Here is a 57671-nt window from a genome sequence, read left to right on the forward strand (position 1 = left end):
ATTGCCGCGCCCACCAGAATCGCAACAAGGTATTCACAGGCAGCAACGCCCACCCCCCGTTTAAAAGTCGTTGGCAATAATCCGGCTAATACTCCTGCAGAAACCAGGAAACTGAACGGGAGAGCGAGCAGACTGGGAACCAGAGTGTGCCATGGTTCTGATATCGATTGCAGAACACTCGCTCCGACTGCCCCAATTACGCTTCCCACGATCCAGTTAGCAACACCAGTGATCAGAACAATTCCCATTGCATTCATCATGGTTGGCTCCGGGACTTTATCTGGGTGATCGTCACCAAACCCGGCAAATTTATTAAACATGGTTATGGCAGCGCGAAGAATCACTGCTCCGATCGCCAATCCAATAGGCAGAGCGATGAACACAACACAAAGAATCCCGACAAAAGGATCAGGAGCCCCTAATACAAAGGTAGTCGAATTCAGCATCTACTTGACCCTTTATTACTAAACCAGAACGAGAGATACTCAACAAGGCAAACAGTATACCTAGATACACATATCCATGCGTATCGTCAACCCAACTCATCGATCGGTTCACATTTTTTATTAATTAAAGCATTCTGATGACTTTTACATTTTAAAGAGCCAGGAAATGATGAGCTTTCTCGCTTCTTATAATTCATGAACATGTCTCCTGTTATATTCGCAATCCTCTCTGTAAAAATCTGCTGTGATTGACTTTATCAACAGCCTTAATCGGATTTAACCAGAGCATCTCTTGATCTAACAGGCTCGATCAAATGATCCTGAATAAGCTGCTGTTAAACTGCACACAGTCTAATATCCAGAATTCACGGCGTCTGAACAGCCCGCCAATCCTGTGAGAGTGCAGTTGTAATAGAATTCAGGTGCCAACGGATTCGGGCGATACGAATATGTTCTCCACTGCGGTCATTCAAGAGGTCGCTGCGATCAATTCGAGAACAGGAGCAACTCCGATCAGCCTTAAGTTCGACCGTCGTTAACCGCAACAGCATGCTTAGCGAATGTATTTTTCAGCGATGATGACAAAACAACAAAACCATGTCACAAGATGTTCTGATAGACAGACCGTGCGGGTTTATTCGTCATCGACGCGATTGATCAGCGCGTTGTAATCCTTGAGGCAGCGTTCCACCAGTTCCTTCAGCTCTTTGAACTCGGCCTGGTTTGCATGGGAAGAGGTGACGAGCGGCTGCATCCAGCCTTGCATCAGATCGAACTGTGTTTCCAGTACATTCAAAAGAGAACGCGGAATTTTATTCACGACCGTTATTCTGTCATCGGGCGTAGAAGCGGATGCTTCTCCCCCGTGAGTAGGCCCGTGCTGTGCCGAGCGCGTTCTGATAGACTGCTCGAACATTGTAGTCACATCTTTAGTTCCGGTCGTCAATGCAGCCTGAATCGCGTGTAGACTCTCTGCCAGATGCTGGAAACGTTCCGCAAAATCTTTGGCATGCAGATCCAGATTCGATTCCTTCTCTGCTGTGAGTCGACCGATGCCGTCATTCATACTTTCGCGAATATCCTGCAGGCCTTCGCCAACATTCGCAAGCTGCAGAATCGCCTGCGCCATGCGATCTTCACCGCCGACACTTTTAAGCTGCTGATTTTTCCGGAATGACTTTTTGATCGTATTCCAGCGTTCCAGCTCGTCCTCGGACAAGATGCCCATCAGTTCCTTGAACTTCAACAGGTTGGCTTCGGCATCCGAAGTTAATGTCTGGACATCATTTTCGTAGTTGGAAACAATCAATGTCTCCAGTTCTTTCTCATTCATGACCGCAACTACTTTTTCGGCGATGCGGTTCATGTTGCGGTATGAGCCCTGCAGCTTGAACGCCGGTTCTGTACGGTAATCGTCCGACTGGGCAGCCGAGCGGATGTATTCACGATTCACACTCAAAATCACATCGCGCACGCGAATCAGTTTTTTCATGGTGGAAACCATCTCGTTGAGTTCTTCCACCGAGTAGTTGCCTTCCAGATCACCCCGTTCACCGGCCCCATCCTCGGCCATCTGAATGATCGCATAGATATCTTTCTGGCTGCGCGAAGAGAGTTGATTGAGCACGGGATTCGAAGTAATGCAGTTTTCCAGGTAACTCATTTCGAAGGCATCTGCATGCTCGCCAATTACTTCACCCAGGTTATAGATATCTGCACGGTTCGAAAGCATGTCCGGGATCTGAAACTTTTCGCCACTCTCGGTGTACGGGTTTCCCGCCATCACGACAGCAACCTTGCGCCCGCGTAAATCGTAAGTTCGCGTTTCTCCCTTGTAGACACCTTCAATTTTTCGCTGGGCATCGCAGAGCGAAATAAATTTCTGCAGGAATTCTGGATTACAGTGCTGAATATCATCCAGATAGATCATGACATTATCACCCATCTCGAGCGACAGGTTTAATTTCTTGACCTCTTCCCGCGCGCTGGCATTCGGGGCCGCAGCCGGGTCGAGCGAAGTCACCTGATGCCCCAGTGCGGGCCCGTTGATCTTCATAAAAATGATCCCCAGGCGATTGGCAATGTATTCCATCAGTGTGGTTTTACCGTAACCCGGGGGGGAGACGAGCATCAAGAGGCCCATCCGGTCGGTCCGTTTATTCTCGCCTGCTTCCCCCATCTGCTTGGCCAGATTGTCCCCGATGACGGGCAGATAAACTTCGTCCAGCAGTCGATTCCGGACAAATGAGGTGAGCACACGTGGTCGAAATTCATCCAGCCGCATGGCATCACGCGACCGGTCGACGATCTCTTTCTTAAGAGACAGATACGATTCAAACCGCGGCACATTCACAGACTGAAATTCAGCCAGCCGCTTCATATAACGATTGAAGTGCAAATGATATTCACCATTCTGAATTCGCGCATGCGCCCCTGACAGGCCTGGTATCTGCTGGGTCACAGTCGCATCAATCAGACGACTTCGATCCAGTTTTCCATTGAGCAACAATAATGCTACCTCATCCAGATAATCGAAGTCTTCTTCAGAACCGAGATGATCGAGATAAGCCTGCACCCAGTCACGTGACAGCAAAAACCAGTTCGCTGGATTTTCATGCGTGGCAACCAGACTGTCTTTGAATTGTTTGGCTGCGTTATTATGTTTCAGATATTTCTCAAAATCCTGATACAGATCGGCTGCTCGTTTGCTGATGACGAACGTAGATCCATGTACCAGTTCCTGAAACAGGTACTCGGCTGCCTCAGAAACCAGTGCCTGATCCAGACAGGAAATCTGCAATACAAACTGGGAAAGCTGCTGCCTGAGTTCGTTGATATAATACTGCTGCTGGCCGGTTCGTGGAAAAACCTGCATTACACTACCAAACCCGGTTAACTTGGTCGCAAATAAAGTCTTAATTTCCGGATCGCAAAAATAGTTCCAGTATAATCCTGCCAGTGCCCGGGCAGCCGACTGATAACGCAGTAGCCCTAATGCTGGTTTGATTTTCAATAGAGATTTCAAGAGTAGCAGTGCATCCTGATCATGAACTCCCTTAATATAACCTTCACTGTAGCGCGGTCCCATGAACTTCTGAATGTACGCCAGCAGTTCTTCATCCGATTGTTTTGACAGAGCAAGCAGGGACTGATCCGGATCGGCTTCAAGCGACTTCAGCAGACAGTAGGTTAAATATTCAACCCGGTATACGTCCCGGTTTTCAGAGACCACTTCCTGCCCCCAGACTTCCCTGGTTGCCAGCAGTCGTTCGTCGTCAATCTCTTCAAAGAAATTGGTACCCGTCAAATGCAACTGCAGGCTGTCATCACGAAAAACCGTGGTTAAATCGAGAGTCTGGCGATTCACCGTAAATTGGCGGCTCCCCAGCCTGATAATATTCTCGCCGTCGACAAACAGTTCCTGCTTGTCTTTCAACTGCCGAACGGTATCTTCGCGAATACTTTTCAGGCGGCCCTGAATATCGTCCACTTTGACGGTATCCTGCAGCTCACCCAGTTGGCGCACGATGTCGCGTACCTTGTCAATCATCAGATCCGAAGCAAAATAGCCATTGATCTCATTGATCGTCTTCAGTTGCTCAGCGCGACTGCGAATACCTGTCAGAATGCGATCGGCTGATTTTGCCAGCGAATTCGCCCGCTTGTTGCGACTTTCTATAATTGCCAGTTTGCGTGATTCAAAAGCCGCGTAGATTTCTTCCCGTTTTTCGGTCAACTGCTCGACAAACTCATCGAACTCAGCAAAACGACCTTCCAGTTCCTCAACCTGAATCATCAGCTTAGTGAGAAAGTCATCACACTTTTCGGGTGAATCACAGACATCAAGATAGTTCACCACGCCCTGGTTCAGCAGCTTCATCTGTGCATTGAATTCGGCCACACCTTCGACCGACATCAGCTCTTTAATGCGACGTTTGAGGGCAGCACGGGACTGGTTGATTTTAGAAAAATTCGTGGAAATATTATCAATAATCGCGGTGCGTTGAGTGGTATCTTCGACTTTCAGATTACTGACAATCTCAATCAGCATTTCCAGCTCTTTCGAACTGGCTTCGATCTCTTCCTCAACCTTCCGCGCGTCAGCAACTTTCTCGACTGTCTCGATCTGCCCGGTCGCAGCCACAATTCGATCAGCATACGGTTTCAGTGCGTCTTCCCGCATCAGGAAAGAAACGCAGCGAGTTGCCAGCTTCTCGTTCTTCTCACTGACACTTTTTTCCAACTTGTCGACCAGGCCCTGATCAACATACCGTAAATCACGGAGTGAAATCACATCGCCGCGCAGGCTCCTCAAACTGGCCAGGCTCTGTACGAAGTCATCGATTTTGTCAAAGCGACGATGATCGATATCGGTTAAAGTTTTTATTGTGAGCTTTTCAACTTCAGCCGTTTTCTGTTTCGTGTTCTGACGTAACTGCAATACTTTTTCGTACTCTGTAACAGCAGCTTCTGCAGCGCGTTTGATCTCGAGTACGACCTCACCCAGCGCGAAGGTATCCTTCTGATTAATCCAGAAGTAGGAATCGAGGACATCGCTGGTGACTTTTACCAGATCTAGATACAGATTTTCGTAGGCATCTTTACGATTAATCAATCCCAGCAACTCGTGACATTCCGCCATGCCACGCACGATATCTTTATTCCCGATTTTATTGAGGTAAGAATCCTGCTTATGGGGTACCTGAAACGAATCGCTGATATAGGGTGTGTTCCAGAGTTGTAGCGTATGATGTTTTTGCGGTTCTTCCTGACCCGAAAAACAGATCAGCTCTCCCCCTTCGAAACGGGTAAACCCGTGGCAAATCATCGGGGTGTCGAGCTTTTGTTCGATCAGATTATACTGCAGCAGGACATAGGCTCCCTGCTCGGGCTGGTAAAACACATAGAGATAGTCTTCACCATTGGGGGATGCGATTCGCTCCTGATAGAGCATATCCTGTAGATCGGTTTCGAAGGTTTTCGATTCGCCGTTTTGCAAATAATAACCATTTGAGAACACGAGCCCATGATCATCGGGAAGCAGGATACAGGCATCTTGAATGGAATCAAGGCGCTGCGCTTTCTGAAGCTTTTCGTTGTAGATGAAATAGCGATACTTTGTTTCTTTATACGGTCGAATTTTCAGCAAAATCAGAGAACCGATCACAGCATAGAAGATTTCGGCATCATCCAGAATCTGATCAGGATCGTCGACCGGCTCTGAATAAATTCCTTCGCCGATTTCAGTATTGTTCTCAATTTTGATGGTCAGATCGCCGCCTACAGTTTCAACGAATAATCGATCATCAATCGAGATGTGGGGATGCAGACCCCCGTAATGCAGATCGCGATGAGTGCGCGTCCATTGAAACTCCTGCTGCGCGGGATATTGAACTTCGTGGTCACTGCGGTTATCAATGTAAACCAGCTTGTCGTTCTGGAGTGCCCACTTGAAAGATTTAAAATCCTTCGGACCATCCCCCACCTTGAACAGCATATACAAAAAAGGGCCTTTGGCAAAAAACTTTGCGAAAGTCGCTTTTTTATAATAGCGGTAGATGTCTTTAAAGTCTTTTTCGAACGCGGGGTTTCGAATCAGATCAAGGGGCAACGCATGATAGGTGCCCTCCTTGAATTCATAGACGGCGAACACATCGCTAAGGTTGATCTCAGTCTTCAGACCAAAATTGACATTATAGCCAAACAGGAAACGATTCCCGACTGCCAGCATGTCGCGAGGAATACAGTTGTGCTCGGTTGTAATCCGATCACTGCCGACTAACCGGGTTTCGATCGAACCAAATACTTCTTTACGAAGTTCATTCAGTTTCCCCAGGCGGGCCTGTAGTTCTTTCCCATGACCTTTGAGTCGATTTTGAATAATTTCGTAGGTACTGCTTTCCAGGGAAATGACATCAGCATTACCCTCTGCAGTCTCATCTGAATCATTTTTCGAATCGGCCATTGGAATTTATTTCCCGGAAAACTCTTTACTGATTATTTTTGCAGACGAAAGAACCGACTTCAATCGGCGTTCTCTCCAGAACGTTTATTTTCGAAGAGAGACAGCCGAGTGAATGACGTGTGGGATCAAGTAAGTCTTCTGACTACTTTTCAACCTTGGCCTTCAGGAAGGAAGACACTTTTTTATCTGCAATCCCGAGGTTTTTCACGGTCGCGAGCAGACGATTCAGAGTCGACCGATCTTCTTCTCCTTCCGCCTGGACCAGCATCTGAGAAATCAGGGCGGCAATCGAGAGATTCTTGACATCTTCGAAAGACATGCCAAACCGGGAAATAAAGGTCTGGAGCTGATCTTCAAAGTAGTCGGGGTTACCGTTAAAGAATGTATTCTTTATGTCAGTTAGAGTTTCACTGTTGTGGACAAAGCGATCGATTGATTTACCACTCTTAATTGAATCCACGATCTTATCGAAGAATGTCGTTTCGCCACCCACAATATCGATGCGAGCTGATTTCAAGGCTTCTCCAACGATTCCAGCCTGGGCCTCTGCGATTTCCTGCTGAGCAGCGATGGCTGCCAATTCGATTTCCTTGTCTTTGTTGAGTCGAATCTTGAATTCTTCGTGATCACGTCCCACACCATCAAAGAGTTTCATTGCTTTGGCTTTGTCTACAATACCAGTCGCTTCCGAGCTGTATTTGAGCTGCATGACGTTGGCTTCTGCCGTTCCGGTCTTTTCGGTGGCTTCGGCTTTGGCGATCATGACGTTGGCTTCGGCCTGACCTGTTTTCTCGGTCGCAGTCGCCTTGGCAATCATCACCTGGGCATCCGCCAAACCGATTGCAGCACCATCGGCCGTCTTGGCTTCTGCCATGACTTTAATGGCATCCGATTTCTTTTCCGTCGCGGTTTTGTCTGCCTCGGCCTCAATCACAATTTTTTCGGCCAGCAGTTCGGCGGACGACTTCTTAGCTTCTGCAGCTTTGACTTCTTTGACCAGATTTTCCTGGGCTTCCATCTCCGCCTTGGTGACAGTGACTTGCTTCAGACGATCTGCAGTCGCAAATTCGTGAGTATCCTTGATCCGTTCTTCCTCTTCAACGACGGCCCGTTCTACGATCACACGTTCGCGAATCACTTCCTGGATATTGCGTTTTTCAACTTCAATGGCTTTATCTTTGTCGATTTCAGCCAGGCCGACAACGCGGGAACGCTCGGTGACTTCCAACAGTCGATCTTTTTCGACCCGTTCTTTTTCCACAGCCTCGGTGCGCTGTTTGCTCTTTTCGGCAACAATCACCTGACGCAGCTTATTCTCTTCCGCGATGGCCAGCTCTTCATCGGTACGAATGCGGGCCGTTTCTGCTTTCAGACGTTCTTCGTGTTCCACTCGTCGTGCTTCTGCATGTTCACGAGCCGTTAATGAAGCGATCTCCCGGGTCTGTTTTTCGACTGCTTCGACACGCTGACGTTCCAGTTCCAGAATGGTTTCCTGGGCTTCCACATCCTGTTTCTTGATTGTCTTCTCTTTTTCCCGAGTAATATGGTTCGACAGTACATGCTCGCGTGCCGTCAGGTCAGTGATCTTCTTGATCCCCTCTGCGTCGAGAATGTTAGTCGGACTTAATTTTTCCAGAGGCGTCTGCTCCAGGTAATCAATGGCACAGTCGTCCAGTACGTAGCCGTTCAGGTCGGTCCCGATGATCTTCAGAATCTCTTCTTTGAACTTATCCCGTTCGTTATACAGTTCGACGAAGTCGAAATGCTTCCCGACGGTCTTCAAAGCTTCGGAAAACTTGGCGTCGAATAGCTCAATCAGTGCATCGCGGCTGGATGCTCTTTTACAACCCAGTGACTGGGCCACATTGCGAATATCGCTTGCTGTATTATTGACGCGAACAAAGAATGCCACTTCGATATCCGCGCGGATATTGTCGCGGCAGATTAAGCCAACTTCCCCTTTTCGAGCAATTTCAATTCGTTTGACCGACAGATCCATCTGATCAGCTCGATGCAGAATCGGGATCACAAAGATCCCTTCTCCGTTGGCCACCTTTAAATTACCCACACCCGTGCGGACCAGAGCTTCTTCCGGGCCTACTTTGCGGTAAAAGCGGGAAACTGCAATAAAAAACCCGACTACGATTACTCCAATGAGGAGCCCCGCGACAATCACTGACTCACTGAGAAAGTCGACTCCCAACAGAAATGCTGCGGGAAATTGAAACGCCGAAATGGACATGATTTTATGACTCCTGGTTAATTTTTACGACGTAAAAAACCTGTTTTTCCAAGTTATAGTCTGCGAGGCGAACCAGATCTCCCTTCTGGATCGTTTCGTCTTCCGCACGTATATGAAGTTTCAATGGCGCTCCCTCCGTTTCCAGCTCTCCCTGGCCGAAGCGGTCAGTCACCGTGGTGCTGGTAACGACACACGATTTTCCCAGCAAGGTCTCGATCTGATTAGGAGGAGTGAATTGAAAATATCCTTTAAATGGCTGGGTTACCAGCTTGGTCACTACCAGACTGATTCCAGCGTTTCTGATCACTAATGGCAGATAATCCAGCCATGTGTGGATCTCTACTTTGGAATCGAAGTTGATTGAGAGCATCCACATACACAGTGAAAAAATACTCAACCAGAGCATGACCGGTACTTCACCGATATTCAAAAAACGTAAACCGATAAACCCAAAATCAAGAAAAGAAGTACCTTCTGTACCGATTTCAAAATCCAGATCAAAATCTAAAAAATCTAATTCCATGACCCCCAGAATGACACTGATCCAGTACAGCAGGCAAATCCCCAACAGGATGGTTACCGGCAGTGTGGGCCATTCCAGACTGGCTTTGATAATTTCAGGCACCGAATACTCCCGGACTCCGGGGTGATGGAAAAAACGGAGAGGTTACAAGCGACTCAATTTGCTCAAGCTGCGTTTAAGAAACAATTCAAGATGTACGGTTCATCAAGTATGAACCTTGAAAAGCGACTTGCAGCTATAAGAACGGGAAATTCGCTGATCGGATCACGAAAACCTGCGAAACCGGCAGATTTTTTCCCGATATCGTAATCGTTAGCAAAAAGGGAGTTGTGCAGAGAGCATTCAATATGAGGCAATCGACTGAGCAAAACGGGAAATATATCCTCGTGAGGCAATATTTTCTCAAGATTCCGATTACAACCAACCCGGATTTCTGGAAGAGCAGACGTAAAAAAAGCCACCTGTTGTAACGGTTATGTTCAACAAGCGGCTTGATTCGAAGAGTGGGCTCGAAGTCGCTATTAAGACTGAGCCTGCTCCTGCTGGAGCTCAATCGGCGGAGCCGCCATAACATGATAGCCGGAATCCACGTGATGATTTTCACCGGAGACACCGCTGGACAGATCACTGAGCAGGTACATACCTGCTTTGCCGACATCGTCCGGTGTGATATTTTTGCGAAGTGGCGACATCGTCTGATATAGTTTCATCATCAGATCGAATTCACCGACAGCCGAGGAACTGAGTGTCTTCAACGGTCCAGCACTCAGGCTATTGACGCGAATGCCCTGTGGTCCCAGTTCGTTCGCCAGATACATCACCGAGTTCTCCAGAGCCGACTTGCAGATTCCCATTACATTGTAACCGGGAATTACTTTTTCTCCGCCGAGATAACTTAACGTCAGAATGCTGCCACCTGGCTTCAAAATATCTTTGGCGCGATTGGCGACCGCCAGCAGACTGTAGACGCTGATTTCCATGGAGAGCTTGAAACCATCACGGCTCACATTATAAACGGGGCCTTTCAGGTCATCCATCGGGGCATAGGCGATCGAGTGCAACACGAAATCGATTTCCCCATATTCCGCTTTAACGGTTTCAAAAACCTTATCCAGGTCTTCGTCTTTCGTTACATCACAGGGAATCATGATTTTGGCGCCCTTGGGCTCGACCAGTTTTCGCAGGCGACGCTCCATGCGGGGACGCTCGGGATCTTTATCGGGAAGGTGAGTGAAAGCAATTTCAGCGCCTTCGTCATAAAGTTTTTCGGTGATGGCCCATGCAATTGAATGGTCATTTGCGATGCCCAAAACCAGACCTTTTTTGCCTTCAAAAAGACCCATGTGTAGTACTCCGTAAATATGATGAAATCCAGGAAGATTGACGTTACCAGAACATTCAATCCAGGGCGCATCCCTTTGAACTATCGCGCCCTTCGCTAATTTTGTACTCGTGCTAAACACCCCTGGAGACGCTACAGTCAACCTGGTCTCAGGCTGTTGCTGATTCCGGTTCGATCCAGGCCGAATTCGGGGGAGATCAGAAGCGTGCGGCACATTCTCACATCAGTCGAACCTGTTGACGGACCGGTAACGCAGACACGAATCTCACTCCAGCTGGGTATAAACTATTCGAATTGAACGAAATAGAAAAGTCAAAGGCGGCTTGTTGTTCGTGAAAACAGCAAACCGCCTTGAATCTGGTGCAATATGGTAAGAATTAAGGACCTACTCCAGCGCCCCCACCATGGTGGAAGACTCCTGATCTGACTGCACGCCCTCTTCACCTTCGTTTTCCTCATCTTCCTTATTCGGGAAGATAGCATCGACGAAACCTCGCAGGTGTGCACTGCGGGTCTGGTGCTGTAATTTTCGCAAAGCCTTGGATTCAATCTGACGAATTCGCTCGCGGGTTACTTTGAAGATACGACCAGTTTCTTCCAATGTATAACTGTAGCCATCACCTAAGCCATATCGCAGACGGATAATTTCACGCTCGCGATACGTCAGGCTCTTGAGAACATGCTCAATTTTGTCTTTCAGCATTTCACGCATCGCTGCATCTGCGGGAGAGGATTCATGTCCATCTTCCAGGAAATCACCGAAGCTGCTGTCTTCACTTTCGCCAACCGGCGTATCCAGGCTGATGGGATGTTTCCAGGTCTTCATGATCCGTTCGGTCTCTTCCACACCCAGACCGACAGAATCTGCCAGTTCTTCCATGGTGGGTTCACGACCGGTTTCCTGACGAATCTGTTCGCTGCGTGCTTTCAGAGTGGAAATGCTCTGGAACATGTGCACGGGAATACGGATGGTGCGGGCATGGTCGGCGACAGCGCGGGTAATGGCCTGACGAATCCACCAGGTAGCATAAGTCGAAAACTTATAACCGCGGCGATATTCATATTTTTCCACACCACGCATCAGGCCGGCATTTCCTTCCTGAATCAGGTCCAGAAAGCTTAAGCCACGATTTCTGTATTTTTTAGCAATCGAGACGACCAGCCGCAGGTTTCCGCCAGAAAGCTGCTGCTTGGCTTCGGTCCAGTCATCAAAACGACGTTTGATTTCTCGTGAACGTGTCTGAAAGTCTTCAGAAGTTTCAACCACCATGATGGTCAACTCAGACAACTCGCGTTCCAGCAGGCGGTGATCGGTGGCCTTGTGACGCAGTTGCTTATAATCATCAAGCTGTTCCTGAACTTCCCGCATCCGACCGGCGATCTGATGAATACGCTTCAGTACGGGTTGCAGACGTTGCGTACGCAGACAGAGTTCTTCACAGAGGGTTGCCATTTTCTGACGACGAATCATCATCCGTTTTTGAACTTCACGCTGTTCAACTTTACCGAGTTCACCTGACTGAACGAGTTCAAAATCATCAAAGTTTTTCTGGAGGAGCGCCTTTAAGGTCGTGATGTTAAAAGGCATCCGTCCCATAATCTGGTCTTTGGTCGCATCTTCCGTATCAGAGGTCCGTAAGGTCCGCTCAAAAGGAAGCTCGCCAGCAAACACTTTTTCCAGAGTGTCGATGGCAATCTTGAGTGCGAAATCAGACTCCAGAACAGTGCGCCGAAATCGCTTACGAGTGATTTCAATTTTCTTGGCCAGAAAGATTTCGCGCGAGCGACTCAATAGTGGAATATTACCCATCTGGCTCAGATACATGCGAATGGGATCACGTGATGAGAGTGAGGTTTCCGGTTCCACAATGGAAGAAGAAGCATCATCTGAATCTTCATCGCTCCCTTGTGCCACATCTGAATGGGTGTTGGTTGATTTATCGACGGTGGCTACTTCCTCATCATCAATATCCGCATTCGGATCATCAATGAGATCAAGGCCCCGCTCTTCCAGTCCCACGACAATATATTCAATCAGCGCGGGATCGCCTCCTTCGTCTGGGAGGAACGTATGAACCTGTTGAAATGTTAAAAAACCTTGTTTTTCCGCTTCCTGAAATAGTGAGTTCAGATTTGCATCGAAACGGTGCACGGGTCACTCCCTTAATTTGTATTATCAAAAAAATTACGGCCACACGTCCGTGTGTAACCACGGCGTTTCTGTTTATGAGAATAAAAGGACAGTGTGATCAGCAGGCGTCAAAATTGATCTTTTCACTATACTTTTCCAATGTTTTCAACTATGTCGACTCAATACTTTATTACTGCCACTCTACTCATCGCCCACCAATACCTATAGCGATAGAGCTATGAATTCATCGCAAAAAACTCCAAAACACACTGGTGTTATTTGTACCTGCTGCCGAATCGTTCCCTCTGCCTGGAGCCAAGCTTAAGCTGGACCCGAAGCACAAGTTGATCACTAGAGGTAAGTTGGGTATTGCGTAGAGCATCTGAAAAACTAAGTTGCTCAAATACGCTTTGATGCGCTTCGTCGGAGCATCCGATTCGCCAACAAAATTAATCAAGAGGGTTCTCTCCCAAGACATCCTTACTTCTCCCGAGAACCTGAAAAAAGCTAATAAGCCTCCAGCTCATATAGCCCCATCCTACCACAACTTTTCATAACGTCTACGGAAATCCACAACGCCGATTTAAAAATAATTAAAAAACCTCTACAACGTTATCAGATAACCACTTACGTGTGCAAAAAAGTTTCCCCCTTACCTGAAAAACAGCAAAAACCCAAAATCAGCTCAAGTCAGTCAAACTGAAATTCGCGTCAATCTTTATTATGAAAGCACTCTATATTGGGAAACAGGATGTAACCTGATTCTCTACATACATTTTCACACCCCTGGTTGAATAGTCAATCCCCTGATTTCAAACAGATCCTGAACAAATAGTGAAGTTATTCCGAAAAGTAAGCTCAGCGCAAGACGATTTCTGAAGACACCTCTGGAAACAAATTCGCTTGATTGAACTTATGATAAGGCTTGATATACTGGGAGGACACGAGTTTTCCATAGTTTGTTTAATTAAAGTCGGGCGGCGATTACTGTCTCACCAGAGCCCCTGGTGCGTGATCCTTAACCTTGCTGGAATTTATTGGCTGTAGTTGAGAAAGTGGAACCAGTTCAAATGAGCGCAGAAGACGTAGAGAAAACATCGAGCGAAGCTGTCAAAGGGTTAAAAGGGATTATTGCAGCTGACAGTTCTATCTGTTTAGTAAATGGAACCATTGGAAAGCTGCTGTATCGTGGATATAACATCGACGATCTGGCAGAGAATGCGACTTTTGAGGAAGTTTCTTTTCTGTTATTAAATGGAGAACTTCCTACCGCCACTCAACTCGCAGCCTATCAGGCTGAGCTTAAAGAGTACCGCAGCATTCCCGCGGAACTGATTGAGACCCTGAAAAGGCTCCCCGTTTCAGCACCGCCGATGGCACTGCTGAGATCGATCACATCACTGGCAGGTGTCTATGACCCCAACGCGGAAATTGAGACGTTTGAGAATCGACTGCAGATCTCGATCAAACTGATTTCCCAGATTCCGACCATCGTGGCGGCTATTCACCGCATTCGCCAGGGACTCGAGCCCGTTGATCCCGATCCCGAACTGTGCCATTCCGGCAACTTCATGTATATGATCAATGGCGAGAAACCAAGTGAAGATGCAACCCGTGCCATGGATCTCATCCTCACACTACATGCAGAACACGGATTGAACGCCAGTACGTTTACCGGTCGTGTCATCATCGCGACTCTGCCTGATATTTATTCCGCCATCACAGGTGCCATCGGCGCACTGAAGGGGAAACTGCATGGGGGAGCGAACACAGAAGTCCTGAAAACACTCTTCGAAATCGGTTCGGTCGAAAATGTAGCACCCTACGTGAAAAAAGTCCGCGAGGCCAAGGGCAAATTTATGGGCTTCGGACATGCCGTTTATCAGGTGGAAGATCCACGTGCAAAGCACTTGAAAGAACTTTCACGGCGACTGGGAGAGGAGACCGGCGAACCCAAGTGGTATGAGATGTCCATTGAGATGGAAAAACTCGTCTACGAAGAAATCAAGCGAAACTGCAATGTCGACTTTTACTCAGCCAGTCTCCAGCATTATATGGGGATCCCGGGTGACCTGTTTACCTGCATTTTTGCGGCCAGTCGCATCGCTGGCTGGTGTGCTCATATCCTGGAACAATTGGATGGGAATAAAATCATCCGTCCCAAAGCCAACTATATCGGCTATGAAGAACGCCCTGTCATTCCGGTAAGCGAACGTTAACAGTTTTTAAATTGATTTAGCTCACAAACCCCGGTTTTCAACCGGGGTTTTTTCTGCTGAGAGAAATAGAAGCTCTCATGCATAGAGATACTCTCAAAATACTGAATCAGACAGGAAGCCGCCAACCATGCGAAACGCACTTCGTTTTGTGGATTTCCAGACCGGGTTACTCTGCTTTCTCTGTCTGCTCTGCCTGGCACACTCGGCTGAATGCGGTGTGATCTATGTCGATAATCGGGCAGGAAACAATGCGCTGAACGGTATCTCTCCCAAAATTGTTTCCGGCAAAAACGGCCCGGTAAAATCAATCAAAAGAGCACTGGAGTACGCGCGGCCCGGTGACAAAATCATCCTGATCAATAACGACATGCCCTACCATGAATCGTTCACTCTCTCAGGGAAACGCTTCAGTAGCAGCGGCCAGGAGAAGTTTACGATTCTAGGCAATGGCGCCACGATCAGCGGTGCCATCCCTGTCCCCCAGGATGGCTGGAGATCATTAAAGAACGGCCTGTGGAAGGTCACTCCATTCAGAAAGGGATACTTTAATCTTTACCTGGAGGGAAAAACCCTGCCGGAATATCGTCCTGAAACAGACGAGGAAGTCAAGTTGACCGACATTCCGCCTGGAAGCTGGGCTGTTCATAAAGGAGCAATTTATTACCGCGAATTGAAAAATCAGCTCCCTCCCAGGGAAGCATTTTCCCTTGCTGGTATGTCCGTTGGTCTGTCACTGATCGATGTAGAGGGGGTTCAGATATCGGATGTGACGTTTGAAAATTTTCGCATCGACGGCATTAATGTTCATGACCGCTGTAAGAATATCATCCTGAAGAAGGTCACCTGTACCGGGAACGGGCGCTGTGGCCTGGCAGTCAACGGAACCTCACAGGTGGAAGTGATCGACTCAGAACTGAAAGGGAATCGGTTGGAAGACCTGCTGATTACGGAACAGGGTGTGGCAAATCTGAAGCAGACCACACTGGGTAAGAAAGCAGCTTTGGCTCCCTGAGCCTGCTTTCAACCGCTTTCCCTAACCGCCTCCACCTCATGCTCCCCCCCCTCCAGTTCTTCCAGCTCATTTTCGGCCTCCCGCTCTGCTTCGCTGAATTTCAATCCTTCCCGGTTCGAATAATACAAGCCGATTAGAGTTACCGGAAAATACTGCGAGAGCTGATAGTAAATTGAAGCAGAAAATGCATCTGCATTTGAAACGCCGAATGCCTCTAAACTCACGGAAAAGCAAAGCTGAACGACTCCGAAAAAGCCAGGTGTTGAGGGGACGATAACCCCGAATGCAGTAACTCCCAGCACAACAAAGGCAGCCAGGGGTGAGACATGAATATTAAAGCTCCAGAGTGCTATATAAACACTGATTCCATTGAAAAGCCATTGCGCGAATGATGTCCAGATGATCCCGAAGCAAAGTCTCTTGCTCTTCAGTGATGCCATTCCCAGTGCCCCGGCCCTCATCATCTCCAGCACTAGATGGGTCAGTTTTTCCGGTAGAAAAGGGAGATAACTGAAAATACTGCTAAACAGACGAATCACTGCTTCGGTCCAGAGAAGATAGGCAGCCACCGCAATGATCATGACTACAATCCCTAAAGCGACAAAGAGACTGATCGAATGATATTTTTCTGGGAGGTTCGGGGCAAAATAGATCCCGATTCCCAGATAAACGAGAATGGCAATCACATCGAATAACCGTTCCAGCACCAAGGTGGACAGGACCGTCGTTTTCGGAATTTCAAACTGACGGCTCAAAACATAGACGCGCAAAAATTCACCAAGGTGAGCAGGCAGGATGTTATTTCCCATAAAGCCAATCATCATTGCCGGCGTGACCTGGGATACGCTCAGTTTTTTGATGGGTTCCAGCAGCATTTGCCATCGCAATGCTTTCATCCAGAAAAACAGAAACAGCAACGCCAGCATCAAAGGAAGTGTCCAGTAATTGGCATGTCTGAAACTCGTGGAGATCTGCGCAAAGTCAATTCCCCAGACTGCTGCCACCAGGCAGGTGATTGTGACAATCACACCAAGTAGCAATTTGATCAACTTTGACTTATTGATGGGAACAACTCCTGAAGTAACCTGTGTGTTTCATGACTCTAACCAGTGCTGGAGCGGAATGATTTTTAACGAATCGACAGGAAAAATCATACAGCATTCTCTTAACACCTGCTATCTGAATATTATCGCCATACCTCTAGCACTTCCCATTTTCACATATCTAGTTGATTTGCAGCAGGAATTTTTTACAATATTGGTACCTTTCAGTTAAAACCTCTTGCCAACTTAATGAGAGAATTTTATCCTGCTTCCCTCTTCGTATGCTTCATCGAACCCTTCCTGTTCCATCAGAGATACGAAGCCTACCCCGGAAACATTCCCGTTCGGATGACTGGAATATTTAATCAAGGGACTGAACGCAAGGAGCTCATGGATGAGCATTTTAAAAGTCTATTACCCGGATGAACCCCAGACCGAGCCTGTCGTCTCTCTGGAAGAAACTACACCGACGATTCTGCCGTTTCAGCGAGCAAATGTGAAGAAATCTCACAGCCGCAAACAGGAAGACTGGGTTCTGAAACGCGCCCGTACTATTTTCCTGAATCAGCAATGCAACGATTGCGGCAGTTCGGCTGTCGAAAAGCTGGAACTGCGGGATGGTCTACTGAACCAGAAAAATCGTCTGATTCCCGGTACAGCGACAGTCGTCGGATTCCGCTGTCACTCCTGTGATTCAGAATGGCCTGCCTGAGCGGGCAGCATACAGGCGATTTCACATCACCGAAAAATAGTTTTCGACTGCAAAATCAAAAGCGGCTGGCGTCAGCTTTCGCGGGACTTCTTTGTAGACACAGAAGTTCTTGACCTGCAGTAGCAGGTCGCGAGGCTGACAGGCGCGAAACGGCCGATTGACGGCCTTGTAATGTGTATCGACCAGATACTCAAACGCCTGTTCGTCAAACTGAAAACCCATCATCGGTGCCATCAATTCGAAGAGAGACCGAAATTCTTCTTCGGAAGGGTCGAGGGCTTCAATCTTGTAGGGAATCCGGCGCAGGAACGCAGCGTCCACCAGATCTTTTGGTTCCAGATTTGTCGAAAAGATAATCAACTGGTCAAAGGGAACCTGAATTTTCTTACCACTGGGCAGATTCAGAAAGTCATACCGTTTTTCCAGAGGTACAATCCAGCGATTCAGCAGTTCGTCTACGGGCATGCGCTGGCGTCCGAAGTCGTCAATCACAAACGTCCCGCAGTTACTTTTCAGTTGCAGTGGTGCCTCACAGATTTTCGTCTGTGGATTTTGAGTGATTTCCAACTCTTTCATGGTTAACTCACCACCGGCAATCACGGTGGGACGTACAATCTGTACCCAGCGCGGGTCGATGCCTGATAAATCAAACAGTCCTTCTGAATGATCCTCCTGAAAGACCTCTTCATGTAATCCGGGATCGAAGATTCGGATAATATCTCCATCAATTCCCAGGCAACGGGGAATCCAGATCGTCGATCCGAAGGCTTTCGTGATCCGCTCGGCAATACTGGTTTTACCATTCCCAGCTTCGCCGAACAAAAACATACCGCGGCCTGAATTTACGGCTGGCCCCAGACGATCCAGCATCTTTGGATTGATTATCAAATCCGAAAATGCCGCTTTCAAATCAGCTTCTGTGGCTTCCTGCTTGGCAATGCTCTGTACTTCCATTGCCTTCAGATAATCCTTAAAGCTCACCGGAGCAGAACCAAAGTAGGTACACTCCTGCGTGTAACGACGGGCTCTCTCGCGACCCAGCTCTGTAATCGTAAACTCGTAGTCGCCCATTTCGGCTGTTCCACCAAATGCGACCAGTTGATCCTGCTTGGCCCGCTTCAGAATGGTATCCACGATACCAAATGGAAGTTTGATCTGTGAACAGATCTGACGCCCGGTCTGTGTTCCTTTGGCGAGCAGATACTTCAGGATCAGACGTTCAATTTCATCCTGCGTTAAACCGGTCTCTTCCAGCGTTTCCGGACAATGCGGAACAAATTGTCCTTCTGCCTCTTCACTGTCCCCTTTCAGCAGGGACTGAACCCGGTTGAACAACTGGCTGAGATGCTGATCTTTTCCAATGACACGCATGGGTTCACTCACTCCCTTTGCCAGGGGCAAGTGCGCAGCAACAACACTGTTTTTTGATTGGATTTCTGACTCTGCCTCGCTGGAATCTTCATGTGAATTGAGATTCAGCATACTGAGTGAAGCGAGCAGTTCTTCTGTATTGACTGCATTGGAAGCAGTGCGACTCGATTTTCCTGAGCCATTGTTTTCAGATTTGGAATTCACTGCTACAGATTCGGAATCATTCGCTGACATATTCGGTTCGCAATCAATTATCTGCACTGATTTTATAATGAGAAGATCATCTGAGATCAGGATTTTCAGATGAGTCTGATGTGTCTGTTTGAAAATGCAGCCCGAAATGCAATGTGCAAACTAAGCATAGTATTCAAAATCAAAGAGTCAAACGGCTTCTCCGATTCCCGGGGGCCGATTATACCATCCCTATTGATTATGCATCCCAAGGCGAGTTGAACGGTTCATTTTTGTGAACAACGCGACGTTCAACAACTTCCTGTTTGACTTGATATCAGCGTGACCTAGATTTCTTCTGTAATCGTCTCTACTTACGTGTTACAGATTTGATCTTTCTCTTTATCGTACTGGCTCATCTATGTGTGGAATCGCGGGTATCATTCGCTCTGACCAGGCTCCGGTCAAACAGTCAGAATTACAGGCCATGATTGAAACCCTGAACCATCGGGGACCCGATGCCTCAGGGATCTCAACGTGTGGTCCTGTTGGTTTCGCACACAGTCGATTAAGTATTGTGGATCTCGCCGGGGGACTGCAGCCCATGCAGACACCCGATGGCCTGCTGACAGTTACTTTCAATGGCGAGATATTTAACCACATCGAATTACGCGCTCAGCTCAAAAGCAAAGGTTATGAGTTTCGCACACATTCTGATACCGAAGTCATTCTGCACATGTATGTGGAATATGGACCCGAGTGTGTCCAGCACTTTAACGGGCAATGGGCGTTTGCCATTCATGACCGTAAACGAAAAGAAGTCTTCCTCTCCCGCGATCGAATGGGGATCCGCCCGCTGGTTTACACACAAACCCCGGGGCAAATGAGCTTCGCCTCTGAAGTCAAAGCTTTATTTGCATTACCTGATGTCAAACGGGAAGTGGATCTGACTGCCTTAAATGAGCTGTTTACGTTCTGGTCACCACTGCCTCCCCGAACATTTTTTGCGGGCGTCAATGAACTGCCTCCTGCACACTCGATGATTGTGAAAGATGGCCAGATTAAAATCTGGCAATACTGGCATCTCGACTACCAGCCGAACGAAGACAGCCGCTCACTTGATGACTGGGCAGAAGAATTACGCGATCTGTTGATCAATGCTACTCAACTGCGATTACGTGCCGATGTGTCCGTCGGTGCCTACCTCAGTGGTGGACTCGATTCTTCTGTGACCGCAGCCATCATTCGAAATTATACGAACGCCCCCCTGAATACTTTTTCGGTAAACTTCAACGATAAAGATTACGACGAAAGCAGCTATCAGCAGGAGATGATCCGTGAACTGGGAACTGATCATCAGACGGTCTGCTGCTCTTATGAAGATATCGGCCGCATCTTCCCTACTGTCATTCAACACACTGAAAAACCTGTTCTGCGTACAGCCCCCGCTCCCATGTACCTGCTGTCAAAACTTGTCCGGGACAGTCAGTTCAAAGTGGTGATGACTGGCGAAGGTGCAGATGAAGTACTGGGCGGATACGACATCTTTAAGGAAACCAAAATCCGCCGCTTCTGGAGCCGTCAACCCGATTCCGCAATCAGACCGCTGTTGCTGAAACGACTCTATCCTTACATGAAAAATCTGCAGGCACAGTCTCCCGCCTATCTCAAGGCGTTTTTCAAAATCCGTCAGGAGGAAATCGACAGCCCGTTTTTCTCTCATTTGCCACGCTGGGATTTGACATCGAAACTGAAAAATTTCTTCAGCGCAGACGTGAAACAGCAACTCGCTCACCAGGATCCGCTGGCAGACTTTGAAAGTCAACTCCCCCGACAGTTCTCTGAATGGCCTTCGTTCTGTCAGGCTCAATACCTGGAATCAGTCAATCTGATGCCGGGCTACATTCTCTCCTCACAGGGAGACCGCATGGCGATGGGTAATTCGATTGAAGGACGATTCCCGTTCCTGGATTATCGGGTTGTGGAGTTCGCAGCTCGCATCCCTGTCCGATTCAAAATGAACGGCCTGAATGAGAAATTTCTACTGAAACATGCTATGCGAGATCTGATTCCCGACAGTATCCGCAAACGCCCCAAGCAACCTTACCGCGCCCCCGATGCGCACAGCTTTATTGATACACAAAAACAATCACCCCGCTTTGAATACGTAAACCACTTATTGTCCGCTGAGAAACTTCAGGAAAATGGCTTGTTCCAGCCAGAGGCAGTCCAGCGACTTGTCAAAAAGATTGAACAGGGACGTGCGATTGGCACACGTGACAACATGGCCCTGGTGGGAATCCTTTCTACTCAATTGCTCGTCGAGCAGATGATCCAAGGCAAAACCGTGTCAACAAACCAGAATACAACGGCCAGCGCAACAACACTTGCCTGATTCAAACACGCTTTAGATTTACTCAACAACGATAATTTCAAAGGTAGCAAAATGAACTCGATCCAAAATGATGTACGAAACTTTGTCGCAGAAAATTTCCTGTTCGGCGAAGACCCTGCTTCACTTCACAATGATGACTCGTTCCTGGAAACCGGCATCATCGACTCTACAGGCGTTCTGGAACTGGTGGCTTTCATTGAAGATCACTACGACGTCGCAGTAGATGATGACGAACTGGTTCCGGAAAACCTGGACTCCATTGATCGACTGATTACCTTTATTGAATCCAAACTCAAAGAATTAGCTTAAATCTTAAATACTGAGGAGCAGACCTTTGTTGCTGCAATCATTTTTAGAAAACAGTGCGCGCGAGTATCCGGACAAGGTGGCTTTGATCATTGATCAACAGCGCTATACCTATCAGGAACTTGAGCTGCAAAGTAATCGTCTGGCACAGGCACTGCTCCAGCGGGGACTGCAGCGGGGTGATCGTGTTGCCATCCATCTGGATAATTCACTGGAAGCAACCGTCGCGATCTTTGCGGTCTTGAAAGCGGGTGGCGTCTTTGTCATGGTCAACCCCACCACAAAGATTGATAAACTGACCTATGTCTTGAATAACTGCAGAGCCACGGCGCTGATCATTCCGGACAAAAAACAGAATCTGATACTGGAACACGCGGCCCTGCTGCCTCATTTGAAAACCGTCATTGCAACCGGTTCAAAATGCGATCAGCCGGAAAGTACGGAATGGCAACTTCTGCGATTTGAATCATGGGATCAGTTGCAGAGCGAATATGCAAGCCAGCTCACACCGCCGACAATTAAAACCATCAGCATCGATCTGGCTGCCCTGGTCTACACATCAGGCTCGACTGGAAATCCCAAAGGAGTCATGCTCACTCACTTAAACATGACCTCGGCTGCCCGCTCGATCACCACCTATCTGATGAATGAGCCATCCGACATTATTTTAAATGTCCTGCCGCTCTCATTCGATTACGGCCTGTACCAGTTACTGATGGCTTTCCGGGTGGGAGCGACTCTGGTTCTCGAAAAATCATTCACGTATCCCCATGCAGTGTTGCAGAAAATTATCGACGAACAGGTCACTGGTTTTCCACTGGTGCCGACCATGTCAGCGATTCTACTCAAGATGGATCTCTCGAAGTACGATTTTTCCAAACTGCGTTACATTACTAACACGGGAGCCGCCTTACCCACAGAACACATTCTCACTTTCCGCAAACGTCTGCCACACGTTCAGATTTTCTCGATGTATGGCCTGACGGAATGCAAACGCGTTTCCTATCTCCCCCTGAATCAGGTAGATATCAGAACCGGATCAGTCGGAATCGCCATGCCTGACTCAGAAGTCTTTATTGTCGATGACGCAGGGCACCTCCTGCCTGCTGAACAGACTGGCGAACTGGTTGTTCGGGGCGCCAACGTCATGCTCGGGTACTGGGAAGCACCGGAACTCACAGCGGAACGATTAAAACCAGGTGAACTGCCAGGTGAAATGTATCTCTATACCGGCGACTTGTTCCGTATGGACACGGAAGGTTACCTGTACTTTGTCGGTCGACGTGATGACATTATTAAAAGCCGGGGCGAGAAAGTCAGCCCCAAAGAAGTCGAAAATGTTCTGTTCGCACATCCGGCGATTTCCGAAGTGGCCATCGTGGGTGATCCCGACCCGATACTCGGTCAGTCCATTCGTGCCGTCGTAACAGTGATGCCTGAACAGGAACTGACAGAAAAAGAAGTACTCGCTTACTGTCGCAAACACCTTGAGGATTTCATGGTACCCCAGAAGGTCGAATTCCGGGACGAACTGCCAAAATCCCCCAATGGGAAAATTGATAAGAAACAGCTGGTTCTTTCCTGAAACAGACCTCCAAGCCAACACGAAAACTCAGATTCGCTCTTACGCGATCAGCACAACTCATGAGGATGAAACGACAATGATTATACAAACCAGAACCTTCAAACCCGAACTACTGAACCTTGACTACGCAGCGGAAACAGATCGTATTGTCAGCTGGATGCAGGAAACGGTTCGTAAAACCATGCGAAAAAAGGGGGCTGTCCTGGGGCTCTCCGGAGGCATCGACAGCAGTGTCGTGACAGCGCTCTGCGTGCGGGCTTTCGGTGCAGATCGGGTGCTGGGAATCATGATGCCCGAACACGATACCAAGGACGAAAGTTTAACCTATGGTCAGTTACTGGCAGATCATTTCAATGTAGAAGCCATCGTGGAGAACATCTCTCCCATGCTGCAGGGCGCCGGCTGTTATGAACGCCGCGACGTCGCCATTAAACAGGTAATCCCGGAATACGAACCACACTGGAAATCCAAAATCGTTCTGCCCAACCTGCTCAAGGAAGGTGGATACCGGGTCTTTTCGGTTGTCGTTCAGACACCCGAAGGAGAATTCATCAAGAAACGTCTGCCCCTCTCTGCCTACCAGACGATTGTCGCTGCGACAAACTTTAAACAGCGCTGTCGCAAGATGATGGAATATTATCACGCCGACCGTTTAAACTACGCCGTTCCCGGCACTCCCAATCGTCTCGAATATGATCAGGGCTTCTTCGTCAAAAACGGCGATGGCGCAGCTGATCTGAAACCAATCGCCCATCTATATAAAACTCAGGTATACCAACTCGCCGAGTATCTTGAAGTACCGGAAGTGATTCGGATGCGTCCGCCGACAACAGACACCTACTCTCTGGAACAGTCCCAGGAAGAGTTTTTCTTCGCTGTTTCCTACGACAAACTCGACTGCTGCCTGTACGGCCTGAATCACGGTTATACCGCAGAAGAAGTTGCCGCGGGCACTGGTCTGCCAGCCGAACAGGTTGCCCTGGTTTATGGCGACATCGAATCTAAACGCAAAGCAGGCCACTACCTGCATCTGCCGCCACAGCTGATTGAATCCATCTGAGATACATTTGAAAAATGAATGTGTATCGCCAGATTAGAAATCACCTGAAAGGAACCTGCTCCGTGAGTAAAAAAGAACTGCTGGCCAAAGCGCTCGACTGGACCGGAATGAATCTGCTTGCCCGCAATGCCTCCGTCTGGAATGGTCTGTTGGTGTTAAATTATCACCGCGTTGGTGATATAAACAATTCCGTGTTTGACCATGACCTATGGAGTGCGTCCGCAGCAGATTTTGAAAAGCAGATTCGATTTCTCAGTCTAAATTTCGATATGATCCGCATCCGTGATCTGGATCATATCTGGAATCAGCCACGGGGACGGTATGTTCTCGTTACGTTCGACGATGGTTACCTTGATAATTATGAATGGGCGTTTCCCATTATTAAATCGTACAACGCCCCCGCGACGTTTTTCCTGACAACCGGTTTTCTCGATGACAGAAAAGTGGCCTGGTGGGATGAAATTGCCTGGATGGTCCGCAGCGCAACTCGGCAGCGGATTCAGTCCAACGTGTTGACTGGCAACTGCCTGTCGCTACATCCGGATGACTGTGAGCAATCGATTAAAGTCCTGTTGAGTACTTTTAAAAAACTGAGCGGAGATCAGACAGACAACTTTCTGAACTTTCTGTCCGAAGCAACCGGCGCAGGTCGCTGCCCGCAGGAGATCGCAGATCACGTCTGGATGACCTGGGATATGATCCGCGAAATGAACGAAGCCGGCATGGACATCGGAGGCCACACCGTCACTCATCCCATTCTGTCCCGGCACTCTCCCGAGATACAACAGTTTGAAATCGAACACTGTAAACAACGGATTGAAACAGAAATCGGACAGGAAATCACCAGCTTCAGCTACCCGGTCGGCGGTAAAGACTGCTTTAACCAGCACACCCGGGACTGTCTGGTTCAAGCCGGATTCCGCTGGGGTTTCAGCTACTACGGCGGCTTTGCACCACTCGGAAAACCCGATCAGTGGGACCTTCCCCGAATTGCAGTGGAATCCGAAGAGCCGGCATCTCTATTTCGTGCTTCGGTTTCGATTCCGCAGGTCTTTAGCAGTAAAAAGTGTACATAAGAACCCACTCCATACCAGTATTCCAGCGTACCTCGATCCATTTCCTCATTCTGTTAGCTGATATTTTCTGAGTTTTTCCGATCCTGCTGCCCAGTTGGTTGACGATTCTTATCGAATTTGCGATAACAGCGGACCGCTTTAAAGGTTGTGTTACGCGCTGTTAAGCTATGTAACTCAAGACCCTGACTGCTCAAACTGGTCTGATCCTCTTGGCATTTGATTGTAAACTATTATGTAAAAATAGTTTACTTCGATCAGACCTTAAGTATATTTCTTTGCCGTTCAACAAGTTAAGTGTTCGGCAGCTTGTGATTAATCTGGGAGAAACTCTGAATGGGTCGTTACACAGGACCAAAAGGACGGGTTAACCGTCGTCTGGGAGCTTTGGTTTTTGAAGACGCAGGTGCAACACGTGCATTGGACCAGCGGAACCTTCCCCCTGGAATGTCACAGCGCCGCCGCAAAGCATCTAACTTCGGTCTGGCTTTGATTGAAAAGCAGAAGATCAAATTCTACTACGGTCTCCGTGAACGTCAGCTGCGTCGCTACTTCGACAAAGCGCGTCGCATCAAAGGGAACACCGGGGAAGCCCTGCTGGTTCTCTGCGAACGCCGTCTTGATAACGTTGTCTGCCGGGCTGGCTTTGCCCAGACTCGTCCACAGGCCCGTCAGGGAATCGTACACGCTCACTTCCAGCTGAACGGTCAGACTGTCAACAAACCATCCATCTGGGTCAAACCCGGCGATGTCATCACCGTTCGTAACCGTCCTAATCTCAAAAAGCTCTACGCAGAGCAGGTTGAATCAGGTCGTCCCGGATGTGCATGGCTCACACTTGAGAAAAAAGAACTGGCAGCCACTGTTGTCACTGCTCCTACCATGGAAGATGTCAGCCTCCCCGTTGACGTCGGTCAGGTTGTGGCTCTGATCTCACGCTAACTGTTACCAGCAAATCAATACAACACTCCGAAAAACTATCTGGTTTTTCGGAGTGTTTTTTATTTACATTCATTAATAACTACCCCGCTAGGGTGAGAATTATTTACTGAATCGTTATTGTAATAAACGGAATTCGGACAACCTGTCTGGATACAAAAAGCAGTAACCACTGTGGCTACTGAAACCGCGATCGATCTTGATACATAGAGGCATAACTATGGCGACGGAACGTAGAAAAGCCGTCCTGCTGTTTGGTGCTCCCGGCGTTGGTAAAGGAACCCAGGGACGAATCCTTGGCCAGATTCCCGGATTCTTTCACCTTTCCAGTGGCGATGTTTTCCGCTCGATCGATATCGAATCGCCTGAAGGTCAGGAAATTTACAAATACAGCTCTCGCGGCGAACTCGTTCCCGATGACCTCAGTATTCGTATCTGGAAGCAGGGCCTCGATGCCCGCGCCACCCTTTCGATGTATAAACCACGCAAAGACATTCTCATCCTTGACGGAATTCCCCGGAATATCCAGCAGGCCAACATCCTCGAACAGCACATTGATGTTCTGAAAGTTCTGCACCTGACCTGTAGTGATGAAGAAGAGATGATACACCGTATCCGCCATCGCGCGATCCGCGAAAACCGCGCCGACGATGCAAACGAAACCGTCATTCGTCGCCGCTTTGAAATCTACCGCGAAGAATCGGCGCTCGTTCTCAGCTGTTATCCTGAAGAAATCGTCGCCCACATCGACGCTATCGGCTCACCAGCCGGAGTGTTACTCGCCTGCCTGGAACAGCTCGTTCCCGTGCAGGATGCCCACTTCCGCGGCGAGTAATCTCCACAAGCATTGAAAATGAGTTCTCCTTTCCGGTAAGCTGGTTGCAAACATGTCACAACCCGATTGCTCTCCGGAAAGGTAATTTCATGGCTGATACTGAAACACGATGTTCCTTGCAGCGCGTTAAAAAACGGTTCCCTGGTATCAGCTTTCTTGTGATCTGCCTGGCATTCCTGTCACTGCTGTCAAACGTGGCAGACGCCCGACCGGCCCGTCAGCATCCCAACTTCGTCATCATCTTCACCGACGATCAAGGCTACCAGGATGTCGGCGTCTTCGGCTCACCCAATATCAAAACACCCAACCTCGACCAGATGGCAAAAGAAGGCGTCCGCTTCACCGACTTCTATGCAGCGCAGGCCGTCTGTTCTGCTTCGCGTGTCGCGCTGCTCACCGGCTGCTATCCCAATCGTGTTGGTATCCGCGGTGCACTCGGCCCCCAATCCAAAATCGGCATCAACGCTGAAGAAACCACCATCGCCGAAGTCGTCAAACCCCAGGGTTACGCCACCGCCATCTACGGTAAATGGCATCTGGGACACCTCCCCGAATTCCTTCCCACCCGACATGGCTTCGATGAATACTTCGGTCTCCCCTACTCCAACGATATGTGGCCCTACCACCCCACTGCAGGCAAACGCTTCCCCGATCTCCCGCTGATTGAAAACGAAACCGTCATCAACCCCAAAGTCACCGGCAAAGAACAGGCCCAGCTCACTACCTGGTACACCGAGCGTGCGGTCTCCTTCATCAATAAAAACCATGACAAACCTTTCTTCCTGTATGTGCCACACTCGATGCCACACGTCCCCCTGTTTGTCAGCGATAAATTCAAAGGTAAATCCGAACAGGGGCTTTACGGCGATGTCATTATGGAAATCGACTGGTCGGTCGGCCAGATTCGACAGGCGCTGAAAGAGAACGGCATCGAAGAAAATACACTGGTGATCTTCACCTCCGATAACGGCCCCTGGCTCTCCTACGGCGATCACGCCGGCTCCGCACTCCCGCTGCGTGAAGGCAAAGGAACCGCTTGGGATGGCGGACAACGCGAACCCTGTATCATGGCCTGGCCCGGTCAGATTCCAGCGGGCTCCGTCTGTCACCAGATGGCAATGACCATCGACATTCTCCCCACTGTCGCGTATCTGTCCGGCGGAAAAGTTCCGTCGGATCGGATCATCGATGGCAAAAATATCTGGCCGCTGATGAGTGGCGAACAGGGAGCCCAATCCCCCCACGATGTCCTCTACTTCTACTGGGGCGACCATCTTAACGCCGTCCGCAGTGGAAAATGGAAACTGCATTTCCCCCATCCTTATCGCAGCCTGAAAGACAAACCCGGTTCAGGCGGTACACCCGGCCCCTACATTCAGAAGAAAACCGGCCTCGCCCTCTATAACCTGGAAGATGACGTCAGTGAAAGTAAAAACGTCGCCAACCAGCATCCCGATGTCGTCAAACGCCTGACCGCGCTGGGTGAACAAGCCCGCGAAGACCTCGGCGATACCGGCACCAAACGCAAAGGCAAAAACAACCGCCAACCCGGCCGTGTGGATTGAAACCCTGTCACAGCCATCGCTGCTGACTTACTTCGCGAGAAGCTTTGCCTTCCTCTGCTCAAGCTGTTTCCTTTCCTGCTGTAACTGGTTCCGTTTCTCGTTGATTGAAATCTCTCTGGGAAGTTCGATAAACAGAATCTGTGTCCCCTCGATCGTGATCTGGCCCGGCTCAATCCCGGCTGCAGCGTTAGGGAAATACTTCTCCAGTGTCGCGATGGGAACCGTGGGCTGGCCTTCGTGTGTCGCAATGTAAAGGATGTGCCCCTTCGCCAGCGGCAGATAGGTGTCGTAGCCGGTATTGAACGATTTGGCTACAGTCAACCCCTTTTGTTGAGCCAGCTGCGTTAGTTTCTGATAGTAAGGGGAATTCCCGATCACAAAACAGGTTTTCCCCAGCACGACTGAGGCAACAGTATCAACGGGCAGCAGCCTCGGATCCAGTTTCGAAAAATACGCTTCGGTCTGTTGTTTCCAGGCCTCCCACTGCAGAGACATAATCATTGTTTTGGGATCATTGCCTTTATGATAGGCGAAGCGATTGCCGGGCAGGATTCGCGTCTCGGGGGAATAATTCAGATAGACACGTTTTGCTCCCGGATCCAGCAGCACCCATTTTCCGTCGAGATATACTTCCAGAAACACATGCCCCGACCAGGTCTGAAACGCGTCTCCTCGTTTCAAAGTCCAGATCCAGGGCACATCCATCGTCTTCACCCAGACGGTCGGGATGCCGGCACTTTTCAGCAGAACACCACAGGCAATCGCATAATCAGCACAGCCACCATAGCAGCCATCCCCGATCACCGTATCATAGTTGCGCCACTGGTATGCCAGATCAGCCTGATACTTCAAACTGGCATTCATCCAGTCCAGTACATTGGAAACCGTTTTCTGATCTGTGTCTGCCTTCAAAGTCAGCGCCTGCGCCTTGATCTTTGCCTGATCTCCCAGGCTGGCAGGAGCGGTCAGATATTTCTCGGGAGTAGCATAATCAATGGCATCAAACACGGGCTCTGCAGCCAGCAGACTCGAGCCAGATAATAGAAAAGGAATCAAAAACCGCCACATCGAATCTCTCCTGTGAAAGTCATTCCAGGTTTCATTTTTGTTTTGCTTCCACAATCCCCAGTGCAATTCGCACACCGGTCTGAACCACCTCATCAGCATCCTGATTATTCTTCAACACCACAATTGCCTGTTTTAGATCTTTCGAATAGGGTGGCTTCGCCTCCATAAAAATCCCAGCGAATGCCTGGGTAGTCACGCGTCTCACTTCCACATTCTTATCATCCAGCAGGGCCGTCAGTTCTTTCACAGCCTGTATCCCTCCTCCCTCGCGGCGTTCCAGTTCAAATACAGACTGCCAGCGGACATTGGGATCAGAGTCGGTCAACCTGCTTCGTAATTGATCGACCGTCAGCGTGGTATAATCAATTTGTGGAGCAGAATTACAGCCAACGAGCAATAACAGGAGAAAGCAGTAACGATACATCATGGCCCTTATATCGAGTGATAGAGTTTCCGATTCTGATTTCAATTCTTGACCTTTCTGAACTGGAACGGTCTCTCCTGCTTTCAACCTTCCGCCATCTCCGCTTCGATCACATTTTCAGCGAAGCTGTGATAAGCGGCTCCCACATCCTTCGCCATCGAATCGGGGAAGACATGGAACTCACCTGCTTTCAAAGCAGCCACAATTCCCTCAGCGACCAGCTCTGGGGACTCTGCAATTTCATCAAAACCGGCGTCGTGCCCCATGTCAGTCGCAATCGGGCCGGGATGCACGCTGACAACCAGGGTTCCCTGTTCCTTTAACAAGTCTTTCAATGCCTGTGTCACAGAATAAGAGGCGGCTTTGGAAGCACAATAGGTCGTGAACTGCGGAAAATTCTTCAGTGAAGCGACCGAATTCAACTGCACCAGCGCCCCGCCACCATTGGCTTTCAGCACGGGAGCGAAGGCCTGCGCAACACGCATCAGGCCATACACGTTCGCAGTCATCTCGAATTCCAGCGATTCAACAGCGTCTTCAGATAAAGCAGTTGTCGGCTTGAGAACCCCTGCATTATTCACCACCAGCGAGACATCACTGGCCACTTCCGCAGCATTTTTGATCAAGGCCGGCTTCGTCAGATCAAATTCCACAGGTACCACCTTGTCCCCATATTCGTCGATCAATCCAGCCACCGATGAAGTATCCCGGACAGCCGCATACACTTTGGCCGCCCCTTCTTTCAGCAACCCTTCCAGAATCACTTTCCCAATCCCGCGGTTGGCTCCCGTGACCAACGCCACCTGCCCCTGAATCTCATAGCCCATTTCAGAATCCTTTATTAGAGTTTAATAACCCGCGATCACTTTGCAGGAACCATGTTTAAACGTTAGAAACATTCTAGGCCGCGGCTCAAGTGAGACAATCCCTGATCTGATCCTTCACATTCGACTGATCTCGTACTCGCTTCCACCTTTGATTGGCTAAGCATTTATTCTTCCACCGCCAGCACGATCAAACCACAACGATTTGTCCCGACTTCTATAAACTTCCCCAGCATTCGTTCTCCTCTTTCTTCATCAGAAAATCGAACTGTTAGTTGAACCGATTGACCAGGCAGAATGGAATAATCAGCCTTCCCCGTACCACACCAGTCCCAATTCGCTTTCCGCCAGAGCCCCCGCCTGAATATTTCCTGATATGTCTGAATGGAATCCGGTCCTGCAGAACGATAGCCGAGAGACGTTTGCCCCGAATTTTTCACAACGACATGTACCTCGTCCTGCACCTGCTTTCTCGAAATGATCTGGGGACGATTCTTTAACGGTAAAGTTCCCTCAAAGAACTCCCGCCGCCAGGCAGGATCCGGAATCTGCTCGGGATCAATCGTCAAACGAACCCGTTGATCCTCCGCGGTAACTCCTGTTACAAAACAGAAAGCAAACATCAGGATCAGCAGGACCTTGATTACTTTCATATTAAGACTCCCTGAATCGTTATTGAGGTCATCCTTCCGCAGGTTGAGGTACTGCTTCACTGTCATGTTCGGCAATCCACACCGCCAGATCGCGAAACGTTTCAAAACCTGCCGGCAAGGGATTCGATCGATAACTACAAATCGAGAAGACCTTCCAGAGTGCATAGGTTGCCGCAGTGGTTAACACGGGATACAGATAATTGCCATCCAGAAACAAGATCACTGAGATCAACAGAACAGGCCAGAACACCAGACAGCCACACCCTTCCATCAGAAACCAGAAAGATTTCAGCTCAGTCAGTCTGTTATCAGTCCGCCATTTCAGTTCGCTCCAGAAACCGTCCAGTTGTCTTCCTCGAAACACATCCAGAATTCGTGTGGAGGGTGTTAATCGACAGGCAGCCGGATAGAACTTTTCCGACAGCTCCAGCATCCCATAAAACGCACCAGCGGGACCACATTCACGATCAATCACCATCACTGGTTGAAATGAGATATACGGAGCACGCTCGGCAATAAACTCAACAAGTGCTCTAAAAGTTAAATACTGACCCACATGCTCAATCCATTCGTCTTCTGTTTGATAATCACGGTCGACACCAAACAGTTGCTCCCACTCATCCCGGGAGCATTCAAAGAGAAAGGCTCTTTCAATACGAAACATGAAATCTGATAAATGAAGTTCTTTCCATAGCTTGATTTCTTTGAAATACAGATCCATCCTGAGATCAATGTCCGCAACAGGATCCGGTGCTTCATCATCATCCAACCCATACATATCTACCAGATGCTCTACAAGCAACGGCATGATCTGCTTCTCGGTATAGCGTGTTTCCTGCATCTGAGTCCCCTTTCTGAATACACCGGAATATTGGAAAGCGTCCCTTGGCTGTTTATCATCATTCAGCATAAAACAAATGCCCCGCCAGATATAGATTTTCTTTGACCATCCTTCCTGAATCTGAGATTTTTTGATTCCCCTGCAGACCGAACTTTCGCACAATATGAAGATTCGATGCAGTTTACCGGAACCCGCCTCGAGGAACTTGAGAGATTCAAAACGGATCTACACAATATTCGGTTCAGATAGTTAACTTCTGAAATTCAAGTGATTTAAAGACTTTCCCCTGCAAAGGATTCGCCAGTGATGCCTGCGAAATACTCCCGGCTGTTTTTTCTCTGCACGCTGCTGATCCTGATCACAGTATCGATCACGACACCTGCAACCGCCTGCACCACCGCCGTCATCAGCGGCAAAGCAACAGCCGACGGTCGACCGCTGCTGTGGAAAAACCGCGATACCTCGAACATTCACAACGAAGTTATTCTGCTTACGAAAGGTCCTCTGCGCGGGACTGCGGTCGTCAATGCCGGCGCGCGGAAATCGATTTTCATGGGAGTCAACGAAGCTGGCTTCTGTATCGAAAATTCCTTGAGCAAAGACCTTGGCACAAAAGGGAAAAAATCGGGACCGGGAAATGGTCGCCTGATGAAACAGGCGCTGGAAACCTGTAAGACAGTCGCCGACTTCAAAAAGCTGCTCGAAGAAACCAATCAGACCGGCCGCCAGACCGCCGCCAATTTCGGCGTCATCGATGCCCAGGGGGGCGCGGCCCTGTTCGAAACCGGTCCCACCAGCTTTACGATGTTCGATGCTAACGATCCGGCGGTCGCTCCCCACGGTTACATTGTCCGTTCTAATTTCTCCACCACGGCCCGCGATTTTCCGGCCAACCCCACGCCAGAGCAACTCGGTAAGATCTATTCTGCAGAACGCTATTCCCAGGCCTGTTCCCGGCTCGACCTGCAAAAAGACAAAGGCATCACCGTCGATTACCTCATTCGCAATCTGACGCGTGATCTTTCCGACCCCAAAGGCACTCCCTGGCCCGGCACCGTCAATGGTGTCAAACAGAAACTCCCGGCAGTCATCAAAACAGACAACACCATCAGCCGCTCCACCACCGTTTCCGCTGCCGTCTTTCAAGGCGTGAAACCGGGGGAAGATCCTCGGCTGGCGACGATGTGGACCATCCTGGGTAATCCCAGTTTTTCCATCGCCGTCCCCTGCTGGGTCGAAGTGCAGGAAATCGCCGATCCGCTTGCGGACGACAAAGGAGCTGAGCTTGGCGAAATTGCGATCTCCCTGCGTGCCTGGAGTAAATCCGACGACGGAAAAGGCATCAACACCGAATACCTGCCCGACATCTGGTCTGATCTCTGGTCCGTGGAAGACAAGATCCTCTCGCTGACCAGCAAATTCCAGGCGGCACGCGTGGAGCATGGCTACTCGCCTGGAGCAGTCACCCGGTTCCATCAGAAAATGGCACAGCTCGCGATGACCGCCATGCAGCAGGAACTTCGCGAAATGAAACAGGCGGCGATCACACTCCCGGCCCCTCCGCCACCCGCGTTTGCTCCTGTCAAAAAAACAATTGTGATTCCCTGAATTCTTATTTAACTTGAAGGCTCTTCTCATGCGACCTGTTTCACAATTTCTGTTGATCGTATTATTCGTATCAGTTTGCTCATCTCTCCAATCCGCGGTAATTGCAGACGAGGAAACACCGGTTCGCGTCGCCATCTTTAATTTCCCCAAATCCGGTTCTAAAGGTCATGAAAATCTGCAGCGGTTCCTGATTCCTGAAAACGGCTTCCAGTCCACAATCATTTCTCCAGAAGAAATTCAAGACGGTCAGCTCAAGAACTTCGACGTCGTCGTCATGCCGGGCGGCAGTGGCAGTGGTCAGGCCAAAGCACTCAAACCGGAAGGCCGTGCCGCAGTCCGCACGTTCGTGAAAAATGGAGGCGGTTACGTCGGCATCTGTGCTGGCGCTTATCTGGCTTCTTCGCATTACAGTTGGTCGCTCGATATTATCAACGCCCGTGTCTGGGATCGTGCTCACTGGAAACGGGGTCAAACGCAGGTCTCCATCCAATTAACTCCTTCCGGCCAGGAAGTCCTCAGTAACACAAAATCAAAGTACAACATCTATTATTCCAACGGCCCCTTACTCGTCCCCGACAACCAACCTGATCTCCCCGGTTATGAAGTCCTCGCCTCTTTTGAATCCGAAGTTGCCCGCAACGGTGCCCCGGCAGAAGCAATGACAGGCACTCATGCCATCATCCGCTCCAAATTCGGTTCTGGTCGCGTGATCTGCTTTAGCCCTCACGCCGAAACAAAAAACGGCCCACACTCCCTGATCGCCACCGGCGTCTACTGGGCCGCGAATCAGGAATGAACCAACTTCTGTTGCTGCAGATTTCATCACTATTCGACCAGGAATATTCCAAACCAGTTCGCCATGATCAGCTTGACAGACTCTCGCATCGAGCCAGAATGCCTTACCTGCGTCGCGCGCGGGGCAAATGATTGTTTCCCCGCTTTTACTGTCCTTTACTCGACTTAGCGAGATCTGATGATGCATCCTCTGGTCCACTGGAAATTGAATTTCATAAGCAATAGAAGAATATTCAACGCTACAGAGACAGATTATACTCGATATCACCCACCCGATTGAGTTCAGTTTGTGCACCGTCACTAAAACTGCGGATCGACACACTTCAGACCATGTTCAAACCTTTTCGGCCCCCTTTCGTACACCGTTCACACCCCTGTCGCGACAGTTCGACCGCTGATCGCCCCAGTTCGGCACACGGTACATTCTGCAGTCAGCAAACAGGCAGTTCACATCGGGAATCAATTATTTCCCGGTAACCGGTCGCTTTCGGGGAATCGTCAGGGGCCCCTGCTGTGTGTAGGGATGCTGTGCTTTGATCTCCTGATAGTTCAACCAGCCCTGTGCAGAATGTAACTGTTTGACATCGGCCCGTTCATAGCCAAAGAACAGCGGCTTATGATGCATGACAATCCGGTCAGGATAAACATCGAAACTGCACCAGCCGAAACTCCCCGCACTGACCATCGCTGTGCCTCCCAGTACCAGGTAGTGTGTCTCTTCTTCATGACCGTGCCACACCGGACGATGATAGTGCCCGCTCAGGCAGAGCAGCACCTGGTACTGTTTCATCAACGCCCTCAACCGGTCACGCCCGACCCCGATCTGGTTGTATTTTCCCCGGCCCCGTTCGTTATTCTGCCAGGGAGAAACATGCAATGCTATCACAATTTCCTCACCCGCTTTTTCCGCTTTCTGAAACTCCGCCTCGACCCAGTCCAGCTGACTGTCGCTCATGCCCACATGATTGCCTTCAGCGTCAATCACCACAAACCGCACCCCTTTGTGTACGAACGAGTAATGCAGCTCGCGATAAAAATAGCGGATAAACAGTTCCGGAATCTCATGGTTGCCCCGCACGTAGTGGTAAGGCGCAGCGAACCCCTTGACCAGTTCCAGCATCGCGTCATAGGCTTTCAAATCGGTTTTGACATGCACCATGTCTCCCAGCATCAGCGATAACTCGGCCCCCGAGCGATTGATTTGATCGACGGCCAGCGCGAAGCGGGCTTTGTCCACCTCAAAGCCGCTGAATCCCAACTGCGGATCTCCCACGGCGGCAAAACGAAAGATCAACCCGTCCTCTGTTTCCGGCAGCAGGCGCGGGAATTCAAATCCCTTCGGCGCATTTTTTGAAACAACCAGTTGCCTCCCCTGCGCCGCGTCATCGGGTTCGCCCGCATTCCCCAGGTAAATCTGCGAGACAGCAGCATTGCTCGTCAATGGCAGATCTTCCCCCAGCGTCTGCTGATCCACCCAGCAGGCATACGACTTCCGATCCAGGTCGGCCCGCATCGTCAGGGTATAAGGCCGGGACTCAAACGGAGTGAAAGTATACAGACGCCATTCGGGACGCTCATACGCCGAATGCCAGCGGATCTGTTTCTCGTCTGAACCTTTGCGCTGATAAGGCTCCGCCGCAATCCGTGCAATCACATCGTTCGACTTCTCACCCCTGAGATCAAAGAACGCACCGCTGTCCCAGTCTTTTGAGGGTTCAAACTGACACTGGACCCAGATCACTCCCTCAGTGATCGGTTCTTCCAGTTGTCTACGGATCCCCCAGCCATCCACGGCAGTCGGCTCCGTCTGTGCAATGAGCGTCTGTGTAAACAGACAAAAGCAGAAACCACAAATCGCCATAATCGATGGCAAACCTGTAGTGAAATAAATAATCGAGCCATGCATTTTTCGCATCAAGTTCCACCTTATGATTGAGCACATATTATCAGGAGACCAGAATCTAAATAGAATAAGAACTGATTTTAAAACAGAATTTTCTTGCCTATGATCATACTTGAGACAGAATCACTTTACCACTTTCTGTACGATCCTATGTCCTCATCCCAAACATGTCATAATTCATACCTGACTGAACTTATCTTAGATTACTTTCCAGCCATCCAGATCACCTGGAAGTCGCAGTTCGTGCTTCAAATAAAAATCAGCAGCTTCAATTACGCTTTTAAATAAGATCTGAGATTTTTCGCTGACAATGCCTGGGCCAAAAGCACTATATGTTAAAGAGTAACAAACAAAAGTCGCGCCTCTGTTTTCAATCACGACCCCCTCACTTTTCTGAGTCAAATCAGAAGGGAACCAGGCCTGATTCTCAATTAACTGTATCAGTTGATTTCTGACCATCGAATAAGCCAGGGGAGGGTGGGGCCAGATTCCGCGCTTACTCCGCTCCTCCATATTCAAGTGACATCCTGACAACAATAACTTGAGCGTTTCTGAATCCATGTTCTTACTCCCGAAACACCATTGAAAACAATAAGTCACTCAGTAATCCCAACGGGAAAACCACACGCGATTGTGCTCTGGATCCAGAATCAGAATCTGACCATGTTGCCATTCTGTTCCACGGTCTTGAGCCACATACCAGGTTTGCTTTGACTCGAACACACTCTGATACTCGACTTCGCTGATTTTGTGATCGGGGCCTCCCCCGGCTGGGTCAGCGCTCATCCCATTGATACCAAAACCAGCTCGCCAACTGATGTCCTTAGAGACCGGTCCACCTTTCCATTTCTGTTGCTCCCACGGCGGTGTTTCTGCCAGCCATTGTTCCAGCGTCGCATGATCCACGTCAAATACCAGATGGAATTCACCGTCTCCCTCAAAGTCCAACCAGATATCACCGGCAGAAACTACCTGCGCCTCAGCAGGCCAGGCGATTCCAGTGTAATGAGTGAAGTCAGCCCCGTGTTCTGTCACAGCGCGACGTTGCAGCCCTTCTGGCCCTCCGCAGCCAGCGAACCAGATCCCGCCACACAAAACAAATAAGACCAGCACGGTTCGACGGCATTGCGGGGGAGTGTCTTCACTCATGGATCAACGGCCAGTCATAATGAAGATAGCCAGCCATGTCGGGACGGTGGTCGTAAATCTCAAATCGATGCCGTAACTTCACAGTCGCTAAAACATCGGAAACAATTTTCGCTGCGCGCATTAATTCTTCAGCGGTGTCAGCGTCTGCACAAACGACAGGATCACCAGGATCACCCCCATATTCTTGGAATGAAAAGTCGGCTCCTCCACCAATTCCGATCTGAATCGAATACTGTCCCACATGCACTCGCAGACCAGCCTCCTGCAGAAGTTGAGCCATCACAGTTTTTGTGGGCCATTCGGCAAGCTCACCCGCAATCCAGGCTGATCTGTCCATGCTGATTTCTCGTCCCGAGTTACTTAACCCGCACCAGCTTCATCAAACGACCGGATACGTTCCAGTCCTGCACGTACAGGTTGCCATCTTTGTCCCAGTAGGAACCATGGGTGCCGCTGAAGATGCCTTCGCGCCACTGATCCTGGGGCACATTGAAATTACGGTGCGTTTTAGGATCTTCATTGTTTCCCAGAACGGCCACGATGGTGTTGGTCTTGTCCAGAATCACCAGTCGCCCATGCAGGTCGGGAACCGAAACATAATCGCCCTGAATCGAAACAGACGTCGGCATGCCCAGTCCCGTAATCACTTCTTCGATGAAATTACCATCCAGATCGTAATGCAGCAGACGTCCTTTGGGCATATGATTGCGGTCGCAGATCAGCAGACGCGGGGGATCGTAACGCGTATCCAGTGTCATGCCATGCGCGGTATTGAATTCCTTCAACCCGTTCCCCTTCTTGCCGAAGTGGGATTTGTATTTGCCGTTCTTGTCGAACTTGAAAATGTAATTGCTGGCGTAGCCGTCCGACAGAATGATGTCACCATTGGGAGCCACGGTAATCGCCGTCGGAGCGAACTTCTTCAGATCGAGCCCTGATTCTTTCGGGAACGGCATTTTCAGGATCATCTCGCCAGTCTCTGCGTTGAACTTGATGCCTTCCGCGTTTGCATTGCGGGCCCCGTAAATGAATTCGCCATCTGCTTCTTCGCGAATTTCCATGTCATGGATGTTGGAATATTCGTCCCCCAGAAAACGACGCACGACTTTGCCATCAGGTGCAAAGACAACCACACCAATTTTGGCACTTGTGTAGATATTCCCCGCTTTATCAATCACGACGCCGCCGTGGGTTGGTCCCAGGACCGAACGCCCCTGCTCGTCAAATCCCCAGCCGGGCACTGTATCGAAGGTCATGATCCCGCTGCCCATCCGCACTGGTGCAACTTTTTCCGCCGCCGACAGCGAGACTGTTACGCTGAACACCACAGCCACCGTAATATAATTCAAGCACTTTTTCATAGTCGAATTTCCCATCGATTGAATGTCAGAGTGGAATGGCGGGCCATTCTCAAAAGTTGTAAGTAATGACAGACAGCAACCATACAACGCCGGTTGCCATCCCTTCCAGTATCCCCCTCCGCGCCCCACTTTGCAACTAATCCCGCCAAAAACGAGCGTTTCCAGCCATTCCTGATTTTTTCTCAAACAACCTGTAACACATTTCCGCACCTCTCGCTTGGTAGTACATGCAGGGGGGATGACAACCTGCCACACAACTGTGAATCAGACGTGAAACAGATTCACTTCACAATAACAAAACATTTCAGGAGACAGAACAATGAAACGTATCGCACTCAGCCTGATGATCATCACCATGGTCTTCAGCACCAGCCTGTTGGATGTCGAAGCCGGTAATCGCGGACGCTCAGGTGGCTCCAGTCGCTCAGGACATTCAGGCGGTTCCAGCTTTTCCCGCTCTTCACGATCCAGTAATTTTTCTCGCGGCAGGACGCAGAGCCGGGCTCCGAGAATGCAATCGTCGCAGCGATCAACCCGGAACTTTTCCAACGTCCGCAAAACCCCGACCACAATGAACCGAACACCCTCCACTCGTACACTTCGCGATCATCGTACGCCGACAACGCGTAATACCCGTGATCATCGGACTGGCAACACCACTTTCACTCGCGACCATCGCCAGATGAGCGTCAGACCCAAAACAGCGAGTTCGGCACCTCGACCACGCCAGACATTCAAACCCATTGATACAGGCATTGGTAATGGCAAGCCTGCCAGCGGGATTCGGCCTCGACCGGGTAATGGTACTCCCAAGCCACGGCCCTCGATCAAACCCATCGATCCGGGTATCGGAAACGGCAGACCAGGTAGTGGTGGGATTCGGCCTCGTCCCGGTAATGGCGCCCCCAAACCACGACCCTCAATTAAACCTGTTGATCCGGGTATTGGAAACGGCAAACCAGGTACAGGCGTAATTAAACCTCGTCCTAAACCAGGAGTCGGGACACCAAAACCACGACCTCGTCCACGACCTCCCGTTGGTAATGGACCTCCCAAACCACGTCCACCAAAACCAAATCCCGGACATGGTAACAACGGTGGAGGTCATCACGGCGGGAATAACGGCGGACACCACGCTGGTGGACACCACAACGGCGGCCATCACAATGGAAACCACGGTCATCACTGGCACAATCATCGTCCCCGGTTTTCCTGGTGGTGGTATAACTACTGCACGCCTCTGCAAAACTATGGTCCAGGCAACTACCAGTACTGCAACTACGTGTACCCCACCTGTGACTATGTCGCTCCCAACGGTCAGATCGTCGAAGACGTTCGCTGGTACCTGGGAATGAAAGGATTGATGTTACCCGGTAAAGGCATCGGTATCGAATCGGTCGCAGCAGATTCTCCCGCCGATCTGACCGGACTGAAACCTGGTATGGTCATCACCAAGTGTAACGGCGTAGTCATCACCGACGATACCACTTTCGGACAGGTCATCGCAGAATCCGGTGGCGTGCTGGAAATGGAACTGCTCGAATCAATTGATGGTCCCCAACTTGAAGCAACCGTGCAGATGACGCGTCTGCCAACTGCGAATTTCTAAGGAGCGGGCACCGCATGAGGCAAGCTGGCAACCCCGAGAGAACGTCCGATGAGGTGCAAACCTTGTCGGGCGTTTTTTTGTTGGGGGAGAGAAAACTTACGATTCGTCCGCTCGATCATCAATCATTTTGAATTTTCTGAAGATATTTCTGTCGAATTCGGTGGATTGCTGCGAGTGGCTTCCGTTTTAGATCATTGAGACTCTCTAAGGACTACCCGCTGTCTTGGGTAGTCCGGTTGATCAACTCTTTTGTAGGGCGGGCCATCGTCATTACAAAAATCAACCACGCGTCTGGTGGCTTCCGTCGCTCAGTTCGAAAGGACTGCGCGCCAGCGACTGCACGCTTCAGGAGAACACATCATGCTATTCCCAAAATCACATCGCCGTCAGGCATCCCATAAAGCATCTCCTTCTTCCGCCGTTGAACACCTGGAAGATCGACAACTGTTGTCGGCCATGAATTCCCTCCCCACAGACATGGCTGACGACACCGACCTGCAATCGAATACAACTCCCGAGTACGCGTCGATCGACGGGACCGGCAACAACATCGACAACCCGGAATACGGCAGTACCAATACCGAACTGCTGCGGCTGGCTGACGCTGACTACAGCGATGGCCAGTACACACCTGCCGGGGAAGATCGCCCGAGTTCCCGCGAAATCAGTAATGTCATCGCTGCCGCAGAAACTTCTCAGACCAATGACCGTTACCTGACGGACATCCTCTGGGTCTGGGGCCAGTTTATCGATCATGATATCACCCTGACCCAATCCGCGCTCGATGAAGACGGCAATCCGCTGGAATCATTTCCCATCGAAGTTCCGACCGGCGATATTTACTTCGACCCCGACGGTTCCGGCGATGATCTGATCGGCTTGAATCGATCCACCTACGAGGTAGACGAAAACGGCATCCGTCAGCAGATCAATCAGATAACCGCCTTCATCGATGGGTCGGTGATCTACGGCTCGGATGCCGAGCGGGCCGCCAGTTTGAGAACATTTCAGGGAGGGCTACTGGCGACCAGCGATGGGGATCTGCTGCCCTATGGAGATGACGGTTTCTTTCTGGCAGGCGATATTCGCGCCAACGAAAACGCGGCATTGACGTCGATGCAGACCATCTGGATGCGGGAGCATAATCGAATTGCAACCGAACTGGCGCTGGAAGACCCAAGTCTGACCGACGAACAACTGTATCAACAGGCGCGGCAGATCGTGTCTGCTGAAATACAGGCAATCACCTTCAATGAATTCCTCCCGGCATTATTCGGTTCCGATGCCATCAGCAGATACCAGGGGTACGATTCCAGCGTCGACCCGAGTATCGCCAATGAATTCTCAACCGCCGCCTATCGCTTTGGGCACACCATGCTGTCGTCAGAACTATTGCGGCTTGACGAAAACGGCAACACCGCCGACGAAGGTAATCTCGCGCTCTTGAACGCCTTCTTCAACCCGAGCGAAGTCGAAAACAATGGCGTCGATTCCCTGTTACGTGGTTTGACCGTGAACCTCGCCCAGGAAATCGATAACCAGGTCGTCGACGATGTACGCAATTTCCTGTTTGGCCCTCCGGGGGCCGGAGGCTTTGATCTGGCGTCGCTGAATATTCAGCGTGGTCGTGATCATGGACTCGCGGATTACAACTCAACACGGGTGGCGCTGGGACTGGACCCCGTGGAAAACTTCTCTGATATCACTTCCGATCCCGATGTCGCTGCCAGACTCGAAACGCTGTACGGCACGGTCGACAACATCGATCTGTGGGTCGGCGGACTGGCCGAAGATCATCTGCCGGGATCGAGCATGGGTGAGACCTTCTCATTCATCATCATCGATCAGTTCCAGCGACTTCGCGATGGAGATCGCTTCTGGTACGAAAATGTGTTTTCCGGTAAAGCACTTGACGAAATCAACGGCACAACACTCGCTGACGTCATCGAACGCAACTCGGATGTCTCCGGGCTGCAGGAAAACGTCTTCTTTGCCCCGACTGTCATGCAAATCGATCTGGCTGAAACCCGTACCACTGATGTCTCCGTTCGCCTTAATAAGGGGATCCTCGAAGTCGTCGATAACCGAACGCGGCAGGTCATCGGCAGCCAGTCTTTGGACAGCGTGGAACGTCTGATGCTGACGAGTACCGACCCCGGTTCACTGCGAATCCGCTACAGGGGCATCACTCCGACAGATCTACCCGGCGGCATGATTGTCGAAGCTGGCAAAGGACGCGATGACGCATTGATCATCAATGGCACAAAACAGAACGATACGATTGTCGTGAATGAGAATGTGGTTGAAGTCAATGGCATGGAACTGGAATTCACCGGCGTCGAACGGATTGTGATTCAGCATACCAACGTTGATGATTCTATTCAGGTGGCCGATGATGTCGACATTGATGTCAACGTGCTGGACATGGTACGACGCGACTCCAGGCATGATGGACCTCCCGGCAGAGAGCAGCCACCACACCAGAACGATCATCGCCCGACACAAGGGCCAGACCGGCAGAGAGCGGACGAACGAAATGCCGGAAAAGACCGCGACGATTTCGGAATGCTGGACCAGGTCTTTGCCTCTTCTGACCTGGAAAAAGTGTTAGATATGTCACCCAAAAAACGCCGTCGGTAACAGTGGAACATTTAACTTAAAAAAACGACGCAGGCAGGCAACCTCGCGAGAGCGTCCGATAAGGTGCAAACCTTGTCGGACGTTTTTTTTGTTCGACTTCCAAAATCATTTCGCTCGGACATACAGCGCACTGAAGCGGATCTCGGTTTTCTGTTCCCCTTCAAACGTCACCCGCAGCCGATACCGTTCCGGCAGCCCTGTGACATCCGTCTGACCATGCCACACCAGCGGCGTCTGAAACCCGCTCGTCGTCACGACTGCTGCCTGCGCTCCTGAATAGTCCGGCAGCGGGATCGCGTTCGCACTCAACAGTTCCACCTTCAGCCGTACCTCGGGTCCCAGCCCCTCTGCATTCATGAAAAACTGCTGCGGCCCGTCTCCTGTTCGGGAAATCGCCGCGGTCAGAAATTCGCTGTTCGTCACCGGCATCTGGTAGTCACCCTTACCGGTCGTCGTATCATCCACCCGCAGGTCCGCAAACCGGTCGCGGGGCAGCGTGACAATGCCCACTCCCCCGCGTGGCGGCGAACCCTGCCAATGACGCGGATCCCAGGCTCCGTAATACACAAAAGTCTGCGCGCCGATGTTTTCAAAGCCCTGTCCCTGCAATAAGCCCCCCTGGTCCCACTCGCCGTCGGCCCCCCGTTTCAGAAACGTCCACTCATGTGCGGGCTGACGAAACCGCACGCCGTCATTGCTGACCACAAAGCCCAGGTCGATCGTCACATCTTTCCATTCCTTCTCCCCATGCCAGATCCCGGAGATACCCAGCAGCACATTCCCCCGGTTCCACACGCTCACCCCTTCGTGATTCTGTTCTCCCTCGCGGCTGCGTCCCGGTCCCAGCAGGGTATGTTGTTGCGGGCGGACAAAGCCCACCGTGCTCGCCTGCGACCAGGTTTTGAAGTCGGGCGAAATAAACTGCCGCACCACGCGACCATGATAAGGTCGCGACGCGGCAATCGCGTTCTGCCCGTTCACATAATACAGGCCATCCCATTTATACAGCCCACCCACCGGCTCAAAATGTAACGGAGGCAGCAGCATCTGTTCCACCTGCAGCTCGGCCTGAACCGGTTTCGCAGCATGCAGCGTTTTCCAGCGCAGACCGTCGGCACTCGCGTAGGTCGCCAGCGTTCCCAACCGCACCTTGTTTTTGGGGAACCAGACATGCGCTCCCATTTTATACCGCTGCTCCGGATCGGGATCGTCCGGTTCGTAGAGCACCTTGACGTTCAGAATCCCCATGTGCGGCTCGATCTGCACGAGGTTGTTCTTTCGATTCCCCGCGTACTCTACCAGCCCCAGGTCCGGTTTGGTCCAGTGCACGCCATCGCGGCTCTCGGCATAAGCCACCCGCCACGGAGACGAGCGAGGCACGCTCCGATCCCGCCGATCCTCCCCCGCCGCCACATACCACATCCGGTACACGTCACCCACGCGAATGACCGAACCATAAAACTGCACCGCCCACGAATCCGGATCCCCGGCTCCCCCGCGTTTGACAACCGGATTCGCCGGATGCCGCTCGGGCGACCGCATCACCAGTTTCAGATTCTGCGAAAACGGCAGCGAAACCTCATCAAAGGCAAACAGCGTCGTCGCCCGCGTCTCATCGAAATACTTGCGATGTTCATCGCCGCCATCTTCTGCAGCAGCGATCCCACCAGCCGCCCCAGCCCAGAAAATCCCCGCCACCAGCAACAGACTTAAGCGCATCACCCTGCCTCCCGGAAGAAAGAAAGATATAAGAGTTGCGTTTCAGTGTAGAGAATTAAACCGGGGAAGCAATGAAATTCGTGGGAAACGAGCCCGTAATCTAATCAATACCTATCGAGGGTACTCACTCGTTGGCGAATACGTCCATGTGGAATATGACTGATGATTCTGGTGAAGTGTATTTCATTAACTGTCAGGGAACTCGTCTGTTTTCAGCATGCGCAAATGATAACAGGCTTCGTTAAACTGCGCCCCTTCCAGACGCGCGTCCTGAAAAGAAGTGAAACCCAATACACTGCCGTGAAACTGGGCTCCCCGCAAATCTGCGTTTGAAAAATCAGATTCCTTCAACTCGGCATCCCAGAAATCAGCGCCTCGTAGTGACGCTCCCTGAAACGAAAGTTTCACATAAGCATTACGGAGTACAAGGCCATCCAGCATGCATCCTGACAAAATCTTTCGATCGTCTGTCTCAATTCGACTCCCGTTGAAAACGCGTTCTCCCTTCTGGTAACGTTGCAGCAACTCTTCCGCCGAGCGGGCCGGTCGAATCCCCCTCTGGACAATCTTATATGCAGCAAGCAGTCGCACGGCGATCATCCGATCCCGTTCTGGATCTGGCGGGCTGATCCCCATCGCAGTCTCCTGCAGTTGAATCAGATGCAATAACAGCTTCCGTTCATCCGCTCCCCGCTTTAGTAATCCGAGAATGCCGACGATGTAGCTGGAATACTCTCTGGCTGCTGCTTCATCGGCATTGACGCCTAAAGGATCCCACTCGCGAAACAGAATGTGATGCACCAGACGTAACAGATGAGAGTCAACGTTCATAATTCTTCTCGCAGAAATGACTGGTTTCGACTGTCTTCAACTAATCAAGAGAATTCTTCCATGGAGAAGCAACCCTTATTCAGAAAATGAATACTTCAAAATCCCACGATGGATGAGTTGATCAATACTTTTCACAAGTCTTTCATCAGACAGTTGTATAAGTTCCTCATTGTCATTGATTATCAAACAGGCTCTTTTCAAATACATAATTTTCTGGTAGTGAAGTTGCGTCAGTTCCTCAAAATTGACTGTCGGATAGTATGCAATATCATCGCCGGGATCTGAATAACACATAAATCGACCATTACTGGATGTGACATCGCCGGGCAGGTCGTCATAAAATGTAAAAATAAAATAAGGCCGCCGAGTTACCTGACCTTCATGAAAATCAATGATCACTGATACTGCTGAATCTCCCTTCTGATGTCGCGAAAGCAGTCCAATCCCCATTAGTGTCAGACCATTTATACAGGAACCTGAAATAACCCCCGTAAGAATTGGATGTACAAAACCATAACTGGATAACAGGTTGAGTTCTGCCTGAATTTCAGACTGATAAATCTCTGGCACCTGATCCAGGTCCATGAGATTATCCTGAATAGAGCGAAACACCGGAAATGGTTTTCTATTCAGTCGCTTTAAATTAAGCTTGATCAAAAACCAATCAATAACAGCTCCTGGAATATTCGGATACCACATTCCAATATATTCTCGCAAACAATATCGCTCGTAATGCTGTTCATAAAATTGCATTCGACTTGTTTTCCACGAAGAATATCCTGGCATCCTATGCTTGAAGTTTTTTGAATCAGGATCGTTAGAGTATCATAAACCGAAAAATAACAAACTCCAGTCGAATATCATAACTCAAACGACTCGGCTAGATCTTTTCAACCATTTCTAATAAAGCATTTTCTTTGAATAAATATGCAATATCTCACCATCGACACCCCGCTGGGTGAAATCAATTTTTTCGTGTTCGGCGTCACGAAAGCCGTTTCGATTCATCTTGATTCGATACCGCTGTCTCCCGCGCTACCGCCTGGGATGTCAGTGGCAGGTTGCATTGGCATTTTGTTAAGGGTTCACTGCCATGAGCCGATTGACAATCTGATATTCGAATGCCGTCTGCTCGAACATAAATTTACCGATCATGCAATTGACTGCGGAGAGCATCTCTATGCCCACTCCTGGGAAAACGATCGATCTATTCTGATGATTGGCACTGAAGATGAAGAATGCCTCAATGCACGATTGCCCGAAAATCAGCAGATGTATCCCGAATCAGTCGGAATCAGTGAAAAAGGCGTGTCGATCGAGCTGCCCGAATTAGCGAAAGGCAGCGAAAACACATTCCAGATGATCGTCGCCTGGAATGATCTCCCCGAACCCATTGAGAGTTCCTGCTGGTACGCAGTTGATTTCAAGCATTCAGAACTGTTGAAAAAGTTCAATAAAAAAAGCAGCCCGTGAAGGCTTCTCATTTTTTTATTGAAAAGGAATATCCCTTACTTATTTCTTTCAGCTTCGTACACATCCAGCACCACTTGCATCCGCTCCTTCTGTTCGGGAGTCACTTCGAATTTCTGTTCCGGACTGCTTTCGTGATGGACGGTCGCGCTGGGGGCGGCGATCATCGCGCGGAGCATTGGAATTTGATCGGGCGTCAGCGGTGCATCTACCCAGAGCCAGCCCTGCTTATCTCGCTTTCGTCTGATTTCCTGTTCTGCCAGACTGGTATCTTCTAATTGAATCAGTTCTGCTTCTTTAAAATTAAGAGAGATTCCATACTGAAACGCACGGCTGACGATTTTTTTCTGTTCGGTAGTTAAATTGGCAAAATGTAACTTGATTGCTTTGCGTGCTTCATCAGACAGTCTGAACTGATTTCGAACCAGGACATTTCGCGAATTCGCCAGCCGATCTTTTCGCTGCACTAATCGCTGGTGGTTACTTTCTGCTGTCTGGATTTTCTGATTGATTCGCTCCATATCAGCGATCAGAGACAACCGCCGTTGATTGAGTTCCTGATAAGCTTTGTCCCGACGACTCTGATCATACTTAAACCCCTGAAATTCCTGCTTGTACGCTGCTTCAGCCTGTTGAAATTCCTGATGTTTTTCGTTGAGCCAGTCCTCAGATTGAATCAGTAATATTTCCACTTTGACCGGTTCCCATTCAGGACTGCGCAAAGAACCGGCAAAGAACAGTCCCCGCTGATGGGGTGGCACTACTTCAGATTGGAAAACGAAGCGACCGCCGGCGGTCGTCACGACAAAGGGACCAGATCTGGTGTGACCGGGAAGTAACTGCGCGATCCGCAAATAAAGTTTCTCAGGGCGGCCCGCTCTCTCTGTATAATACAATTGAAAATTGTTGGGAGCGTAGCGGGTTGCCGGTGCGTGCTTGTGGCTGATGCGATAGTAAGGCAAAAATGCACCATCCAGGCTCGGGACCTTTCTGAGTTTCAGCTTGCGAGCTGCTTCTTCAGATATCGATGGCAGAGTAATCGAAATCTGCTCCCACTTATCCTCTACACGGCGGATGATTCCCAGACTCAATTGATCCTGATGGGTGATCATGCTCAGTTTCTGATCTGCAGATCGGGGGGACCGCAGATAGCTGCCATTAATCACGCGGATCAGATCATTTTCTTTGAGACCAGCCAGAGAAGCACGCGAGTTTGATTCGACCAGTTTCACGATCACCGCACTCTCTGTGCGCGGGGGAAAATCAGGAATCTTTGCATTTTCCTCACGGAGCGTTTTTTTAAATTCAAAGACGGTAACCGTCTCAAAACCCATCTCATATTTTTTAGATGGAAACTCTGCCTGAACTGGAAGTGAACCGATCAGCAACACAGCAACCGTTGTCAGTACTCTCATCAATCTGGCCCTTTATCAAATACGACACAGCAAAACATGGGTTCACCATAGAGACAAACAGGCACACATTCAAGTTGCCCCATAAAAAAAGACAGCCCCGAAGGACTGCCTTTCTGATGGTTCATATTAAATGAGTGGTACTTTACAGCTTCCACCCATCCGCCAGCACGGTACCCTTCGGCACCACGATAATTCCATCGCGAATTAAGACATCAGTGTGATCAAAGTCCTGTTCGCTGTGGCCGTTGGGTTCGATGCGGGCGTTTTTGCCGACGCGGCAGTTTTTGTCTACGATCGCGCCGTCAATATAAGCACCGTCGCCGATGCCGATTGCCGGGCGGTCGTCGTTTTCCAGCGTCTCTTTGCATTCGTCCTGGTAGTAGTCGGCTCCCATGATCACCGAATTGCGAATCGTCACGTTTTTGCCAATGCGGCACCGCAGGCCGATCACACTGTTTTCGATCACGGCTCCTTCATCGATTTCACATCCGTCGGCAATCAGGCTGCGTTTGATCGTCACGCCTTCACAGCGCGTCGGGGGTAAAAATCGAGGACGTGAATAGATGGGAGACTTCTCAACCACAAAATCGAAAGGCGGGTCGGGATGCGCCAGCGCCAGGTTCGCATCATAAAATGAGCGGATCGTCCCGATATCTTCCCAGTAGCCGTCGAACAAATGCGCGTGCACTTTGTGCGTGCGAATCGACATCGGGAAGATTTCTTTGCCGAAATCTTCATAGTCGGTCTTCTTCAACAGATCCACCAGCAGATCGCGGTTGAACAGATAAATACCCATGCTGGCCAGACAGTCGCGGCCGCGGCTTTCGATCCCCTGCTGGTCGATCCACTCGGGAGGGGTGCGGACCATTTTCAGTTCTTCTTCGGTCTGCGGTTTTTCCAGGAAGCCTTTCACACGCCCGGAGTCATCCACCCGCATGATCCCGAACGCAGCCGCCTGTTCGCTGGAGAGGGGCACAGTCGCGATAGTCACGTCGGCCTTCGCCTTAATATGATTGTCGAGCATTTCGGCATAGTCCATCCGATACAGTTGATCGCCGGAAAGGATCAGCACATAATCGATGTCCGCCTGTTCGATACAGCGAATATTCTTGCGGACGGCGTCCGCGGTTCCCTGGTACCAGTCGGTCCCTTCCATCGTCTGCTGGGCCGCCAGGATTTCCACAAAGCCGTTTCCAAAGGAATCGAACTTATAGGTCTGGCGAATATGGCGATGCAGACTGACTGAGTTGAACTGCGTCAGCAAATAGATGCGGCACAGTTCGCTGTTGATGCAATTGGATATTGGAATATCAATCAGCCGATATTTTCCTGCCAGCGGCACGGCCGGTTTGGAGCGAAATTGCGTGAGTGGAAACAGACGGGTGCCCTTGCCTCCGCCGAGAATGAGGCTGACCACATTTTTCATAGCGTATTCCGATTCTAGTGCCAGATGCACCTTATAGCGTGAGTTCGTACACTTTTGTTAGCAAACTTAATGAAGGGTTGAATGAGGGACAACAGTCTTGCTTAGCTGCTTCATGTTACTCAGATTGTTGTACGTAAGCCAGTTGATAATGCGGTGTACTCTGTGGGTCAGACAAATTTTCTGACCAATTTCAAATCTGTATTGATCAGGCAGATTAGGAGAATCTCGGACTGTGATCTGCTGAAAGGGACCGTTAAGATAGTATCAATTCTTCATCCACTATTATTTTCCTGCCAACTGTCTCGCCGAGGGGTGTCATCTTGTCGCATGTCTTCTGTCTAAAATTGTCACTGCTGCCCCGTTGTGTTTTGCTGATCGCATTCGTCTGTTCAGCTACCCTGCTGCCTCGAACGGTCTTTAGTGAAACACCCTACACGCCTGCGATTGCGGAGGCTTCCAAAGAAGGCGAACAGGCGATCCAGGGCTTCCGTGTTCCCGAAGGCATGCACGTCAGCCTGTTTGCCGCGGAACCCCTGCTGGCCAATCCGGTCGCCTTCTGTATTGATGAACAGGGTCGGTTCTACGTCGCCGAAACGTTCCGGCAGGGAAAAGGAGTCGAAGATAACCGGGGACACATGAACTGGCTGCACGACGATCTGGCGGCAGAAACCATTGAAGATCGGCTGGACTACTTCAAAAAACATCTGAAAGACAACGTCAAAGATTATGCACTCGAACACGACCGCATCCGGCTGGTGGAAGACCGCGATGGTGACGGCAAAGCCGACCATGCGAGTGTCTTTGCGGATGGATTCAATCATATCGAAGACGGAACCGGCGCGGGTGTGCTGGCCCGGGACGGTTATGTCTATTACACCTGCATCCCGCATGTCTGGAAACTGAGCGACACCGCCAATGAAGGCAAAGCCACATTGCGGGAAAAACTGAGCAGCGGTTACGGGATTCGCGTCGCCTTTCGCGGACACGACCTGCACGGTCTGGAACTGGGCCCCGACGGACGCCTGTACTTCAGTATCGGCGACCGGGGATATAACGTCACTACGAAAGAGGGCAAACACCTGTTCCGACCGGATACGGGAGCCGTCTTCCGTTGTAACCTGGACGGGACCGAACTGGAAGAATTCGCTTACGGCCTCCGCAACCCACAGGAACTGGCATTCGACGATTACGGTAATCTCTTCACCGGCGATAACAACTCAGACTCTGGTGACAAAGCCCGCTGGGTCTACGTCGTCGAAGGCGGGGACACCGGCTGGCGGATGTATTACCAGTACCTCAGCGACCGCGGTCCCTTCAACCGGGAAAAGATCTGGCATCCCGCCCATGCAGGACAACCCGCCTACATGGTCCCCCCGATTGTTAATCTCGCGGACGGCCCTTCCGGACTGACCCATTATCCGGGAGTGGGACTTTCTGATCGCTACAAGGATCACTTTTTCCTCGCCGACTTCCGAGGCACACCTTCGAAAAGCGGCATTCGTTCTTTCGCTGTCAAACCCAAAGGGGCGTCGTTCGAACTGACTGACTCGCATGAATTCATCTGGCAGATCCTGGCCACCGATCTGGACTTCGGCTATGACGGCAGTCTGTATGTCAGCGACTGGGTCAATGGCTGGAACGGTCTGGGAAAAGGCCGTATCTATGAGTTTACAGATACCGAGCATGCCAGAGCCGCTCGAGCAGCGCATTCAGCGGAACTGATGAAACAGGGTTTCTCCACACGTTCCACAGAGGAACTGACAAAGCTGCTGACACACGTCGATCAGCGTATTCGTATGGAAGCCCAGTTCGCGCTGGTCAATCAGAATGCACTGGAGGCCCTGCAGAAGGTCGCGCTCACTTCAACAGATCAGTTGGCCCGCCTGCATGCGATCTGGGGCATTGGTCAACTGAGCCGCAAAACCAGTGCGGCGGTCGCAGGTATTCAAAGTCTGCTCAACAACAGTGACAGCGAAGTGCAGTGTCAGACTGCCAAAGTCATCGGCGAAGCCGGGTTCACCACGGCCACACCTGCTTTAATCGAACTGCTCAAAAACCCGCATGCCCGCGTGCAATACTTTGCAGCCGTCGCGCTGGGAAAACTGCAGGAACAGACAGCTATCTCTCCGTTGTTCGAACTGCTCAAGCAAAATAACAATGCCGACCCGATGCTGCGTCACGCAGCCATCCTCGCTTTGACCCGCATCGGAAATACGGACGCGCTGATCGCTGCCACAAATCACGATTCCGCCGCAGTGCGACTGGCGGCGGTGGTTGCCTTGCGACGACTGCAGCGAAAAGAAGTCGGTTTATTCCTGCAGGACTCTGACCCGCTGGTGGTGCTCGAAGCGGCCCGCGCCATCAATGATGAACCGATTCCGGACGCGCTGGCAGATCTGGCCGCCGTTTCGATTACCGCCGACATGACTGACGCCCTGCTGCGACGTGTGATGAATGCCAATTTCAGAATGGGAACTGCGGAGAACGCGCTCACCGTCGCCAAAATCGCTGCCGACAGCAAAGTGCCCGAAGCACTGAGGCTGGAAGCGATTGAAGAACTCAACCAGTGGAACGAACCCGCGCCGCTGGATCGCGTGCTGGGACGCTGGCAGCCGATTGAAAACCGGTCATCTATCGAACTGACGGGCATCGTTGGTCCCATCGTGCCTGACCTGTTCCAGAGCTCTGAAAAGATAAAGGAAGCAGGCACGGGACTGGCTGCGAAGTACGGCATTAAGGAAGCGGCGCCCATGCTGGCGGAAATGGTTGTCGACACCAAACGCCCCGTTGATGTACGGATTGCTTCGCTGAACGCCTTGGATCAACTCGGCTATGCCCGTATCGCGGATGTCGCAAAGACGGCGATTCAAGATCAAAAGCCGGCGCTCCGCGTCACCGGTCGCAAAGTCCTCGCGAGACACGATCCCCAGGCAGCGTTGCCCGCGCTCGAACAGGCCATTCAAAACGGAAGCACCATCGAGAAACAGGGAGCCCTCGCCACACTGGCGGAGATGCCGCTGCCCGCAGCAACCGATGTTCTGGCGCGCTGGATGCAGCAGTTGGTCCAGCAGCAGGTACCCGCAGAAATTCAACTCGACCTGCTGAAAGCAGCGACACAGAAACAGTCTCCCGAACTCGATCAACTGATCGCAGAGTTTGATAAGAAACGTCCGCAGGATGACCCGATTGGCGGTTTTATGGAAACGCTGTCAGGCGGCAATGCTTCGCGTGGGCGTGAGATTTTTTATGGTCGCAGCGATACGTCGTGCCGTCGCTGTCATATGATCAAGAATAACGGAGGCGAAGTCGGCCCGGACCTGTCAGGAATTGGCATCGACAAAGACCGCCGTTATCTGCTGGAAGCCATTGTCGCCCCCAATAAAGCGATTGCGAAAGGATTTGAAACCGCAGTCCTGGCGATGCTGGATGGTAAAGTTCTCGTCGGCATTATTCGTAAAGAGACCGATACAGAACTGGAACTGATGGACGCCAAAGGAACGGTCATTCGGGTCGTGAAAGACGACATCGATGAACGGGCCTCAGGAAAATCGGCGATGCCGGAAGAAATTGTCAAACAGCTCAGTAAAGACGACCTGCGCGATCTGGTGGAATTCCTCAGTCAGCAAAAACAGAAACAGAAAGCCAAGGCTACAAAACATGAAGGATAAGTGACTGTTGTTGTAACGGACGATTAATTATAGAATCGCGTGCTTGTTTTGAGTGGATGTGCCGACTAAAATACAGGCATAACGAAACAGAGAAACAACCTCTGTCATGTTGATTCAAAATCGTGAGTTGACCCTACAAATATTAAACTGGGGACCCCCGAGATTCGGCTGCGTGTATATCCGGTATATCCGGCTCACACAACCCGAGTTATCAGGTTCCCACTTTGCAATCACGGGTTCTAATATACCCGCGTATGAATCACTTGGCGGAGGTTTTTTTATGGGCTTGTTCGACCGGCAGGAATCCGGGAATCTGGAAAAAGCCAAACCGCTGGCCGCCCGCATGCGTCCCCGCTCCCTTGACGAATTTGCCGGGCAGTCTCATTTCCTGGGCGAAGGCAAACTGCTGCGTCGCATTCTGGCCGCCGACCGTATTGGCTCACTGATCTTTTATGGATCTCCCGGCACTGGGAAAACGTCGCTGGCCGAATTGATCGCCCGTCAATCCAACCGTCGTTTTGAAGCATTAAACGCGGCTTCCGCCGGCATCAAAGAAGTACGTGCGGCGCTCGACCGGGCCCGTGACGAACTGGCGACTGGCGGCAAACAGACGATTCTGTTCATCGACGAACTGCATCACTTCAGCAAAGTCCAGCAGGATGTCCTGTTGCCTGATGTCGAATCCGGCGTGGTCGCCTTGATCGGCGCAACGACATCGAATCCGTTCTTCTCGCTGGTCTCCGCACTCATCAGCCGCAGCCAGATTTTTGAATTCCAGCCGCTGACACCCGAAGAAATTCAGACACTGATGCAGCGGGCACTGCAGGACGAAAAACGGGGATTGGCCCGCTATAACGTGACTGTGGAACCGGAGGCCATTGATTTTCTGATTGAGGTCTGTGATGGTGATGCGCGGCGGTCTTTGAATGCGTTGGAAATCGGCGTGCTCTCACTGCATGGTTCAGAACGGGTTTTTGATCTGGAAGTCGCACAGGAGTCAATACAGAAAAAGGCGATCCAGTACGACCAGGATGGCGACGCGCATTACGATTCCGCTTCCGCATTGATTAAAAGCATGCGCGGCAGTGATCCGGATGCTGCTTTATACTGGCTGGCGCGGATGATTGAAGCCGGTGAAGATCCGCGGTTCCTGGCCTGCCGCATCGTGATTGCCGCCTCGGAAGATGTCGGCAATGCCGATCCGACCGCACTGACTTTGGCGATGTCCGTATTTAATGCGATTGAGAAGATCGGGATGCCCGAAGGTCGGATTCTGCTGGCGCAGGCGGTCACTTATATCGCCACGGCTCCCAAGTCGAATGCGTCTTATATCGCCATTGATGAAGCCCTCGAAGATGTACGCAACAAGTCACTGCTGCCGGTTCCCATTCATCTGAAAGACTCGCACTACTCAGGCGCTTCGCAACTGGGACACGGAGAAGGCTACCAATATGCCCACGCCGCGGAAGAAGGCTGGGTGGATCAGGATTACCTGGGAGTCGAAAAAGAGTACTACCGACCGGTCGAGCGAGGTTATGAGGTGACGATCCGTAAACGCCTCGAAGTCTTCAAACAGCGGCGCAAAAAAACAGGAACGGATGAAGACATCCGTTCCTGACCCCCTCAGTGCATCTCGCCGACAAATCAGCAGAGTGGCTGCTGTTTCAAACCGACGATTGTGATCGTCTTGGCAACTTCGCGTTCCTGCAGCAACCCTTCCAGATTGGGCATGAAGTCCACCGACATATACCACTGCATCAGAACATCAAACATGGGCTCGATCGATTCTTCATCAATCCCAAATTCTTCTTTCATCGGCAGTGCTTCTTCGGGTGACATATCCTGGAACTGACTGATCAGCAGGAAGTCACCTTCGTTGGACAGATTCAGGTGCAGGTTACGGATTTCGGATGAAAGGAAATGATCCACGGAAATGTGCACGTCCAATGGCCCCCCCGCCAGGTAACGACGTGCTTCTTCCGGTTGTTCATCAATAATGCGTGCCGCTGTTTCACAGACAGCATACACCACACTTTCATCGACAAGGTCGCCTTCGACGTTTTCACTGGCCAGATGCTTGGCCCAGGTGACAGATAACAGATCCAGTTGCACGTGTGGCGGGACACTTCGCAGAAACGGGACTTCGGTCAGAAAACCGAACGAATCAAACGGGTCATCGCCCACCTGCTTTGCCAGAGCGATTCGCTCCAGAGTATCCATGAACGCAATCCGGAATGCGATGTAGCTTAGGAATGTTTGTGGCAGGACGTCTTTGGAAATTGTTAGCATGATGATAATCGCTTGGCAAAAGTTGTAAATCTCAGATGCTTCAGGCAGTGCGTCATTCACGCTTCTGACACTGTCCTGAAATCAGTTACACTTGGTAAGTGACAGGTATTACTTTGCCAGACAGGTATCCCAAACACAATAAAAAAGTTTTGAAATCATATTGAAAAATAATGGATTGATTAAAGTGCATGACTCTCTGTCAACACTGTAAAACAGGGCCTATATTACTCATCAAGCCACATTTCGTCCAAAGTGTGTAACCGATAATTTTTCTCTGACTGTTATAATCATTACAGCACTAAAGTCGTTGGTCAGATTGTAGGAATCAGCACCATTCTAAATCCGTTTAAACCATTTGATCGATACGTTTTCCAGCGCAAACTGCAGGCTGATTTTCACCAAAATTCAGTGATGGTGTTGGTTATGACTCTGATCCAGGCCGGCATCCAGCTCTCGGGAAATCTGCCCCCAGTGATAGCAGGCGGTGATCTCCCTGAGTCTGCTGCGCAGATCGGAAGCGGTTGAATCTGATTGTGCCGATTTGGAAATCCTCTGCACCAACGCGACCAGTGATTCGGTGGTTCCGTCGTAAAAACATTCCGGCGTTTTGGCAAAAATTTCGGGGTAGGCCAGACGTCGAGGCAGCACGGGCAGGCAGCCTGCTGCCACTGCTTCCAGAATTGAAATGCCGAAGAATTCGTGAAATGCTGTCGAGACGACCAGATCCGCGTTCTCTAAAACATGCTGGTAGTGTGACCGGTCTTCCAGAAAGCCCCAGTGATCAATGCGGTCTGCATACTCTGAGTGGAGGCTGACAAAACAGTCGGGAGTTTCCGCCGTCGACTGCCCGATTACACTCAGCCGAAAATCGAGTCCTGCCTGGTCCAGCAGTCGGATCGCGTCACAAAACTGTTCCGGATTTTTGTCATATTCCCAGCGGGCCACCCAGAGGATCTGCAGCGGTCGTGTTTGTTCTTCCCGCGATTTCACAACGGTTTTCTGAATGCCCGGTGAAATCACCGCTGACTTCTGCGCACAATCTT

Annotated in this window: 44 protein-coding genes (2 of these 44 only partly in view); 19 read left to right on the forward strand and 25 right to left on the reverse strand. The window is 50.3% G+C overall.

Features of this window, described 5'->3' with window-relative positions; all coding sequences use genetic code 11:
- From Pan161_RS23190 to Pan161_RS23215, 6 genes are all read right to left on the reverse strand, one after another.
- A protein-coding gene (locus Pan161_RS23190; RefSeq protein ID WP_145231126.1) for a hypothetical protein crosses the window boundary here: on the reverse strand, window positions 1-446 show its 5' portion. The gene continues 46 nt to the left of window position 1, outside the view; the window shows 446 of its 492 coding nt (coding positions 1-446); it begins with the start codon at window positions 444-446; the stop codon falls past the left edge of the window.
- A 634-nt stretch (window positions 447-1080) separates the two neighbouring features.
- Window positions 1081-6411: a DNA repair ATPase gene (locus Pan161_RS23195; protein ID WP_145231127.1), complete on the reverse strand. Its 5331-nt coding sequence runs from the start codon at window positions 6409-6411 to the stop codon at window positions 1081-1083.
- Between the two features lie 142 nt (window positions 6412-6553).
- On the reverse strand, window positions 6554-8653 hold the full coding sequence (locus Pan161_RS23200) for a flotillin family protein (protein WP_197995477.1): 2100 nt from the start codon (window positions 8651-8653) through the stop codon (window positions 6554-6556).
- A 4-nt stretch (window positions 8654-8657) separates the two neighbouring features.
- Complete coding sequence (locus Pan161_RS23205) at window positions 8658-9278, reverse strand: hypothetical protein (RefSeq protein WP_145231128.1); 621 nt, start codon at window positions 9276-9278, stop codon at window positions 8658-8660.
- 419 nt (window positions 9279-9697) lie between these two features.
- Window positions 9698-10519, reverse strand: coding sequence for an enoyl-ACP reductase FabI (locus tag Pan161_RS23210; RefSeq protein WP_145231129.1), 822 nt, complete (start codon window positions 10517-10519; stop codon window positions 9698-9700).
- A gap of 384 nt (window positions 10520-10903) precedes the next feature.
- The gene (locus Pan161_RS23215) at window positions 10904-12670 is read right to left on the reverse strand and encodes a sigma-70 family RNA polymerase sigma factor (RefSeq protein WP_145231130.1); all 1767 of its coding nucleotides are present in this window, start codon (window positions 12668-12670) and stop codon (window positions 10904-10906) included.
- Between the two features lie 1049 nt (window positions 12671-13719).
- Between Pan161_RS23215 and Pan161_RS23220 the strand changes: the two genes are divergently transcribed.
- Window positions 13720-14868, forward strand: coding sequence for a citrate synthase (locus tag Pan161_RS23220; RefSeq protein ID WP_145231131.1), 1149 nt, complete (start codon window positions 13720-13722; stop codon window positions 14866-14868).
- A gap of 127 nt (window positions 14869-14995) precedes the next feature.
- Entirely contained in the window at window positions 14996-15880 is an 885-nt protein-coding gene (locus Pan161_RS23225) for a right-handed parallel beta-helix repeat-containing protein (RefSeq protein ID WP_145231132.1), read from the forward strand.
- Window positions 15881-15888: 8 nt separating this feature from the next.
- On the opposite strand, the gene Pan161_RS23230 is transcribed toward Pan161_RS23225, so the two are convergent.
- Window positions 15889-16929 (reverse strand): lysylphosphatidylglycerol synthase transmembrane domain-containing protein, encoded by a 1041-nt coding sequence (locus Pan161_RS23230; protein WP_197995478.1) that lies wholly within the window; start codon window positions 16927-16929, stop codon window positions 15889-15891.
- Window positions 16930-17317: 388 nt separating this feature from the next.
- On the opposite strand from Pan161_RS23230, the gene Pan161_RS23235 reads away from it, so the two are divergent.
- Window positions 17318-17635: a hypothetical protein gene (locus Pan161_RS23235; RefSeq protein ID WP_145231134.1), complete on the forward strand. Its 318-nt coding sequence runs from the start codon at window positions 17318-17320 to the stop codon at window positions 17633-17635.
- Between the two features lie 21 nt (window positions 17636-17656).
- Here the strand turns inward: Pan161_RS23235 and Pan161_RS23240 are convergent, their stop codons facing one another.
- Complete coding sequence (locus Pan161_RS23240) at window positions 17657-19210, reverse strand: P-loop NTPase family protein (RefSeq protein WP_232103435.1); 1554 nt, start codon at window positions 19208-19210, stop codon at window positions 17657-17659.
- A 388-nt stretch (window positions 19211-19598) separates the two neighbouring features.
- On the opposite strand from Pan161_RS23240, the gene asnB reads away from it, so the two are divergent.
- The 8 genes from asnB (at window position 19599) to Pan161_RS23280 (ending at window position 28935) form a co-directional block, all read left to right on the forward strand.
- Entirely contained in the window at window positions 19599-21572 is a 1974-nt protein-coding gene (asnB, locus tag Pan161_RS23245; protein ID WP_145231136.1) for an asparagine synthase (glutamine-hydrolyzing), read from the forward strand.
- A gap of 51 nt (window positions 21573-21623) precedes the next feature.
- The gene (locus tag Pan161_RS23250; protein ID WP_145231137.1) at window positions 21624-21881 is read left to right on the forward strand and encodes an acyl carrier protein; all 258 of its coding nucleotides are present in this window, start codon (window positions 21624-21626) and stop codon (window positions 21879-21881) included.
- Between the two features lie 25 nt (window positions 21882-21906).
- Window positions 21907-23463, forward strand: coding sequence for a class I adenylate-forming enzyme family protein (locus Pan161_RS23255; RefSeq protein WP_232103436.1), 1557 nt, complete (start codon window positions 21907-21909; stop codon window positions 23461-23463).
- Window positions 23464-23539: 76 nt separating this feature from the next.
- Window positions 23540-24523, forward strand: a complete 984-nt coding sequence (gene nadE / locus Pan161_RS23260) for an NAD(+) synthase (RefSeq protein ID WP_145231138.1) — start codon at window positions 23540-23542, stop codon at window positions 24521-24523.
- A 62-nt stretch (window positions 24524-24585) separates the two neighbouring features.
- Entirely contained in the window at window positions 24586-25599 is a 1014-nt protein-coding gene (locus tag Pan161_RS23265; protein ID WP_197995479.1) for a polysaccharide deacetylase family protein, read from the forward strand.
- A 333-nt stretch (window positions 25600-25932) separates the two neighbouring features.
- Window positions 25933-26538 (forward strand): 30S ribosomal protein S4, encoded by a 606-nt coding sequence (rpsD, locus tag Pan161_RS23270; RefSeq protein WP_145231140.1) that lies wholly within the window; start codon window positions 25933-25935, stop codon window positions 26536-26538.
- A 217-nt stretch (window positions 26539-26755) separates the two neighbouring features.
- Complete coding sequence (locus tag Pan161_RS23275; protein WP_145231141.1) at window positions 26756-27370, forward strand: adenylate kinase family protein; 615 nt, start codon at window positions 26756-26758, stop codon at window positions 27368-27370.
- Between the two features lie 89 nt (window positions 27371-27459).
- Window positions 27460-28935, forward strand: a complete 1476-nt coding sequence (locus tag Pan161_RS23280; protein ID WP_145231142.1) for a sulfatase family protein — start codon at window positions 27460-27462, stop codon at window positions 28933-28935.
- 27 nt (window positions 28936-28962) lie between these two features.
- Here Pan161_RS23280 and Pan161_RS23285 read toward each other — a convergent pair whose 3' ends face one another.
- The 5 genes from Pan161_RS23285 to Pan161_RS23305 all read right to left on the reverse strand — a co-directional run bounded on the left by Pan161_RS23285 (window position 28963) and on the right by Pan161_RS23305 (window position 32745).
- Window positions 28963-30003: a transglutaminase-like domain-containing protein gene (locus Pan161_RS23285; protein ID WP_197995480.1), complete on the reverse strand. Its 1041-nt coding sequence runs from the start codon at window positions 30001-30003 to the stop codon at window positions 28963-28965.
- A 31-nt stretch (window positions 30004-30034) separates the two neighbouring features.
- Entirely contained in the window at window positions 30035-30472 is a 438-nt protein-coding gene (locus Pan161_RS23290; protein WP_145231144.1) for a HEAT repeat domain-containing protein, read from the reverse strand.
- Window positions 30473-30510: 38 nt separating this feature from the next.
- Window positions 30511-31254 carry an SDR family oxidoreductase gene (locus Pan161_RS23295; protein WP_145231145.1) on the reverse strand — a complete coding sequence of 248 codons (744 nt, stop codon included), beginning with the start codon at window positions 31252-31254 and terminating at the stop codon, window positions 30511-30513.
- 164 nt (window positions 31255-31418) lie between these two features.
- Complete coding sequence (locus tag Pan161_RS23300) at window positions 31419-31904, reverse strand: hypothetical protein (protein WP_145231146.1); 486 nt, start codon at window positions 31902-31904, stop codon at window positions 31419-31421.
- 28 nt (window positions 31905-31932) lie between these two features.
- A complete protein-coding gene (locus Pan161_RS23305; protein WP_145231147.1) occupies window positions 31933-32745 on the reverse strand; it encodes a hypothetical protein in 813 nt (270 codons plus the stop codon).
- 306 nt (window positions 32746-33051) lie between these two features.
- On the opposite strand from Pan161_RS23305, the gene Pan161_RS23310 reads away from it, so the two are divergent.
- Genes Pan161_RS23310 through Pan161_RS31255 form a run of 3 tightly spaced genes read left to right on the forward strand, consistent with a single transcriptional unit; the run spans window position 33052 to window position 35280 of the window.
- Entirely contained in the window at window positions 33052-34353 is a 1302-nt protein-coding gene (locus Pan161_RS23310) for a carcinine hydrolase/isopenicillin-N N-acyltransferase family protein (RefSeq protein WP_145231148.1), read from the forward strand.
- Window positions 34354-34381: 28 nt separating this feature from the next.
- Window positions 34382-35149 (forward strand): BPL-N domain-containing protein, encoded by a 768-nt coding sequence (locus tag Pan161_RS23315; RefSeq protein ID WP_145231149.1) that lies wholly within the window; start codon window positions 34382-34384, stop codon window positions 35147-35149.
- The gene (locus tag Pan161_RS31255) at window positions 35146-35280 is read left to right on the forward strand and encodes a hypothetical protein (RefSeq protein WP_261342929.1); all 135 of its coding nucleotides are present in this window, start codon (window positions 35146-35148) and stop codon (window positions 35278-35280) included. Before Pan161_RS23315 ends, Pan161_RS31255 begins: the two co-directional genes overlap by 4 nt.
- A 331-nt stretch (window positions 35281-35611) precedes the next feature.
- Here the strand turns inward: Pan161_RS31255 and Pan161_RS23320 are convergent, their stop codons facing one another.
- The 5 genes from Pan161_RS23320 to Pan161_RS23340 form a co-directional block, all read right to left on the reverse strand.
- The gene (locus Pan161_RS23320) at window positions 35612-37063 is read right to left on the reverse strand and encodes a metallophosphoesterase family protein (protein WP_197995482.1); all 1452 of its coding nucleotides are present in this window, start codon (window positions 37061-37063) and stop codon (window positions 35612-35614) included.
- 186 nt (window positions 37064-37249) lie between these two features.
- Window positions 37250-37612: a hypothetical protein gene (locus tag Pan161_RS23325; protein ID WP_145231151.1), complete on the reverse strand. Its 363-nt coding sequence runs from the start codon at window positions 37610-37612 to the stop codon at window positions 37250-37252.
- 39 nt (window positions 37613-37651) lie between these two features.
- Window positions 37652-38200, reverse strand: a complete 549-nt coding sequence (locus tag Pan161_RS23330) for a hypothetical protein (protein ID WP_145231152.1) — start codon at window positions 38198-38200, stop codon at window positions 37652-37654.
- Window positions 38193-38537 (reverse strand): hypothetical protein, encoded by a 345-nt coding sequence (locus Pan161_RS23335; protein ID WP_145231153.1) that lies wholly within the window; start codon window positions 38535-38537, stop codon window positions 38193-38195. Before Pan161_RS23335 ends, Pan161_RS23330 begins: the two co-directional genes overlap by 8 nt.
- 19 nt (window positions 38538-38556) lie before the next feature.
- Window positions 38557-39561 carry a 6-bladed beta-propeller gene (locus Pan161_RS23340; RefSeq protein ID WP_145231154.1) on the reverse strand — a complete coding sequence of 335 codons (1005 nt, stop codon included), beginning with the start codon at window positions 39559-39561 and terminating at the stop codon, window positions 38557-38559.
- A 319-nt stretch (window positions 39562-39880) separates the two neighbouring features.
- Here Pan161_RS23340 and Pan161_RS23345 point away from each other — a divergent pair, with 319 nt between their 5' ends.
- Together Pan161_RS23345 and Pan161_RS23350 are read left to right on the forward strand one after the other, a co-directional pair.
- Window positions 39881-41170: a PDZ domain-containing protein gene (locus Pan161_RS23345; RefSeq protein WP_145231155.1), complete on the forward strand. Its 1290-nt coding sequence runs from the start codon at window positions 39881-39883 to the stop codon at window positions 41168-41170.
- Between the two features lie 360 nt (window positions 41171-41530).
- A complete protein-coding gene (locus Pan161_RS23350; RefSeq protein ID WP_145231156.1) occupies window positions 41531-43810 on the forward strand; it encodes a peroxidase family protein in 2280 nt (759 codons plus the stop codon).
- A 105-nt stretch (window positions 43811-43915) separates the two neighbouring features.
- On the opposite strand, the gene Pan161_RS23355 is transcribed toward Pan161_RS23350, so the two are convergent.
- From Pan161_RS23355 to Pan161_RS23365, 3 genes are all read right to left on the reverse strand, one after another.
- A complete protein-coding gene (locus Pan161_RS23355; RefSeq protein ID WP_145231157.1) occupies window positions 43916-45532 on the reverse strand; it encodes a glycoside hydrolase family protein in 1617 nt (538 codons plus the stop codon).
- A 183-nt stretch (window positions 45533-45715) separates the two neighbouring features.
- Entirely contained in the window at window positions 45716-46360 is a 645-nt protein-coding gene (locus Pan161_RS23360; protein ID WP_145231158.1) for a pentapeptide repeat-containing protein, read from the reverse strand.
- A gap of 75 nt (window positions 46361-46435) precedes the next feature.
- On the reverse strand, window positions 46436-47113 hold the full coding sequence (locus Pan161_RS23365) for a hypothetical protein (RefSeq protein WP_145231159.1): 678 nt from the start codon (window positions 47111-47113) through the stop codon (window positions 46436-46438).
- A gap of 174 nt (window positions 47114-47287) precedes the next feature.
- Here Pan161_RS23365 and Pan161_RS23370 point away from each other — a divergent pair, with 174 nt between their 5' ends.
- Window positions 47288-47833: a hypothetical protein gene (locus Pan161_RS23370; protein WP_145231160.1), complete on the forward strand. Its 546-nt coding sequence runs from the start codon at window positions 47288-47290 to the stop codon at window positions 47831-47833.
- 35 nt (window positions 47834-47868) lie between these two features.
- Here Pan161_RS23370 and Pan161_RS23375 read toward each other — a convergent pair whose 3' ends face one another.
- Together Pan161_RS23375 and Pan161_RS23380 are read right to left on the reverse strand one after the other, a co-directional pair.
- On the reverse strand, window positions 47869-49245 hold the full coding sequence (locus tag Pan161_RS23375) for a PDZ domain-containing protein (protein WP_145231161.1): 1377 nt from the start codon (window positions 49243-49245) through the stop codon (window positions 47869-47871).
- Window positions 49246-49387: 142 nt separating this feature from the next.
- On the reverse strand, window positions 49388-50671 hold the full coding sequence (locus Pan161_RS23380) for a glucose-1-phosphate adenylyltransferase (protein ID WP_145231162.1): 1284 nt from the start codon (window positions 50669-50671) through the stop codon (window positions 49388-49390).
- 320 nt (window positions 50672-50991) lie between these two features.
- Here Pan161_RS23380 and Pan161_RS23385 point away from each other — a divergent pair, with 320 nt between their 5' ends.
- Complete coding sequence (locus tag Pan161_RS23385) at window positions 50992-54339, forward strand: PVC-type heme-binding CxxCH protein (protein WP_145231163.1); 3348 nt, start codon at window positions 50992-50994, stop codon at window positions 54337-54339.
- A gap of 280 nt (window positions 54340-54619) precedes the next feature.
- Complete coding sequence (locus Pan161_RS23390) at window positions 54620-55957, forward strand: replication-associated recombination protein A (RefSeq protein WP_145231164.1); 1338 nt, start codon at window positions 54620-54622, stop codon at window positions 55955-55957.
- 26 nt (window positions 55958-55983) lie between these two features.
- On the opposite strand, the gene Pan161_RS23395 is transcribed toward Pan161_RS23390, so the two are convergent.
- Both Pan161_RS23395 and Pan161_RS23400 read right to left on the reverse strand, forming a co-directional pair.
- Window positions 55984-56628: a hypothetical protein gene (locus Pan161_RS23395; protein ID WP_232103437.1), complete on the reverse strand. Its 645-nt coding sequence runs from the start codon at window positions 56626-56628 to the stop codon at window positions 55984-55986.
- Window positions 56629-57033: 405 nt separating this feature from the next.
- Window positions 57034-57671, reverse strand: the 3' portion of a protein-coding gene (locus Pan161_RS23400; RefSeq protein ID WP_145231166.1) for a tRNA-queuosine alpha-mannosyltransferase domain-containing protein. Its footprint extends 478 nt past the window's final position; 638 of the gene's 1116 nt are visible here — the last part of the coding sequence; its start codon lies off the right edge, out of view; it ends in the stop codon at window positions 57034-57036.

This window comes from Gimesia algae, from assembly GCF_007746795.1.
Lineage (GTDB): Bacteria > Planctomycetota > Planctomycetia > Planctomycetales > Planctomycetaceae > Gimesia > Gimesia algae.

Coding starts and splice junctions, on each gene's coding strand:
- Pan161_RS23220 (WP_145231131.1), top strand. CDS start 13,720: ATGAGCGCAGAAGACGTAGAGAAAACATCGAGCGAAGCTGTCAAAGGG.
- Pan161_RS23375 (WP_145231161.1), bottom strand. CDS start 49,245: ATGAGAGTACTGACAACGGTTGCTGTGTTGCTGATCGGTTCACTTCCA.
- Pan161_RS23370 (WP_145231160.1), top strand. CDS start 47,288: ATGCAATATCTCACCATCGACACCCCGCTGGGTGAAATCAATTTTTTC.
- Pan161_RS23350 (WP_145231156.1), top strand. CDS start 41,531: ATGCTATTCCCAAAATCACATCGCCGTCAGGCATCCCATAAAGCATCT.
- Pan161_RS23345 (WP_145231155.1), top strand. CDS start 39,881: ATGAAACGTATCGCACTCAGCCTGATGATCATCACCATGGTCTTCAGC.
- Pan161_RS23305 (WP_145231147.1), bottom strand. CDS start 32,745: ATGCAGGAAACACGCTATACCGAGAAGCAGATCATGCCGTTGCTTGTA.
- Pan161_RS23285 (WP_197995480.1), bottom strand. CDS start 30,003: ATGTGGCGGTTTTTGATTCCTTTTCTATTATCTGGCTCGAGTCTGCTG.
- Pan161_RS23300 (WP_145231146.1), bottom strand. CDS start 31,904: ATGAAAGTAATCAAGGTCCTGCTGATCCTGATGTTTGCTTTCTGTTTT.
- Pan161_RS23335 (WP_145231153.1), bottom strand. CDS start 38,537: ATGGACAGATCAGCCTGGATTGCGGGTGAGCTTGCCGAATGGCCCACA.
- Pan161_RS23235 (WP_145231134.1), top strand. CDS start 17,318: ATGAGCATTTTAAAAGTCTATTACCCGGATGAACCCCAGACCGAGCCT.
- Pan161_RS23195 (WP_145231127.1), bottom strand. CDS start 6,411: ATGGCCGATTCGAAAAATGATTCAGATGAGACTGCAGAGGGTAATGCT.
- Pan161_RS23250 (WP_145231137.1), top strand. CDS start 21,624: ATGAACTCGATCCAAAATGATGTACGAAACTTTGTCGCAGAAAATTTC.
- Pan161_RS23365 (WP_145231159.1), bottom strand. CDS start 47,113: ATGCAATTTTATGAACAGCATTACGAGCGATATTGTTTGCGAGAATAT.
- Pan161_RS23310 (WP_145231148.1), top strand. CDS start 33,052: ATGCCTGCGAAATACTCCCGGCTGTTTTTTCTCTGCACGCTGCTGATC.
- Pan161_RS23315 (WP_145231149.1), top strand. CDS start 34,382: ATGCGACCTGTTTCACAATTTCTGTTGATCGTATTATTCGTATCAGTT.
- nadE (WP_145231138.1), top strand. CDS start 23,540: ATGATTATACAAACCAGAACCTTCAAACCCGAACTACTGAACCTTGAC.
- Pan161_RS23325 (WP_145231151.1), bottom strand. CDS start 37,612: ATGGATTCAGAAACGCTCAAGTTATTGTTGTCAGGATGTCACTTGAAT.
- Pan161_RS31255 (WP_261342929.1), top strand. CDS start 35,146: ATGAACCAACTTCTGTTGCTGCAGATTTCATCACTATTCGACCAGGAA.
- Pan161_RS23280 (WP_145231142.1), top strand. CDS start 27,460: ATGGCTGATACTGAAACACGATGTTCCTTGCAGCGCGTTAAAAAACGG.
- Pan161_RS23295 (WP_145231145.1), bottom strand. CDS start 31,254: ATGGGCTATGAGATTCAGGGGCAGGTGGCGTTGGTCACGGGAGCCAAC.
- Pan161_RS23360 (WP_145231158.1), bottom strand. CDS start 46,360: ATGAACGTTGACTCTCATCTGTTACGTCTGGTGCATCACATTCTGTTT.
- Pan161_RS23210 (WP_145231129.1), bottom strand. CDS start 10,519: ATGGGTCTTTTTGAAGGCAAAAAAGGTCTGGTTTTGGGCATCGCAAAT.
- Pan161_RS23200 (WP_197995477.1), bottom strand. CDS start 8,653: ATGTCCATTTCGGCGTTTCAATTTCCCGCAGCATTTCTGTTGGGAGTC.
- asnB (WP_145231136.1), top strand. CDS start 19,599: ATGTGTGGAATCGCGGGTATCATTCGCTCTGACCAGGCTCCGGTCAAA.
- Pan161_RS23225 (WP_145231132.1), top strand. CDS start 14,996: ATGCGAAACGCACTTCGTTTTGTGGATTTCCAGACCGGGTTACTCTGC.
- Pan161_RS23395 (WP_232103437.1), bottom strand. CDS start 56,628: ATGCTAACAATTTCCAAAGACGTCCTGCCACAAACATTCCTAAGCTAC.
- Pan161_RS23390 (WP_145231164.1), top strand. CDS start 54,620: ATGGGCTTGTTCGACCGGCAGGAATCCGGGAATCTGGAAAAAGCCAAA.
- Pan161_RS23275 (WP_145231141.1), top strand. CDS start 26,756: ATGGCGACGGAACGTAGAAAAGCCGTCCTGCTGTTTGGTGCTCCCGGC.
- rpsD (WP_145231140.1), top strand. CDS start 25,933: ATGGGTCGTTACACAGGACCAAAAGGACGGGTTAACCGTCGTCTGGGA.
- Pan161_RS23380 (WP_145231162.1), bottom strand. CDS start 50,671: ATGAAAAATGTGGTCAGCCTCATTCTCGGCGGAGGCAAGGGCACCCGT.
- Pan161_RS23340 (WP_145231154.1), bottom strand. CDS start 39,561: ATGAAAAAGTGCTTGAATTATATTACGGTGGCTGTGGTGTTCAGCGTA.
- Pan161_RS23320 (WP_197995482.1), bottom strand. CDS start 37,063: ATGCGAAAAATGCATGGCTCGATTATTTATTTCACTACAGGTTTGCCA.
- Pan161_RS23330 (WP_145231152.1), bottom strand. CDS start 38,200: ATGAGTGAAGACACTCCCCCGCAATGCCGTCGAACCGTGCTGGTCTTA.